This window comes from Acetobacterium sp. (assembly GCF_030652775.1).
Classification (GTDB): Bacteria; Bacillota; Clostridia; order Eubacteriales; family Eubacteriaceae; genus Acetobacterium.
This window is the reverse complement of the sequence record NZ_JAUSPS010000074.1, coordinates 1-57671: the sequence shown is the minus strand read 5'-3', so window position 1 is coordinate 57671 and position 57671 is coordinate 1. Positions and strand designations below refer to the sequence as shown.

General features: G+C 43.2%; 55 protein-coding genes and 1 pseudogene (1 of these 56 running past the window's edge). 11 read left to right on the top strand and 45 right to left on the bottom strand.

Annotated elements, in window-relative coordinates; genetic code table 11:
• The 12 genes from Q7J41_RS13515 to Q7J41_RS13460 all read right to left on the bottom strand — a co-directional run.
• On the bottom strand, nt 1–254 hold the beginning of the coding sequence (locus Q7J41_RS13515) for a DVU_1553 family AMP-dependent CoA ligase (RefSeq protein ID WP_304888966.1). The gene continues 1063 nt to the left of window position 1, outside the view; 254 of the gene's 1317 nt are visible here — the first part of the coding sequence; its start codon is at nt 252–254; its stop codon lies beyond the left edge, outside the window.
• A 7-nt stretch (nt 255–261) separates the two neighbouring features.
• The gene (gene trsS, locus Q7J41_RS13510; protein ID WP_304888965.1) at nt 262–1614 is read right to left on the bottom strand and encodes a radical SAM (seleno)protein TrsS; all 1353 of its coding nucleotides are present in this window, start codon (nt 1612–1614) and stop codon (nt 262–264) included.
• A gap of 8 nt (nt 1615–1622) precedes the next feature.
• On the bottom strand, nt 1623–2075 hold the full coding sequence (locus tag Q7J41_RS13505) for a DVU_1555 family C-GCAxxG-C-C protein (RefSeq protein WP_304888964.1): 453 nt from the start codon (nt 2073–2075) through the stop codon (nt 1623–1625).
• A 3-nt stretch (nt 2076–2078) separates the two neighbouring features.
• Nucleotides 2079–2795, bottom strand: a complete 717-nt coding sequence (gene trsM, locus Q7J41_RS13500) for a DVU_1556 family methyltransferase (protein ID WP_304888962.1) — start codon at nt 2793–2795, stop codon at nt 2079–2081.
• Nucleotides 2796–3002 carry a DVU_1557 family redox protein gene (locus tag Q7J41_RS13495; RefSeq protein WP_304888961.1) on the bottom strand — a complete coding sequence of 69 codons (207 nt, stop codon included), beginning with the start codon at nt 3000–3002 and terminating at the stop codon, nt 2796–2798.
• Nucleotides 2999–5371 (bottom strand): pyridine nucleotide-disulfide oxidoreductase/dicluster-binding protein, encoded by a 2373-nt coding sequence (locus Q7J41_RS13490; protein ID WP_304888959.1) that lies wholly within the window; start codon nt 5369–5371, stop codon nt 2999–3001. The genes Q7J41_RS13495 and Q7J41_RS13490 overlap by 4 nt, the downstream gene beginning before the upstream one ends.
• Before the next feature lie 285 nt (nt 5372–5656).
• Nucleotides 5657–8383 (bottom strand): molybdopterin-dependent aldehyde oxidoreductase, encoded by a 2727-nt coding sequence (locus Q7J41_RS13485; protein ID WP_304888957.1) that lies wholly within the window; start codon nt 8381–8383, stop codon nt 5657–5659.
• A gap of 53 nt (nt 8384–8436) precedes the next feature.
• The gene (locus tag Q7J41_RS13480; protein ID WP_304888955.1) at nt 8437–9459 is read right to left on the bottom strand and encodes a molybdopterin-binding protein; all 1023 of its coding nucleotides are present in this window, start codon (nt 9457–9459) and stop codon (nt 8437–8439) included.
• Between the two features lie 284 nt (nt 9460–9743).
• The gene (locus tag Q7J41_RS13475) at nt 9744–10151 is read right to left on the bottom strand and encodes a zinc ribbon domain-containing protein (protein ID WP_304888953.1); all 408 of its coding nucleotides are present in this window, start codon (nt 10149–10151) and stop codon (nt 9744–9746) included.
• A 12-nt stretch (nt 10152–10163) separates the two neighbouring features.
• Nucleotides 10164–11207, bottom strand: a complete 1044-nt coding sequence (locus Q7J41_RS13470; protein ID WP_304888951.1) for a DUF4349 domain-containing protein — start codon at nt 11205–11207, stop codon at nt 10164–10166.
• Between the two features lie 135 nt (nt 11208–11342).
• Entirely contained in the window at nt 11343–12005 is a 663-nt protein-coding gene (locus Q7J41_RS13465) for a hypothetical protein (protein ID WP_304888949.1), read from the bottom strand.
• Nucleotides 12002–12535: a flavodoxin family protein gene (locus tag Q7J41_RS13460; protein ID WP_304888947.1), complete on the bottom strand. Its 534-nt coding sequence runs from the start codon at nt 12533–12535 to the stop codon at nt 12002–12004. The genes Q7J41_RS13465 and Q7J41_RS13460 overlap by 4 nt, the downstream gene beginning before the upstream one ends.
• A gap of 259 nt (nt 12536–12794) precedes the next feature.
• On the opposite strand from Q7J41_RS13460, the gene Q7J41_RS13455 reads away from it, so the two are divergent.
• The gene (locus tag Q7J41_RS13455) at nt 12795–13439 is read left to right on the top strand and encodes a TetR/AcrR family transcriptional regulator (protein ID WP_304888945.1); all 645 of its coding nucleotides are present in this window, start codon (nt 12795–12797) and stop codon (nt 13437–13439) included.
• A 70-nt stretch (nt 13440–13509) separates the two neighbouring features.
• Here Q7J41_RS13455 and Q7J41_RS13450 read toward each other — a convergent pair whose 3' ends face one another.
• Together Q7J41_RS13450 and Q7J41_RS13445 are read right to left on the bottom strand one after the other, a co-directional pair.
• Nucleotides 13510–14490: a uroporphyrinogen decarboxylase family protein gene (locus tag Q7J41_RS13450; protein WP_304888942.1), complete on the bottom strand. Its 981-nt coding sequence runs from the start codon at nt 14488–14490 to the stop codon at nt 13510–13512.
• Between the two features lie 44 nt (nt 14491–14534).
• On the bottom strand, nt 14535–15338 hold the full coding sequence (locus Q7J41_RS13445; RefSeq protein ID WP_304888940.1) for a methyltetrahydrofolate cobalamin methyltransferase: 804 nt from the start codon (nt 15336–15338) through the stop codon (nt 14535–14537).
• A gap of 507 nt (nt 15339–15845) precedes the next feature.
• Between Q7J41_RS13445 and Q7J41_RS13440 the strand changes: the two genes are divergently transcribed.
• Nucleotides 15846–16112, top strand: a complete 267-nt coding sequence (locus tag Q7J41_RS13440; protein ID WP_304888938.1) for a zinc ribbon domain-containing protein — start codon at nt 15846–15848, stop codon at nt 16110–16112.
• Between the two features lie 224 nt (nt 16113–16336).
• Nucleotides 16337–18490 (top strand): HD domain-containing phosphohydrolase, encoded by a 2154-nt coding sequence (locus tag Q7J41_RS13435; protein ID WP_304888936.1) that lies wholly within the window; start codon nt 16337–16339, stop codon nt 18488–18490.
• Nucleotides 18491–18534: 44 nt separating this feature from the next.
• Here Q7J41_RS13435 and Q7J41_RS13430 read toward each other — a convergent pair whose 3' ends face one another.
• Both Q7J41_RS13430 and arsD read right to left on the bottom strand, forming a co-directional pair.
• Entirely contained in the window at nt 18535–19056 is a 522-nt protein-coding gene (locus Q7J41_RS13430) for a PadR family transcriptional regulator (RefSeq protein WP_304888933.1), read from the bottom strand.
• Nucleotides 19057–19358: 302 nt separating this feature from the next.
• On the bottom strand, nt 19359–19748 hold the full coding sequence (gene arsD / locus Q7J41_RS13425) for an arsenite efflux transporter metallochaperone ArsD (RefSeq protein ID WP_304888931.1): 390 nt from the start codon (nt 19746–19748) through the stop codon (nt 19359–19361).
• 254 nt (nt 19749–20002) lie between these two features.
• On the opposite strand from arsD, the gene Q7J41_RS13420 reads away from it, so the two are divergent.
• On the top strand, nt 20003–20329 hold the full coding sequence (locus Q7J41_RS13420; protein ID WP_304888929.1) for a hypothetical protein: 327 nt from the start codon (nt 20003–20005) through the stop codon (nt 20327–20329).
• Nucleotides 20330–20447: 118 nt separating this feature from the next.
• Here the strand turns inward: Q7J41_RS13420 and Q7J41_RS13415 are convergent, their stop codons facing one another.
• The 3 genes from Q7J41_RS13415 to lpdA form a co-directional block, all read right to left on the bottom strand.
• Nucleotides 20448–20726, bottom strand: coding sequence for a hypothetical protein (locus Q7J41_RS13415; protein WP_304888927.1), 279 nt, complete (start codon nt 20724–20726; stop codon nt 20448–20450).
• Nucleotides 20727–20798: 72 nt separating this feature from the next.
• Entirely contained in the window at nt 20799–22514 is a 1716-nt protein-coding gene (arsA, locus tag Q7J41_RS13410; RefSeq protein ID WP_304888925.1) for an arsenical pump-driving ATPase, read from the bottom strand.
• 110 nt (nt 22515–22624) lie between these two features.
• Complete coding sequence (gene lpdA / locus Q7J41_RS13405; RefSeq protein ID WP_304888923.1) at nt 22625–24010, bottom strand: dihydrolipoyl dehydrogenase; 1386 nt, start codon at nt 24008–24010, stop codon at nt 22625–22627.
• A 267-nt stretch (nt 24011–24277) separates the two neighbouring features.
• Between lpdA and Q7J41_RS13400 the strand changes: the two genes are divergently transcribed.
• Complete coding sequence (locus tag Q7J41_RS13400) at nt 24278–25429, top strand: aminotransferase class V-fold PLP-dependent enzyme (RefSeq protein ID WP_304888921.1); 1152 nt, start codon at nt 24278–24280, stop codon at nt 25427–25429.
• On the top strand, nt 25429–25968 hold the full coding sequence (locus Q7J41_RS13395; protein ID WP_304888919.1) for a (Fe-S)-binding protein: 540 nt from the start codon (nt 25429–25431) through the stop codon (nt 25966–25968). Before Q7J41_RS13400 ends, Q7J41_RS13395 begins: the two co-directional genes overlap by 1 nt.
• Nucleotides 25969–26059: 91 nt before the next feature.
• Here the strand turns inward: Q7J41_RS13395 and Q7J41_RS13390 are convergent, their stop codons facing one another.
• From Q7J41_RS13390 to Q7J41_RS13370, 5 genes are read right to left on the bottom strand one after another with little or no spacing between them, the layout of a single operon-like run.
• Nucleotides 26060–26467 (bottom strand): putative zinc-binding protein, encoded by a 408-nt coding sequence (locus Q7J41_RS13390; protein ID WP_304888917.1) that lies wholly within the window; start codon nt 26465–26467, stop codon nt 26060–26062.
• Nucleotide 26468: 1 nt separating this feature from the next.
• Nucleotides 26469–26870, bottom strand: a complete 402-nt coding sequence (locus Q7J41_RS13385; protein ID WP_304888915.1) for a putative zinc-binding protein — start codon at nt 26868–26870, stop codon at nt 26469–26471.
• Nucleotides 26863–27711, bottom strand: coding sequence for a glycine cleavage system protein GcvH (gcvH, locus tag Q7J41_RS13380; protein ID WP_304888913.1), 849 nt, complete (start codon nt 27709–27711; stop codon nt 26863–26865). The genes Q7J41_RS13385 and gcvH overlap by 8 nt, the downstream gene beginning before the upstream one ends.
• Nucleotides 27704–28006: a ferredoxin family protein gene (locus tag Q7J41_RS13375; RefSeq protein ID WP_026394308.1), complete on the bottom strand. Its 303-nt coding sequence runs from the start codon at nt 28004–28006 to the stop codon at nt 27704–27706. Before Q7J41_RS13375 ends, gcvH begins: the two co-directional genes overlap by 8 nt.
• A 2-nt stretch (nt 28007–28008) precedes the next feature.
• A complete protein-coding gene (locus Q7J41_RS13370; RefSeq protein WP_304888908.1) occupies nt 28009–28380 on the bottom strand; it encodes a hypothetical protein in 372 nt (123 codons plus the stop codon).
• 183 nt (nt 28381–28563) lie between these two features.
• Between Q7J41_RS13370 and Q7J41_RS13365 the strand changes: the two genes are divergently transcribed.
• The 4 genes from Q7J41_RS13365 (at nt 28564) to Q7J41_RS13350 (ending at nt 30345) form a co-directional block, all read left to right on the top strand.
• Entirely contained in the window at nt 28564–28860 is a 297-nt protein-coding gene (locus Q7J41_RS13365) for a helix-turn-helix transcriptional regulator (RefSeq protein WP_304888906.1), read from the top strand.
• Nucleotides 28861–28887: 27 nt separating this feature from the next.
• The gene (locus tag Q7J41_RS13360) at nt 28888–29250 is read left to right on the top strand and encodes a putative zinc-binding protein (RefSeq protein WP_304888904.1); all 363 of its coding nucleotides are present in this window, start codon (nt 28888–28890) and stop codon (nt 29248–29250) included.
• Nucleotides 29251–29470: 220 nt separating this feature from the next.
• Nucleotides 29471–29902, top strand: coding sequence for an arsenate reductase ArsC (locus Q7J41_RS13355; protein ID WP_304888902.1), 432 nt, complete (start codon nt 29471–29473; stop codon nt 29900–29902).
• A gap of 23 nt (nt 29903–29925) precedes the next feature.
• A complete protein-coding gene (locus Q7J41_RS13350) occupies nt 29926–30345 on the top strand; it encodes an arsenate reductase ArsC (protein WP_304888901.1) in 420 nt (139 codons plus the stop codon).
• On the opposite strand, the gene Q7J41_RS13345 is transcribed toward Q7J41_RS13350, so the two are convergent.
• From Q7J41_RS13345 to Q7J41_RS13265, 17 genes are all read right to left on the bottom strand, one after another.
• Nucleotides 30342–30533 carry a methyltransferase domain-containing protein gene (locus Q7J41_RS13345; protein ID WP_304888900.1) on the bottom strand — a complete coding sequence of 64 codons (192 nt, stop codon included), beginning with the start codon at nt 30531–30533 and terminating at the stop codon, nt 30342–30344. The genes Q7J41_RS13350 and Q7J41_RS13345 overlap by 4 nt on opposite strands.
• Before the next feature lie 21 nt (nt 30534–30554).
• Nucleotides 30555–30788: a thioredoxin family protein gene (locus tag Q7J41_RS13340; protein WP_304888899.1), complete on the bottom strand. Its 234-nt coding sequence runs from the start codon at nt 30786–30788 to the stop codon at nt 30555–30557.
• Nucleotides 30789–30810: 22 nt separating this feature from the next.
• Nucleotides 30811–31686: a universal stress protein gene (locus Q7J41_RS13335; RefSeq protein WP_304888897.1), complete on the bottom strand. Its 876-nt coding sequence runs from the start codon at nt 31684–31686 to the stop codon at nt 30811–30813.
• A 96-nt stretch (nt 31687–31782) separates the two neighbouring features.
• The gene (locus Q7J41_RS13330) at nt 31783–32484 is read right to left on the bottom strand and encodes a cytochrome c biogenesis CcdA family protein (RefSeq protein WP_304888895.1); all 702 of its coding nucleotides are present in this window, start codon (nt 32482–32484) and stop codon (nt 31783–31785) included.
• A complete protein-coding gene (locus tag Q7J41_RS13325; protein ID WP_304888893.1) occupies nt 32484–32900 on the bottom strand; it encodes a co-chaperone YbbN in 417 nt (138 codons plus the stop codon). The genes Q7J41_RS13330 and Q7J41_RS13325 overlap by 1 nt, the downstream gene beginning before the upstream one ends.
• Nucleotides 32901–33058: 158 nt before the next feature.
• Complete coding sequence (locus Q7J41_RS13320; RefSeq protein ID WP_304888891.1) at nt 33059–33979, bottom strand: cation diffusion facilitator family transporter; 921 nt, start codon at nt 33977–33979, stop codon at nt 33059–33061.
• A 76-nt stretch (nt 33980–34055) separates the two neighbouring features.
• Nucleotides 34056–35237 carry an MFS transporter gene (locus Q7J41_RS13315; RefSeq protein ID WP_304888889.1) on the bottom strand — a complete coding sequence of 394 codons (1182 nt, stop codon included), beginning with the start codon at nt 35235–35237 and terminating at the stop codon, nt 34056–34058.
• A gap of 30 nt (nt 35238–35267) precedes the next feature.
• The gene (locus Q7J41_RS13310; protein WP_304888887.1) at nt 35268–36272 is read right to left on the bottom strand and encodes a permease; all 1005 of its coding nucleotides are present in this window, start codon (nt 36270–36272) and stop codon (nt 35268–35270) included.
• 296 nt (nt 36273–36568) lie between these two features.
• Entirely contained in the window at nt 36569–37402 is an 834-nt protein-coding gene (locus Q7J41_RS13305; protein ID WP_304888885.1) for an HD-GYP domain-containing protein, read from the bottom strand.
• A 24-nt stretch (nt 37403–37426) separates the two neighbouring features.
• On the bottom strand, nt 37427–37831 hold the full coding sequence (locus tag Q7J41_RS13300) for a response regulator (RefSeq protein WP_026394321.1): 405 nt from the start codon (nt 37829–37831) through the stop codon (nt 37427–37429).
• Nucleotides 37832–37905: 74 nt separating this feature from the next.
• The gene (locus Q7J41_RS13295) at nt 37906–40944 is read right to left on the bottom strand and encodes a PAS domain S-box protein (RefSeq protein WP_304888882.1); all 3039 of its coding nucleotides are present in this window, start codon (nt 40942–40944) and stop codon (nt 37906–37908) included.
• A gap of 78 nt (nt 40945–41022) precedes the next feature.
• The gene (locus Q7J41_RS13290) at nt 41023–41493 is read right to left on the bottom strand and encodes a chemotaxis protein CheD (protein ID WP_304888880.1); all 471 of its coding nucleotides are present in this window, start codon (nt 41491–41493) and stop codon (nt 41023–41025) included.
• Nucleotides 41494–41501: 8 nt separating this feature from the next.
• Nucleotides 41502–42548: a chemotaxis-specific protein-glutamate methyltransferase CheB gene (gene cheB / locus Q7J41_RS13285; protein WP_304888878.1), complete on the bottom strand. Its 1047-nt coding sequence runs from the start codon at nt 42546–42548 to the stop codon at nt 41502–41504.
• 164 nt (nt 42549–42712) lie between these two features.
• Nucleotides 42713–44392 carry a methyl-accepting chemotaxis protein gene (locus tag Q7J41_RS13280; protein ID WP_304888876.1) on the bottom strand — a complete coding sequence of 560 codons (1680 nt, stop codon included), beginning with the start codon at nt 44390–44392 and terminating at the stop codon, nt 42713–42715.
• A 46-nt stretch (nt 44393–44438) separates the two neighbouring features.
• On the bottom strand, nt 44439–44945 hold the full coding sequence (locus Q7J41_RS13275; RefSeq protein ID WP_304888874.1) for a chemotaxis protein CheW: 507 nt from the start codon (nt 44943–44945) through the stop codon (nt 44439–44441).
• A 27-nt stretch (nt 44946–44972) separates the two neighbouring features.
• Nucleotides 44973–47051 (bottom strand): chemotaxis protein CheA, encoded by a 2079-nt coding sequence (locus Q7J41_RS13270; RefSeq protein ID WP_304888872.1) that lies wholly within the window; start codon nt 47049–47051, stop codon nt 44973–44975.
• Nucleotides 47052–47068: 17 nt separating this feature from the next.
• Nucleotides 47069–47659 carry a TetR/AcrR family transcriptional regulator gene (locus Q7J41_RS13265; protein WP_304888870.1) on the bottom strand — a complete coding sequence of 197 codons (591 nt, stop codon included), beginning with the start codon at nt 47657–47659 and terminating at the stop codon, nt 47069–47071.
• A 254-nt stretch (nt 47660–47913) separates the two neighbouring features.
• Here Q7J41_RS13265 and Q7J41_RS13260 point away from each other — a divergent pair, with 254 nt between their 5' ends.
• Nucleotides 47914–49536, top strand: a complete 1623-nt coding sequence (locus Q7J41_RS13260; RefSeq protein WP_304888869.1) for an NAD(P)/FAD-dependent oxidoreductase — start codon at nt 47914–47916, stop codon at nt 49534–49536.
• Between the two features lie 151 nt (nt 49537–49687).
• On the opposite strand, the gene Q7J41_RS13255 is transcribed toward Q7J41_RS13260, so the two are convergent.
• The 4 genes and pseudogenes from Q7J41_RS13255 to fdhF all read right to left on the bottom strand — a co-directional run.
• Entirely contained in the window at nt 49688–50155 is a 468-nt protein-coding gene (locus Q7J41_RS13255; RefSeq protein ID WP_304888867.1) for an NAD(P)H-dependent oxidoreductase, read from the bottom strand.
• A 261-nt stretch (nt 50156–50416) separates the two neighbouring features.
• Nucleotides 50417–52555, bottom strand: coding sequence for a clostripain-related cysteine peptidase (locus tag Q7J41_RS13250; protein WP_304888864.1), 2139 nt, complete (start codon nt 52553–52555; stop codon nt 50417–50419).
• 258 nt (nt 52556–52813) lie between these two features.
• Nucleotides 52814–54484 (bottom strand): formate--tetrahydrofolate ligase, encoded by a 1671-nt coding sequence (locus Q7J41_RS13245; protein WP_304888862.1) that lies wholly within the window; start codon nt 54482–54484, stop codon nt 52814–52816.
• 511 nt (nt 54485–54995) lie between these two features.
• Nucleotides 54996–57554, bottom strand: a pseudogene (gene fdhF, locus Q7J41_RS13240) (formate dehydrogenase subunit alpha); the annotation flags it as partial.
• Between the last annotated feature and the right edge of the window lie 117 nt (nt 57555–57671).

Genomic DNA, 57671 nt, shown 5'->3' with positions numbered 1-57671 from the left:
ACACATAAAAACGCAAAGGGTTGATTTTTTATATCATCGGCAGTGGTAAAGGGGAGATGATTAAAATCATCCCATGATTTGATCAGCTCTGGGTCGATGCCAGCCAACTGTTTTTGATAAAACTCACTGTTTTTTTTTGCATAGCTAAGGGTTTCAACAATTTTTTTGAGTTGATAGGTCATTAGCTCATTTTGATTTGCCGGTGAGATCCCGGTTCTTTTGATGATCCATTCTTCCATTGGTGTCTTTTTCATAGTATCCTCACTGCTTGCGATAAAGTGAATGACCGTTTTTGTCGGTCAGGTTATACATACAAAACGGGATCAACTGACCCTTGGGATTGACAACATGGATACAGCAATCTTTAACCCGGTTCAGATCAAGATTCCAGACATCCTGAAAGGCCATCGCCGAAAGACTGAAGGAATAGCGGTTGATCCGCTCCAGAATCTCATCCCATTCGTCTTTCTCTGTATTTTCATGACTTATGTTGCAGTTTTTTTCCGTTGTCAATTCATTGCTACGCCATTTGCGGGAGACATGGGCTTTGGTTTTGTTTGCGCCTTCTTCTGCTTGTTCATTTCCGCAGCAATTGGCGGGATTATTCACTGATATCAATTCATTATTTTCCTTAAGGATGTAATTCCCATGAAAGGAACACCGGGCATTTTCACATCCCGGCGGCGAAAAACTTTTCTTTCTGATTCGCCCTGCGGTCTGATCTTCAATTCTGTCCATGATATCCCCTAACGTCAACCGCTTTTCTTCCACCGGTAAATTGGGAATCCGTCCAAAATAACTGGCTGGCTGGATATGAACCCCTTTGACGGTGGGAACCCAATCCAATCCAAAATTGATAATGTTACCAAGATCGTCATCATTGACTTCGCTTACCAGGGTTGGCACTAGTACCACCCCGATATTATATTTTCGACAGTTTTCCAGCGCCTTTATTTTTGTTGCCAGTAATGGCTTCCCTCTCAGCTTTTCAAAAATCCCATCATTGGTTCCATCAAATTGCAAAAAAACCGAGTTAAGTCCCGCCGCTTTTAATCGTTTGACAAAAGCTTCGTCCTCACCCAAACGGATGCCATTGGTATTGATTTGAATAAAGGAAAAACCGATCTGATGTCCCAATTCAATGATTTGCGGCAGATCATCCCTCAAGGTTGGTTCCCCACCGGATAACTGAATATTACAATTACCAGAAGTTTCCATAACACTGGTATACATCGACGCAATGGTGTCGATGGTCAGATCTGGCACACTGCTTCCATTTGCATCCGCAAAGCAAAAGGAACAACTGAGATTGCAGCGCTGGGTTACTTCAATAAGAGCCGTACAGGTATGCTGGCGATGATCAGCACAGAGCCCACAATCATAGGGACAGCCTTTATCGACCTGGGTATTCGGTTTTTCGATGGTAGCCGGGATTTTATTTCGCACCCATTTTTCCATCGGCATACTGCCCCGCCACAGCAACGCTTTAAAACGACCATGCTCGGGGCAAGATTTTTCCATATAGGTTTCCTTATTTTTAGACCAAATGATGGCATTTATTTTTTTTAGACAGACGGGGCAAAGGCTTTTAGTCGTTGCAATGATTTGCTTCATTTTTCTTCCTACTGCTCCCTGTTTCCAAATGTATAACCGTTTTCCTGGAGTATCTCGACCACCTTCTCAAAGCTTTCCAGCAGGGTATCGCCGCATTTCACTGGATAAGGCTGGTTGTTTTCGTCGGTAAATCGGTAAACGCCAATAAGATCCATACATTCGGTGCTCTCAAAGCGTTCTTCAAACCAATCCATGTATTCTTTAATCATACTCCCAAAATTATCCTTAGTATATTCCCGAGCTTTTCCTTTTCCGGCATATAAACCAATGACTCCAATGCCGCCAGTCAAAACGCCGCAGGTCTTCTGATTGCCCCCAATCCCGTTACATAGTCCATTCATTACTCGGATGAGGTCTTGATTCTCAATTTCTTCCATATCCAACGCCAGCTTAAGCATAATTTGACTGCAACAATAGCCTTCGGTTCCCAGTCGAAAAAGTTCAAATTTCAGTTCGTCCATATCTTATTCCGCCTTTCTTGCGATCATCATATAGTAGCCCGGTTTGCACATTTTAAGTGTCTCCTGAAATCCGGTTGCACAAGCACCGCCAGTTTTTTGCCAGAATGCATTCATCGAGCCAAATTCAAAGATCGTTTTGACCAGCAGTTGTTTGAGCAACTCACTGTGGTCTTCAAGTAATATAATCTCAAAACCTGCACTTTCGACATCAATCTGCACCTGTTTTAAATCGTATAAACCGCGCATACAACTCTCAAACTCATGGGTTTTCATCGCTTCAAGCGATTCAGGATTTCGAGCATAGACATCGGTGATAAAAAAAGTCCCGTTATTTTTCATCACCCGATAAACCTCTTTCAGGGCAGCAGTCATATCTGTCATTAGCGAAAGCGTGCACTCGGACAACACCCCCTGAAATAAATCATCCTGAAAGGGAATCGCTTCACCGCTGCCAATCAGAAAGCTTTTATCGGGATTGTTTTTTCGGGCCATGGCAAGCAGCTTATGGGAGGGATCAATCCCTACCGCATTCAGCCCATGGGTCTGGTCCAGGTAGCGGACCGTGGCTCCCTGTCCGCATCCCAGATCCAGCAATAAATCGGCTGATGTCCAGTGACAACATGCGACACCCTTGTCGGTTAAATCAAATCCCCCCGGCCGCAGGGTTTCACCCAGAAGCTCGGTCATCTGAGGACTTTCGTAGGCACAATTTCCAGACAATTATTTGTCCTCCAGTCCTTCTTCTACTTCCTTCATCTTCCCCAGAGCCAGCGCTTCGTCAATAAATACCTGATTACAGGTCGGACACTTCATCAGATCCACTTCGAAATTCCCTTCCATATAGCGAACCTTCACCTTGGCTAATTCCAGTTCTCGCTGGCATTTATCACAGAGCCACTTTGTTTGGTCATTACTTTCGTGTTTCATTTCGTTCCTCCACTATTTCCATCCTCTTCCAATATTTCCATGCGGTGGCTGTAGACGCTTTTAATCAGGAAAGACTCCTCTTCTTTTTCATATTTAACCCAAAAGGTAACATTATCCCGCCTTAGTTTGGCAAGATACTCGCCGGTGTCTGGGTTGCAGAAACGTTCGTTTTTTGCTTCGGCATTCTTGAGCACCGCCTGGATATCTTCCATCAAGATATAGCGATCCTCAATGTTCTTTTTTACATCTTCGGGGATAATCAGGGTAAAGTTATCTTCCATCACGCCTTCCAGGGGTTCCTCTCGCCAGATTTCTTTTAATAGGATTTGTTTAACACGACTTCTATTCTGATGGCGTTCCGACAAAGTTGGCATTTTGCGGGTGGCCGATTCGCCCTCGTCCTTAGGATAAATCAAATCCAGCAAATGGTAGGTTCGTTTGCCGCCGGAGACGAAAAGATCCTTACACATGGCACAGTAAACCAGCAGATCATTCTCACTTTCACCGATGCGTTCGGAAACAAACGCATTGGACTGTTCCCGATTGGCGTAATAAACCAGTCCGCCATATCCGCAGCATTTTGTTTTTTCTTTCGTGTATTCCAGTTCTTCAATTCCGTAACCCAGTTTAGCTACGATTTTTCGAACGCTCTCATGAAGATCACTGTTTTCCCGGGTACCGCAGGCATCGTGAATGCTTAAGGTCTGTGGGATTTTAATGTGATCTTTGTTCGGCAAGCCCTCTCGGACATAAATATCCCAGAGCGACTCAACTTTAATTTCTGGCAAATATTTCTCAAAAATACGAATGCAGCTGGAACAGGCCAAAATAAAGGTTGGCTGTTCCATTTCTGTCCAGACTTTTTTAATCGCTTCAATGTTTTCGTTCATCAAGCCCTGTTGTCCAGCCCAATCAGCCGGCGCTCCACAGCAGCCCAGATAAATCCCGACATCGCCTTTGACATGACCGACCAGGTACTCGTAGATGCTTTTGATATCGTCCGGATAGGATGCCGGCAACTGACAGCCGGGGTAGAAAAGATATTCCGTTTTGCCAGTACCCTTGTATAGTCCTTTGACATAATCCGAAAAGGAAATCAGCGGATAGTAAAACAGATCTTTGGATTCCTCTTTGCTGGGTTGTTTCCGCACCAATGAAAAACGAGAGCTGTTGGAAAAGGCCATGTCTTTTAAGGCAAAGTCATGGGCTGATACTGGCATCTTTCCCCGCTGCACCATACTTTCCCGGGTTTCATGAATGACGTCGTTCATGCTGATGTCGAGAAAGCACTCTTCCTTGCAGAGACCGCATTCAGCGCAGGAATTAATCATTTTATTGGCATAATGCGTTCCTAAAATAATCCGTTCACTGTGGTTGATTTGCCGAATATAGGCATCCGGAGACATTTCAAATTTACGAAGATGGACACAACCTTCAATGCATTTGCGGCACTGACATTTAACACAGCGTTGTGCTTCTTCGATGGCTTCTTCCCGACTATAAATTGCCGCTGTTTTTTCGATGGGAAGAAGTGGCTTTTTACTAGTGATATCAAATTGAAGCGGTGTTTCAAATACACCTTCCCGGTCGCGAGAATCGGTAAGGGATACCTTTGACAGATAACGCTCAATGGAAATAGCCGCCCGTCGCCCGGAGCTGGCTGACAAAATCACCGAATCACTTTTGTTAAGTAACTGGCCGCCGACAAATAGCGTCGAATCGCCCACCTGAAAGGTAACGGGATTCGCTTCGATTGGTTCTTCCCAGGCAGCTGTTCCCAGATAAACCGCATCATATTCGGTAAGCAGTTCCGCCAGTCTTTTTTGATCTACGGTTGCATCAAAATGGATGGTTATTTTTTTATCGGCAATCGCCTTCATTTCTTGCTGTAATAATTCCTCAGTCATGGACTCACCAACAAAATCCCATAGTCGCCCGCCCAATCGATTGGTTTTTTCAAAGATTGTGACACTATAACCTTTTTTATCCAGATCAATAGCAGTGGTTAAACCACTTAGTCCGCCGCCGATAATCGCAACCTTCCCTTTATTTTTAGGAAGTGGCCAGACTTTTTTCGGTTTATAGGCACCATATTCCAGCACTGCTTTCTCCAGATCGGATATCCGGATGGAGCCGCCAGCCTTGCTTCTTTCACAGGGTGCTTCGCAGGGATGATCGCAGATCCGACCGATAATATTATGAAAAGGCATTTTCTTTTCCATCAGCTTATAAGCATTCTGAAAATTCCCTTTTTCTATTTCTGATAAAAAGTCGATGATTTCCAGATGAACTGGACACTGGGCTGTACAGGTTGGGGGTTCCTTATGAATACAGCGATCCCCGGTTTCCAATAATTTATCTAAATTCATAGTTGGTCTCCTAACTCTTTTTATTTTTCAGTCCATTGCAGTAACTAAACATCGTCACCTTGACTCGTTCTGATGTCTGTTTCTATATACAATTTATTATTAATGAGTATGAAACTGATCGCAAATCATGTGATCCTTTCGTTAATACTAAGCGAGTAATCTCATCCAATTGTATCATAGAAACAAACACCAAAGTCCAGTGTACGCCAACACTACCGGTTAATGTAAAATAGGAATTGAAAGCTTAGAAGCTTTCAATTCCTTTGGTAATGAGACTTGGTTTGCTTATTTTAAGGCTTCTAAACCTTCAAGTACTTTTTCTGGATACGCTGGTAAATGCTTAATGCGAACGCCACAGGCGTTGAAAATCGCATTTATAATCGATGCGTGTGGTGCTGACAATGGCATTTCGCCGGCGCCAGAAGCTCCAAATGGTCCTAATGGACGCGGTGTTTCCTGATGAATCAAGACAATCTCATCGGGAACATCTTTAATTTGAGGAATACCGCAACCGGTCAGAGTTGTATGTTTTTTCAGATCTTCGAAATCTTCGCTTAAGGCTAAACCAATCCCCTGGGTCAAACCACCCCATAACTGTCCTTCAAGAACCAGTTTATTGGTGATAACGCCGCAGTCCGATACAAGGGTCAGTTTATCTACATTAGTTTTTCCGGTGGTTGTGTCAACCGCAACTTCGGATAAAAGAACACCGTACATGTAGGTTGGGAATGGGTTCCCCTGACTTGTATCTACACCAGGAGCTGTACAAGGAGCTGTCCAGATGCCTGCGTATCTTAATGGCAGCCCTTCAGCAACCATTTCATCATAGGTTCTGTAGGTTCCATCGGCCTTTTTCATGGCTGCAATTAAATTTTCACAACCGACTTTAATGGCATTCCCTGTTAATACATTATTTCGGCTACCACCTGAAGGTCCACTGTTAGGTGTGAATTTCATATCATTCATAACCAATTTAATTTGTTCTGGTTTGATTCCCAATGGTTTTAAGCTTTCGTGAGCAAAGGTCAATGTGCCCATATCAGCGCCCTGACCATGATCTTCCCAAGAGTTTCCGACGGTAACACCTTTGGGGGATAATTCAACCCAAACTTCTGATGAGTCTGGACCGTCAAGCCCACAACTATAAATGTTCAGTGAGATACCCACGCCATATTTAGTTGTACCGCCTTCTTTATTCTTAGCTTCAGCCTTTGCTTTGGCCGCCTGATAGATTGGTCTCATGGTGTCAAGTTCCTGGGGTAAGGCAATAACATCTGGCGGACATCCGTTTGGTGTTAAGTCGCCTTCACGGTAAACATTTTTATACCGCAGTTCCAATGGATCTTCGCCCATTTGGTCTGCCAGCATGTCAATCAATACTTCTGATGAGAACAGACTCTGTGGTGAGCCGTAGCCTCTGAATGCTGAACCCCAGGCATGGTTGGTGGCAACGGTTCGGCCTTCACCACGGATATTGGGAATATTGTAGCCGGCACCGATAAATTGTGATCCACGAGTGGTTACCAGATCACCGAATTCGCAGTATGGACCATGATCAACTGACCAGTCTGATTCCATCGCTTTGATGATTCCATTTTCATCTGCCCCGAATTTTACATTCATAAAGAATGGTGAACGTTTTCCGGTGTAGGTGATTTGTTGGAACATATTGAATTCGAGATAAACAGGTCTTTTTGAAACCATAGCAGCTACACCTAATAAACCTTCGATGGTTGGGCTGAATTTATAACCGAATGTTCCACCGGTAGGATTTTGTGCAATGAAATACTTAGTAGGATCCACCCCAATGGCTTCAGCGGTCATTAACTGATGGAAATGAAGGGCAATACTCTTGGAATGAACCATCAGGTTATCTTCTTCATCGAAGTAAGCAAATCCGACGTCTGGCTCTAATGGTAAATGTGGTTGACGGCCAACATAGAAGTCATCTTCAATGATATTAGGCAGAGTTTCCATTAATGGAGCAGGATCATCACCTTTAACGATATTTGTCTGGAAATAAATATTTGGCGTTCCCGGGTGAATTTCAATAGCATCATCAGCCATCGCTGCCGGTGCACTCATGTAAGGAAGCAGCTCTTCGATTTCAACAACAACTTTTGCCGCTGCTGCTTCTGCCTGTTCAGGTGTATCCGCCAATACCATGGCTAAAGCATCCCCAAATTGGAAGATTTTTTTGTCATTTAATATTGGTCTTTCCAGGCCATCACCTAAGTTCGTTGGGAAGGCCAAACCATTAATGCGGTTGGTTCCAGGGACATCTTTCCACGTGATAACTTTAAATACGCCTTCCATTTTTTCAGCTTCAGCAGTATCAATGGAAATAATATTCGCATGAGAAACCTGAGCCTGAACCAGTTTAATATGCAAGGTGTTTTCAGGCATTTTCAAGCCTAAATCGGCACCAAAATCCCAAGTTCCGGTAACTTTTGCCAGAGCGGATGGTCGAACATATTTTGATCCAATCAGGGAATCGCCTTCTTTTAGCTGGAACCACAGATCTTCTTTTTTGACTTCGCCGCGCATTAGTTTGGCCGCATCCATAACCGCATCAACGATGGGAATATAGCCGGTACAACGACAAAGGTTACGATGTTTCTGGAACCAGGCGCGTACTTCTTCTCGGGTTGGACTGGCATTTTCTTCTAACAATGCTTTAGCCGAAACGATAAAACCTGGTGAGCAGAAACCACACTGAGCTGCCCCATTAACCATCCATGCCAATTGTAAAGGATGGAGGTTATCGTGTGTTCCGACGCCTTCTATGGTGAGAATTTCAGATTCATCAGCAACCCGTTTCATTTTGGTGACACATGATCGGACAACCTTACCATTTAAAATAACTGAACAGGCTCCACATTCCGCTTTACCGCACCCTACCTTCGTTCCAGTTAACCCCTGTTGTTTTCTGATTACATTTGCCAGGGTTGTATCCGGATCAACAATTACCGTCCTTTGAATCCCGTTAATGAACAATGTCTTTTTTTCCACGTGAAATCCTCCTTAAAATATTAAAAACTAATTACTCTATATGGATGCAAAAATCAACCTTTTCCAAATCCGCAATTGGGATAATGACATTCCGGACAGGTGGAGCATAGTCCTCCGTGTCCCAGTTTGGATATGTCTTTGGGGGTTAATCTTTCGCCGACCATCAACTTTGGTACCACTAAATCAAATACGGTTCGGTGGCTGTACATAATGCAACCGGGTAATCCCAGCACCGGAATATCATCCCGATATGAAAGTAAAAACATGGCACCAGGCAAAGTGGGTGCTCCATAGGAGACAAACTTGGCTCCTGTTTTCCCAATCCCTTCCGGTGTTACATCATCCGGATCGACAGACATTCCGCCGGTTACGGTGACAATGTCTGCCCCTTCTTCTATTAAACCGAGGATGCACTTAGCAATCATGTCCGAGTCATCCCGAGAAAAAACCTGTTTAAATACTTCAGAACCAAGTTCTGCAAATTTCTCTCTAATCACATCTCCAAACTTGTCTTCGATCCGGCCATAAAAAATTTCATTGCCAGTCGTTACAACCCCAACTTTGAATTTTCTCAACGGCAGTACTTCGACAATTGGTTTACTTCTTGCGCACAATTCTTCCATCTTAATCAGTTTTTCATTTTCAATGGAAAGCGGGATGATCCGGGTAGCGCCGACGAGGGTTCCCTTTGTTACCATGGTATCGGTATGAAGGGTGGCCATCATCATTTCGCCCAATTCGTTGATCTCCTGAAGAACCGGCACATTTATTTTAAGCAGTCCTGATTGAGTCGCAGTCATTGTCACTTTTCCTTCGGATGTACCAACGTATTCAACTCCGGTTCCCGAGGCTGCCTGTCCCAATCTGAGCGCTGCGTCGTCTTCATGGATTGTTCCATCATTAAATTCAATAATGGCGATGTGTTCTTTTCCCATGTTCAATAATCGGGGAATGTCTTCTTCCTGCACAATATGCCCCTTCTTAAATGCTGCTCCTTTAAACTCCCCAGGGATGATCTGGGTCATATCATGTGCCAGGAACATACCCACTGATTCACGAACAGGTACTACCTTCATATTGTTTCCTCCATTAGCTTGATCTGTATCATTTTCACTGCGTTACTAATGATGGTTGTAGTATATAGCAATAAACGTGCCAAATAAAAAAAAGCCCATTTTCAGGGCTTTCCATAAAAAGCATTGTTAATGATTGCTTTTTATTTGAACATTAATTGTTTTTTGACCGTTCGTATATCGAACATATGCTTTTTATTTGAGCAGTTACTTTGTTGTATCAGATCAGATAACCGTTATCAACACCGCACAAAATGCATCCGTGGGCATCTTTTTTTAATTATTGATTAATAATAATACATGGAACTCATAACGGAAGCTATAATTGCGCCCATTACAATGCTGATCAGAATCCCCACGCCGATGGCAATTGCCATCATCACCAGGTAAGCCCGAGCAAAATTCTTTTTATTGGGACCCGTTTCGCTACCGAAACCCCAGATAAAGAGCATTACAATACCGGCAATAGGGATACACATGATTAAAAACATAATCAGATACTGACCCATCGTAATCAGATCTACTCCCCCAGTTACTTGAGCTGGTGGTTGAGGCGAACTCGGCCTAACTGGTTGGGGCTGTTGAACACGGTTCACGGTTTGCGGCGGTGCCACTGTTTTCAACTGTTTAGCCCCGCAATGTGTACAAAATACTGAATCATCGGGAATTTGTTTGCCACAGTTTTCACAAAACATTGTCTTTCCTCCTTAGATTTTATTTTCTGTATTTTCGTCTTTCATTTGATCAGTTTCTGTTTTCCTGCTTTTGATCTTTCTATCTTTATTTTTCTTTCTGATCTTTATAAATATAAAGAACCCCAAGCCAGCTATCGCGGCAAATGGTATCAGCCTGAAAACCAAAACAACCAGAAATGCAATGATATAGAGTAAAAGATTTATTGAGGTTACAAAACCTTCGCCAATTTTCGCAAATATTTCTGAAAATGGTGAATCGACCGCAGTTGATGATAATCTCTTTTCATACACGGACACGTAAATCGTTGAGTAGGCCATTTCAGTATCCCAGTTTTTAGTGGTGGTCGTCAGGCTGTCAATTTCTGTTCGAACCCGGTTCAACTCACTTTCGATGGCCAGCATGTCGGTAATATTGGTCGCCTGTTTTAAGTATTCCAACAACCGTCCCTCTTCAATTTTCAGATTGTTAAGCTGCGCCTGAACATCCTCATACTGTTGCGAAATATTGGTACTGCTGACATTGGCACTGATAGGACTGCCCCATGTCTGGATCTGCGTCATTGCTTCTGAAAATTTCGCTGATGGCACCCGAATGGTAAGATAACCGGAATTGGCCTGAACACCCGCCTGTTCCGATGCATAATTTGATCCCGAATCCTGAACAAATCCACCTAGTTCCACAGCATAACTGCTGATTTTTTCAAAGGTATTCTGATAATCTTCGGTATTCAGGCTAATATTTCCTGAATAAATAATTTTGGATGCATCAAAGGGAACACCTGCATTTGCCGTAGCCTCGGGTAACGGCACAGCATTTGCTGTCTCACCAGTTGCCTGATCAGTAACCATGGATTCATCAGCAGCCGTTTTACTGCTTTCCTGAGTCGCTCTGCTAAAACAGCCCCCTGCCACAATCATAACCAGACAGCATAAAATAACAGCCATACCGTAAAGCCAACCTTTTTTGTGTTTGAAAAGCACGGGCTTTTCTCGCCTCAAATCCGCTGATGCATCTTTTGCAAATCCTGGGTTTTGATTCGGTTTTTCCTGATCCATGAATCCACCTCCTAAATAAATTCCTCAAGCTGATGACTTTTACTTTGTCTTTTAACTTTTTACCCTTATTTCTGATAAAAATGCACAATACTATTTTTTTATCATTTCCAGCCAATCCACCTGCTTTTTAATTTGTTAATTAATCTCCAAATTATCATAGGGGCTTTTTGCCTGATCCCCAATCCCCTTTTCCCTTCGGTCTTTGTCAATTTTGCGGTTCATGAGTGTTGCCATAAACCAATAAGCCAGTCCAGGAATTTTTAACTGGGCCTGATAATATAGGGAAGGAGGTGAACTTTCTTGCTTTGCCACATTTTTCAAAAATTGTTCAAACCCGCTCGCAGCTTTTTTTCCATTCAAGAGCTTATCCAAAGGTTGGCCATTTAGCATTGCCCCCATGCCGATCACAAATCCCCCTTTGTAGCTGAGCTCATTCTCTCCAGCAAATAATTCCAGCATTTTCAGACCTGATTCATGGGTATGAACATAGGGCATACCGCCCTGTATGATGCCATAAAGATCTTGTCCATGGAGAATGTCCCGGTTTTTTTCAAGCTCTTCCAATAAATAAAACGTATCTGCCGGATAGGTATCAATGTAGCTGGGACCAACCATAATGATTGATTCAGCTTCATTGATCGCTGTCAATAACGGGCTTAGGTCTTTCAAATTTGGATATAAATGCAGGATTTCCACCAGATAATCCCGGGTGGATAAAAATTCCCTGCAACGATTGGCCAGCATCATGCTTGTCCCAGTTTTTCGGGGGCTTAAATTTAAAATAACTGCTTTTTTCATTGACTTAAATCCTCCGTTACCGATTCAAGGCAAGCGCTGATGTTGCTGTCATCAACCAGATGCACGCTGCCCTTGATGTTCATAATCTTGATATTTTCCGCAACCAGATTTTTAAAAGCATCCTTTTCATCATTCTTCCATTGATCCTTCACCCCGATCGCCACAAAGGTGTGGACCCGACCAATTTTCCCTTTGACCAATTCCCCTTTTTTACAATAATAATGCCGATCTCCGATAATGGCACATTTATCAAAAACACGTTTCGTTTTAAATGAATAGCTTCCCCATTTAACCGGGGTAACCATGACCAGCACATCGGTTCTCATCAGTTTTGGCAAAATAATATCAGCATCATCCCGATGGATACACTGTCCATAGGTTTTATCGGTACAACCGCCGCAACTATAACAAGGATCTACGTTCAAGTCTGCCAAGGAAATAAGATCAGTATCTATTTTCCGCTCCCGTAATTTTGCATCAAGTCTTTCGCCGACTTCTTGTCTGGTGTGATCTGATAATATGGTAATCATTATCGCCCTCTTTCCTCCATTTTTGGCACACAGGGTGCCAAAAACGAACACTTCTTCAAAAGGTAATATATTACATATTTTTCATATTGTCAACCGAAATTGATGTCATCCTTCAATAAATCAACGAATTTGTTTGAAATCTTTATACATAGATTAAATTCATAAAATTAATCTTTTTTATAATTTTTAAGATTTAAATCTTGACTGAAATGTGATAGGATATAAGCAGATCTAATCGATAAAACTCAAGGAGCGTATAATGTACGAAAAAGGTATCCAGACAAGAAACCATCTTTATGAAATTTCGAAAAAGTGCTTTTATGAACATGGTTATGAAAATACCAAGATAAAAGATATAGTCATGCGAGCAGATACACCCATCGGTCTTTTTACCTATTATTTCAAAACAAAAGATAATATTGTCCACGAAATATATTCGGATTATTATCAGCAAATTGGCAACTGTCTGAATGCACTATCAATCGATGGATTTGAAAATCCCATCCTTCGCCATGCGGCATTGAGTTATATTTACTTTGATTTGATTCTCAACAATGAAAGTAATCGCCGCTTTTACTATGAAATTCTCAAAAAAGCATCTAACTATCGAATTGCCGGTGATTTCATCCGCAACACCTACCTTGGTTATATTCAAGAATACAATCTGGTCGTTAGCGAAAGAGAATTCGATAACTTCCTTTTCATCGATTTTGGGGGACGACGCGAGTATTTTCTAAACTATTTTGAAAAGCCCCTTAATGATTCTATTGATGAATTGGTCTTTTTGCTCAACGGTATTCTTCCCCGATTACTTGGCATTGACCAGCATTCTGTCACTACCCTTCTTTTTAAAGGTATTCAAATCGCCAAAACCATTGACTGCAATCAAATTAAGTTTCTTTAGGAATTATTGTTTCCATCGAAAAAGGAGGTTTCAACCCAGATTAAAAACCGGGTGAAACCTCCTTTTTAAATTAAAACATTTCTTTTGTCATTTTATCAATCTCTTCATCCGTTGCTTCATAAACACCGGGGAATGAACTGACATTCAACCCCTGGCTGGCACCAGGTATGAAATATAGTTTTCCGCATCGTCGGCACGCCGTTTCTACTTTTTCAGCAATGTTTTCCTGAGTCCAGCCCGGGAAATCAATAACGCCGCTGTCAATATCACCCATGAATGTAATTTTTCCGCCGTATTGTTTGATGAGCTCAGGTACATGATTGGTGGTCATAACCCCCTGCCAGATGTCAATCCCCATTTCAATCATCGATGGAACCAGGTTAGCTGCATAGCTGTCACTATGATGAATGACCAGTTCTACGCCGTTATCTTTATAATATCCGTAAATTTTCTTGTAAGCCGGTTCAAAGAATTCTTTAAACATGGCCGGAGAAATGAATGAATTAATCTGGCTACCCCAGTCATCATGATGGAAAAGTGCATCCGGGTGTAAATGATCAATAAACTCTTTTGCCAATTTGAGTTCAAAATCGACAATATAATCAATGAGCTCATGCATCGCTTCTGGCTCTTCGTAGAATGCCATCAGTGCTTCTTCCATACTCAGCAGATAATGAACCTGTTCAAAGATACCTGGTGCCACAAAAACGGTCACATATTGATCCTTTCGGTCAACTGCCTCAGCTTCAGCGATGGCAACCGCCCATTTTTCGGCTGGTTGTTCAACAGAAGGCGCTTTTACATAGTCCTGCCATTTCGTAATATCTTTAATCACAATGTGTTCTTCGTCATGTACGGGGAAAGCACCTAATTGTCCTTCAGGCCAGCGGATGGTGACACCCCATTCATTTACAATTTCTCCACCTACTGGTGGCTTGATTCGTGTGATCGGAGTTTTCATCATCATCGCAAAGGCTTCATATTGTTTTACAAAGCGATCTGGGTTTCCACCCTTCATGACCTCCACAAGATTTTGTCTTTTTGTCAGCATTTTAATTTCTCCTCCTAATCTTACTATTTTCCATATACCTTTGTTTATTTCATTTGACCAAAAATTCCTTCACGATAAGCGACAATATATTCCATACAGTAGTCGTCTTCACCTAACAAAGCTTCAGTGGCAAAGATGATACCCATTAAATCGCCGTTGGTTGGGTCTAAGATAGCACTGTCCAGACCGGCATTCATGGCCAGAACGGTAAATCCCATGTTGACCATTTTTCGGGCTGGCAGGTTGAAGGAAATATTGCTGACGGCACCGGTGACATGGATAGTCGGATATTGTTCTTTAATGCTGCGGATCACTTCGATGACCATGGCAATCCCATCTTCGGAAGTACAGAGCATTTCAACCAATGGATCAATGTGCATTCTTGATGGATCAATGCCATATTCTTTGACCTTGGTCATTAAATCGGCAAACACATCCAGACGGTCTTTAGCTGTTTTAGGAATTCCTTTATCACTGTTTAACAGCGCTACGCATTCCCATTTGGTATCGGCAATGGCTTTAAAGGCGGCGTCAATCTTATCGCCTTCTAGCGACACGGAGTTAAACAAACCAGGTTTGTTACAGTATTTCATCGATTCGATACAGGTATAAACATTGGGGCTGTCCACCGCAATGGGGGTTTCGGTGACTTCCTGAACCAGATCAATCAACCATTTCATGGTTTCCAGTTCAATGTCGTCATCGACTGAAGCACAGACATCAATGTAATCAACGCCGGCTTCGGTTTGAATCTTGGCCAGATTTTTGATAAAATCGCCATCTTTGGCGGCGATTGCTTTCGCTGTGGAAGGAATCGCACCATTAATTTTTTCTCCGATAATAATCATCTTTATCAATCTCCTTAAATATATAATCTTAAGTAATTGCGAAGTGCTGCGAGCCTGACAATCAGCATCTCGATTACCTTATTTAAATCTGAGCAGCAACTCATTCAACAGAACTCTGAGGATTTGTGACGAAAACGTAAGCAATATTGTAATTTATCTTCTATTTTCAATTTAATTGTACTCGTATTCATTAAGTCTGTCAACCGTTTTTAGTATATTTTCAATATTATACTATTTTTCGCTTATTGTAATCGTTGTTTTTATGCTATTTACTTTGTTATTACACCGTTTTTTATTTTTTCAACACTTAATTTTATATTTAAGTACAACTCTTTATACTATAATATACTTTTATTTTATAATTTTATCCTAAGAAACATCGATTTTCCGTTGCACTTTCATCAGCACTAACATTCTGATATAATGAATTCACCGAAAAAACGCATACCAAATTTTTAACCTCAATTTTGAACCCTTTATTTTGAAACAATGAATAGGAGATGCACGATGAATGAAAAACTGTGTCAGAGCTGCGGAAAACCCATGGGTCAAACTGATGAACTCTATGGAACTGAAAAAAACGGTGCCAAAAGCAGAGACTATTGTGACGATTGTTATAAGAATGGTGAATTCACAACTAAAATCACCAAAGAACGCATGATCGAAGTCAGTATTCCCTATCTCTTAAAAGAAAAACCGGGAATTGACGAATATGAAGCAAGGAAAGAGATGGAGACCTTTTTCCCCACTTTAAAACGGTGGAAAAACACTTAAAATCCGCTAACTAAAACCAGCCGATCTGAAAGTATAAAGGGTATTATTTTTCGTTTCTCATACATTCATGTTTCGCAAATAAATCATTGTATTCCTTATTAAAATTATGCATAATAGTAGTAATATAACAGCAAAGATTTTATTCATTAAAACACCAGATCAAACATATGCATTTTAAAAATAAAAGGAAAACCATGATTTTTGTGCAAAGGAGGGCGGGAATAATGACAAATATTTTTTATCATGAAATCATCAAAAATCTCCATGTAGGCTATGCTTATCATCGAATTATTTGTGATTCCCATGGTGTTCCTGTGGATTATGAATATCTCGAGGTCAATCAAGCCTTTGAAACAGCAACCGGTCTGATCGGCGCGGAAATCATCGGAAAAAAATTTACAGAAATTTTTCCTGGAATTGGGGGTTCTGGATTTGACTGGATCAATTTCTATGGTGAAATTGCCCTTAATAATACAACTGGTGAACTTGAACAATATTCGCAATTTCTAAACCGCTGGTATCGGGTACAAGTCTATTCTCCTGAAACCAATTATTTTATTACCCTATTTCATGATATAACCAGGGAAAAACAGGATCTGTCTGAGAAAAATCTGCTACTTACGACTCTCCATGATATTGTCTTTGAAGTCAGTTCCGATTATCATTTCACCAATGTTATCGTGCATGATGAAGCTACCCTTTTTATTCCAAAAGATATTATCATCGGAAGTCATATTGCCGATGTTTTTTCGAAAGATATAGCTGACGAAATGCTTTTAGTTTATAAAACCGCTTATGCAACCGGAGAAAAGCAGGATTTTGAGTATAAGTCTCCGCTACCTGCCGATGAACGATGGTTTTTGGCCGAGATTTTTTATCTCAAGGATAACGAATCACCTAGATTTGTGATCAGTATCCACGATATCAGCCAACGCAAACGCATGGAGAAGTCCCTTTTTATCGAAAAAGAGCGCTTACGAACCACCTTGTTATCGATTGGTGACGGTGTCATTTCGACCGATGCCCGGGGCTGTATCACCCTCATTAACAAGGTCGCCGAAAATCTGACCGAATGGTGCCAGCAGGAGGCTTACGGTTTACCGCTGGATCAGGTTCTCCGTCTGGTTGATGAATATACTGGGGAAAGCTGCGAAAATCCGGCTAGTCGGGTACTGGAGACTGGCGCAATCACTGAACTGAACAATCACACCATTCTGCTTTCCAAAAACGGCCAAGCGATCCCTGTTGAAGACAGCGCTGCCCCGATCAGAGATCCTGATGGTCATATTACCGGGGTTGTGATTGTCTTCCGGGATTTTACAGATAAGAAGGAAAAGCAGGAACAAATTGAATACCTGAGCTTCCACGATCACCTCACTGGTCTATACAACCGCCGCTATTTCGATGAGGAACTGAAACGGTTGAACACCCCAAGAAACCTGCCCTTATCCCTGCTTATTTTTGACGTCAACGGATTAAAACTGACCAATGATGCCTTCGGACACATGGCCGGGGATCGATTGTTAAAAAAGGTTGCCCAGACCATGCAGGAGCTCAGCCGGAGCGATGATATTATCGCCCGCATCGGCGGTGATGAATTTGTGATTCTGCTCCCCCAAACTGAGATCCAGGAGGCCAAGGAATTGGCAAAACGGATTAATACCGCTCTAAACCACGAACATTTAGAAGCAGGTCAGGTCTCTATTTCCAGTGGCTGGGGTGTAAAAACCACTGCCGATGAGGAAATTGCTGAGGTGTTCAAGGCTGCCGAGAATAAGATGTATCAGTACAAAATTTCTGAACGCAACAGCACCCGAAACGAGGCGATCCAGTTTATTATGAAGACCCTCTACGAAAAGCTTCCCCGCGAGCAGGAACACTCCGAACGGGTGAGTAGGATCAGCGGCCTGATCGGTGCTGCGATGGGAATGACCAAGGAAGAAATCAATGAGCTAAAGACTGCTGGTGCCCTGCATGATATCGGAAAAATAGCCATTGGTAACGAGATTCTGGATAAGGCGGACGAACTCAGTGATTTTGAATGGCTGGAAATCCGACGACACCCGGAAATCAGTTACAGCATCTTAAGTTCCCTCAATGATTACGCCCCGCTGGCTAATATCATTCTTGTCCATCACGAACGGTATGACGGCAAAGGTTATCCCAAAGGCTTAGTGGGAGAAGAAATCCCCTTAGCAGCCCGAATCATCGCCGTTGCCGACGCCTATGACGCCATGACCTATGGTCGCCCTTACAAAGAACCCTTGACTGCGGAAACAGCTATTGAGGAAATAAATGCTGGTAAATACACCCAATTTGATCCAGAAATCGCCGATATTTTTTTTCGGATTATGTCAGAAAATAATAATGAACTCTAAAAAACCGCACATCTGAAAAGATGTGCGGTTTATTTTTACATGTACTATTCCAACGAATTACGTTTCAAGTCATCTATGAGTTTTTCGTGCCAGTTTAAAACCATCTCGTAGTAGGTTCTGCCAAACTGAAGACTGGCGTATTCAAAGGGATCCATCCCATCACAGGTAGTCCTTTCAATTTCTGACAGCTTTTCCATGGCGTCCTGCACCGTTCCTCTGAAAAGCTCGATATTAAGGATCGCATCATTTTTCTTTAAATGCTTATAAAAAAACAGTTTAGCCAGAAATTCTAGATTGAAAGGGGAAAATGTGCAGGGCGTTTGCAGCCATTCGATAAAATGTTCCCGACCCTTGGGCGTAATGGTATACATTTTTTTGAACCGGTTACCTTCAACAATTTCTGCAAAAGTAATCAGCCCCACCTTTTCCAGTCGTTTCAGCATCGGATAGATACTACCAAAACTGGCATCAATAAAATTAGAGGTTCGCATTACCATCATTTGCTTGATATCATAGCCGGTCATATCCCGGTTCAATAAAAAACCAAGGATTGCAAATTCTAACATGACTTCCTGCTCTCAGTTCTGTTTTTCTTTCCCAATTCAATCCACCTGATCATGCCTTAGGAGCATCATCTCTTTCCTTTTAAGTTATTTTATATCCATTTTAACCGGACTTAAACCTTTTTAATGATGCTTCATCTAATATTATCAGCATTCGAGAAGATTGATTGTCTTAAGTGTACTCGAAAAAGTATCGATTCGCAATGCAATTGTATATGTTTTTCAATAAGTCAATAGAATTCTTTGCCAAAACCTTATAAAAAAATACTAAAGACGCATTCAACGTCTTTAGTATTGCTTAAATCTTAACAACAACCACTGCCACAAGAACAACCACCACCATTTGAAGATGATTTTTGTGTTTTAAGAACCATCTTGAGAATATCTTCTCTTGTCATTCCTGTCCATTCGGCAAAACTTGCATTAGATGGATAAGAACCCTTTTGTCTAATCTCACCGTCCACAACGGTGATTGGCAGGGCTTCTGTTCCTTCGTTGGCAATGGTATCATTGACTTCTTTATTTGTAACAAATGCCATCGGATCGCTGGAAAGATTGTACCGGATGATTTTTCGGCCTTCTCCCGCCAGTTCATTTAAAAAAGTTGACACTCTTAAAAGTTCCTGATCAACCCCTGGTCCGCAAACACCAGTGGAACAGCACATTGCTGGCTCATAAATTTCTACTTTACTCATATCTTATTCTCCATTTCGTTTTTTCTAAATTTTTTAGATCTAAGTTATTATGAACAGCCCTTCATATATCTGTCCATTCATATGTTAAGCCATTTCTGCTAGCTTGTCAAGTTTCTGCGTTATCTATCAATCGATGCCAATAAACATCATAGTTCTTTCTTTGCTATTTTAAAGAAATAACTTGCTTTATTATGATTAATTTGTAATAATGCAAGTAACAGCCAACTGCTGAAATTTCCAAGGAGGTACTTGTTATGTTATTAGAAGAAAATGATCTTAAAAAAACCGAACATTCATCTGGTGAGCGCTTAGAAAATTCATCAAAAGGTGAATTCAACATTATAAAAAACTATCTTACCCGTTCCTTTATTAAAAAATACACCAGTTTTGATGATTTCGAATTATTCCTGAATTCCGGCGGTTTTTCAGCTGCTACAGAGGACGAATTCCAAGCCATACCCGAAGCTGAGCTTGATTCCCTGGTTATGAAAAACAGTAAATATAAAACCTGGTCTGAGATGGTTTCTTCCGCTGGCGATTATTTTTTTGTCACCCAGATGAAAGCGATTAAGTTTAAATAGCAAGATTTTAAAATGCCTGCCATTTCTGGCAGGCATTTTTCTTTCACCAACCATCTTTTCTCTTCTTAATAAAATGACTTTTCAGTAAAACCATTTCATTCTCACTCAATGATTTTTATTAACAACAACCCGATGCCTGAGCAGAATCCTCAACAACCAACTTGCCGTCATCATCGGTTTTTAATGTAACCGTACTTGTTTTGAGCACTGCTTCGCCTTCCATCAGCACATTAATGCCATTTACAATTACCGGTTGATCATCCGCTTTTTTATTAGTAAATGTAAAGTAGAGGGAGGTTCCACAACAACCCTGTTGCAGGGATGCCTGAAGTGCATCTTGACCGTTTTCTTTCAACATTTCTTCTAATACCACTTTTGCTTCATCTGTAATAATCATTTTGTTTCTCCTCATCGTTTTTATTTTTTAATTAATTACCTGGTTCTTCTTAATCTGCCGAAACAGACTTGTTTATTTTTTCCAGGGAATAACCACATAGTTTCCCTTAGTATCTTCAGCGATTCGTTTAATCCATTTTTCTTCATTATTGGCTCTTGCCCGTAAGAACGAATCCTTGGTATCGGTAGCTAATAGGCTGGCGTTCATTACCCACCATTTATTCATAATGCCAGCACGTTTTAAATCTGCTTCTAAACGGAGTGCTTCAAATACCGGTGTTGCTTCTGGCAACGCTACAATGACAACTTCAGTTTCCGCCTGATTTTGCAAACGCGGCAAGAGATTAACGACTGAATCGGGAATATCCGCATTGGATCTTTCCATTTCTTTGTGATAGCTCTCAGTTGAGTTAAGCAACAGCAAGGTATGACCAGTTGGTGCGGTATCGATCACAACCACCCCATCTTCGGCTTTTTCAACCTGTTCGGCAAAGGCTCTAAATACGGCAATTTCCTGGGTGCAGGGGGATTCCAAATCTTCAATAATATAATCTATGTCATCTTGACTCATGTTGGCTGCTTTCGCTTTCCCGATGACTTCATCCCGATATTTTTGCAGTTCTTCGGCTTCATCAATATTACTGACGATGATGTTTTCACCACCCATGGTTGATGCACTCAGATGACCAGCTGGATCGGTGGTGGTCAGGTAAACCTTCTTGCCCATCTTTGATAAGCCCAGTGCAATAGCTGCTGCAATGGTGGTTTTACCAACGCCACCTTTACCCATGGTGAAAATTACTTTTTTATTTGAATCATACATATCTTTAACCAGTTTTTCCAACCCTGGCAAGTCACTGATTTCCTTAACTTTTTCCACTTCAATCACATCATCTTCAATAAATAAGCGGCGAATATTGTCTACCCCAGCAACGTTGTAGGCGCGCAGTGGCAGGGTATAAATGTCCAGAGTCTTTAAGCTGTTGGGAATTTTTTTGACAGCATCTTTTTGTTTGTTATAGAAAGCTGTGGCAATTTCATCTGTTTCATCAAAATTCTCCAGAGCCCCGTTGATAATCAGAATTTGATTTTCAACACCAATTTCCTTTAATTCCTTAGATGCTCTGGCTGCTTCTGCCAGTGGCGATGGTTCTGGTCGTGAAACTAGAATCAACGTTGTCTTATCGCCATCAGATAGGGTTTGTACGGCTTTTTCATACATTTTCTTTTGTTCGGTCAGACCAGATAACTGCCCCAAACAGGAAGCCCCATGGGTACTGTCATCAATAAAGCTGTCCCAGGCTGAAGGTAATTGCAGCATTCTCAGAGTATGGCCGGTGGGGGCAGTATCAAAGATGATATAATCATATTCTTTGTTCATTTTTTCATCGGTGATAAATCGAGAAAATTCGTTAAATGCGGCAATCTCAACGGTACAGGATCCCGCCAGTTGTTCTTCCATACTAGCAATCGCCACGTCCGGTAATTTTCCTCGATAAGGTCCGACCACAGATTCCTTATATTCTTCTGCGGCCTCGATGGGATCCAGGTTGGCTACCATTAAATTAGGCACGTTTTTAATGGGGACGCCTTGTCCGGTTAATGCTGTTTCAAATACATCCTGTAAATTTGAAGCCGGATCCGTGCTGACAAGGAATACTTTCTTCCCCTGATCGGCAAGGCTCACTGCCGTTGCACAGGCGGTGGAAGTTTTACCAACGCCGCCTTTGCCGGTATAAAATAAATATTTAGTTAAATTAATAGTATCGGGTGTGAAATTTCTGTACATGACAATCCTTCTTTCTTATATGACCACAAATTCATATGTCTTTATGTTCATATGATATCTCATTCATGCGACTTTGTCAAGTGTTTTTTATTCTTTACTTAATTTGCCGTTTAAAATCGTAAAGAAGCTTTATTAATTGACATCCCATGAATATCATGAAGGGCTTCCATGATGGCTTCGGACAACGTTGGGTGCGGATGGATCACATCACCAAGCTCTTCTGCCGTTAACCCAAGGTGGACTGCCATAGTTAACTCTGCCAAAAGATCAGTCGCCTCAGGCCCAATAATCGAAGCGCCGATGATGACATCTTGTTCATCCACAATAATTTTAACCTGTCCCTGAATTTTCCCGATGATTTGGGCTTTTCCCAGCGATCTAAAATCAAAACTGCCAGTTTTATAAACAATTCCCTTTTGCTGGGCGTCTTTTTCGGTTAATCCGACCGCCGCAACCTGGGGATCTGTATACACGCATCTGGGGATCGCTTTATGAATGCCGGTTTTATTTTTCCCCAACATATTTTCGGCGGCGATAATGCCTTCCTTAGAGGCGACATGGGCTAAATAAGGGGTATTAATAAGATCCCCTACGGCATAAATCCCTTTTACACTGGTTTGCAGTGTCTCATCGACTTCAATCTGGCCTTTGAGATCAACTTTAATTCCTAATTCTTCCAGATTTAGACCTTTAGAATAGCTGGATCGCCCAATCGAAAGTAGCATCATTTCTGCTTCCAAAATTGCGCCATTTTTTAATGTTACCACCACTCCGGAGTTCTCAACCTTCACGTCAGTAACACCATTGGCGGTCAAAACTTTTATTTTTTCCCGTTTAAATTGTCGTAATAATTGTTTTGCAACACTCTCGTCTTCGGAACTCAAAATTTGATCAGCCATTTCTACAATCGTTATTTTTGTTCCCAGATGACTGAAAAACTGCCCCAGTTCGCACCCGATGACGCCACCCCCAACAACAATCATCGATTTAGGCGGCGTTTTTAACGCCAATGCCTCGGTACTGGTAATCACTTTCTCGCCATCATAATGAAACATTTCTGGACAGACGGGGACTGAACCGGTCGCCAATAATATTTTATCACTCACCAGTGTTTCAACCCCGCCATCATTACACTTCACTTCGACCGTTTTTGAATCAATTAGTTTGCCGATCCCGCGAATCAGATTGATGCCGTTTGATTCGAAAAGAAATTCGATTCCCTTAACTAAACCAGCAACCAGCTTATCTTTTCGTTCAATAATTTGCTTTAGATCAACGGTCGTATGATCATTGAAAACGCCAAACTTTTCGGCTTCCAATGAGGTTGTCAAAACATCTGCCGAAGCTAGCAAAGCCTTGGTCGGAATACAACCGATATTAAGGCAGGTTCCGCCGACCTCTTTTTTCTCAACAACCGTCACTTCTGCACCTAGTTTAGCTGCCATAATAGCGGCTTCATAACCGCCCGGGCCAGCACCAATAATTGTAATTTTCATTACTTCTCCTTTTTAGTTATCAGATAGTTTTATATTCACGCAATTCAAATAACCATATGTTCATATGATGTTTTGTTCATACGATATCGTTTTCGCACCAATTTGTCAACCGTAATTTTTTTACCCTTTTTCCAATCCGATTCATATCATCAGAAATTTTATCAACCCAAATTCTACCTGTTAATTTTATTGACGAATTTAGAAATAGCGTCTATGATAAAGGAAACAACTAAGCATATTATTATTTGATTATAGAAGGAGTGTATTATGGATATTTATTTAGATAATGCCGCAACCACCTTTCCCAAACCATTAGCAGTTCCGGAAGCAATTTATGATTATATTGTCAATAATGGCGGGACTTCCGGTCGCGGCTCCTATGAAAAAGCCATTTTGGCTGATGGGCTTGTCTATCAGACCAGAAAAAGCCTGGCAAAGCTCTTTAACCATAATGATCCAAAAACAGTGGTGTTCACTTCATCAGTTACTGAATCTTTAAATCTGGCTCTCCAGGGGATCTTAAAACCCGGTGATCATGTGGTCACCAGCTCCCTGGAACATAACGCCGTCTGGCGATGCCTAAAAACTCTGGAGCGCGATCATGGGATTAATATTTCGGTGGTACCAGCCACAGCGCAAGGCGAAACAGATATCCAAGATGTGGAAGCGGCTATCACTCCATATACAAAAATCATCGTTTTTACCCATGCCTCCAATGTGTTGGGGACCATCCAACCGATTGGTGAGATCGGCGCCTTAGCGCGAGAAAAGAACATTCTTTTTCTAGTGGACGCTGCTCAGACTGCTGGGGTTATTCCGATTGATGTTCAGGCACAGAACATTGATCTTTTGGCCTTTACGGGACATAAAAGCCTGTTAGGTCCGATGGGTACTGGCGGTTTGATCGTAAATTGCGATGCTGAAATTCATCCCCTCATTTCCGGCGGTACCGGCGGTGATTCAGCCTATGAATACCAGCCGGACTATTATCCCAATCATCTGGAGGCCGGTACCATGAACGTCAGCGGAATTATCGGCCTGGGCGCAGCTCTGGCATTTCTGGAAGCTGAAGGCCTGGAAACAATCCGACATAAAGAGGATACCCTGATGGACTATGCCCTAAACGCATTAAGTCAGGTCCCCGGCATTGAAATTTACGGCCCCCAGGATTCTTCCAAAAGTGTTGGTGTCATTCCATTTAATATTGAAGGTCACGTCCCGGAAGAAATCGCTTTTTATCTGGATCAGGAGTGCCAGGTGATGATCCGTTCCGGGTTGCATTGTGCACCCAGTGCTCATCGTCTGATTGGCACCGTTACCCGAGGAACTTGTCGCATCGGCATCGGTTATTTTAATGAGCAAGCTCATATTGATGCCCTGGTTAATGGATTAAAATCTTATTTAAAGGAGAATAACTAATGTACCTCTCAACCATCAGTCTTATTTACATCAAACCCTGTACCACCGGTGGTGGTCGGATTAAATTTCGTGCTAAGCTCAGCAACCCGGTTCCTGAAGTGATGCCTTATCTCAATACCGTGATTAAAACCGGACTTTATATCCCCTCAGCGCAAACCTTCACCTATAAGATCGGCAGTCATATTATCAATATCCACGAACGAAATCTGACCTGCACGCAGCTAACCAATGAAGCTCAGTGTTATGAAATGATTGATCATATCTATAATCTGATTAATGAGACCTGGGAAAATAAAGAGTCTATCATCCCCAACGAAGAAACCCGGGAACGCCCCAGTGCGATTCAGCTTTATAAATTGTTGCCCAAGAAAATTGGCTGTAAGGTCTGCGGTCAGGGTTCCTGCATGGGCTTTGCTTCTAAATTGATTTTAGGCACCTGTCGCTTGAACCAGTGTACCCTCATGAAAGAAGAAGAATATGCCCCCAATTATTTAAGCCTGGAAGCTCATCTCCAGCTTCTTGGTTATGAAACCGACTGAGTCCAGTCCTTAAAACCGAATCCCCTACAACACAAAAGCCAGATCTTCGCTGTCGATGATCTGGCTTTTTTATTATTAGTTTTTCGCAAATTTATTTTTTTGCAATAATCTCATCAAAAATCTGACAGGTTTTATCCGCTGTTTGCTTCACATATTCCATATGTTCATCAGTAAGATTCCGGGTAGACAAGGGTTTTTCAAGGGCTTTGGCTGCGCCAATGATCTCGGCCACATCCACACTGCCGGCTACTGCGTTACTGTATTTTTCAATCGCCCGTTTAGCGCAGCATTTTGAACACCCATCTACAGCAATAGTGGGGTATTTTTCGGCAAATTCCCGTTCACCGCCGTCACCGGCAATAAATAAGGGCAAACATAAGGTTGATACCATCCCGGGTTTCAGTTCTTCCATCATTTTTCGTACCGCTAGCCGGGAAATTGTCCCACCCAGACACTCTTCGCCGCTGCAAGAAATAACACCAATTTTATTCCCTAACATCCTAGTTCACCTCTGCCTTTATTTCTTTGACGTCTTCGACCAAAATTTCGGCCAGTTCTTCGGCATATTTCCAGCCATCGTCTGTGAGAGCGGTTCCGCTGCCATGTTCCTCGCCACGATGGGCTTTCATGAAATCTGGTACCTTATGGCTTTTTACGACGATCCCACCGGTTTCTTCGACACTCTTCTTGGCACAATATTTGGCACAGCCATCCATAGTGATGCAGGTTTCGCCTTTAATCTTTCCCACCACTTCGTCATCGCCAGTGACCACGTGAGCTAAACAGAGCGTTTCTGTGTCATTGGGACACTTCTCCGAGGTAACCATCAACACCGACTCCCGGGCCAATAGGCCAAATACTTTTCCAATCCCGCTGCAGGGTATTACTTTAATCTTAGACATCGATTTCTGCTACCTTTCGTTGTAAAAATTCAAAATAAGCCGGGCAATCGTGAAGCAGATCCTGATCTTCTTCAAAATCACTGAGGCTTACTTCCACCAGCCAGCCCTTTTCATAGGGACTTTCGTTGACCTGTTCCGGGGCATCGTTTAAACCGGTATTGACAGCAACCACGGTCCCAGCGACCGGTGAAATAATTTCAAATACCGCTTTGCTGGATTCGATGCTGCCTAAATCGTCAAATTGTTCAAATTCATCGCCAATTTCCGGCGGATCCACATAGAGAATATCAGACAAATTCTGTTGTACATAATCACTGACACCCACTCGAGCCATGTTTCCTGACACCGTCACCCAACAGTCATTTTCGTTGAAAAAATAATTGGCCTTTGGCACCTTGAAAATAAATTTGCCATGGGAAAAGGTATTATATTCTATCGATTCCGGTTCAATAAATTCCGATTCGGCCTGTTCTGCGGCGGAACTGTTTATTTTTTCCAGCACTGCGCGAACCACTGCCTGGGTATCCTGATCATCCCGGATTTCGACCCCCAGCTTGATATCCAGAGCCTTGGCAACCTCGCTGACATTAACTTTTTCTTTGATAGCAAGCTCTAAATCCCCGGCCAATTTACTGGCACAGCGGGTATTGCAGCCATCAATGACGGTTAAAGTACCGGCTGCCAGAGCTTTTTCGTAGCGGCTTTTGTTCTGATTTATTAAAACCGGACAGATAAGCTCGACTTCTTCCGACTGCGCCAACTCCAGAGCCACCCGCCTTGACAGATCGCCGGCACATTTATCCAAGCCATTACAAGGTAATACACAAATAGACTCACTCATCGGTTGCGGCCTCTTTTTCTGCCTTGCGGATGGCTTTAATCATCTTGGTCGTTTCTGGTTTATCCGGAAAGGTAATTGCATCGGGTCCACAGGTTTTACTGCAGGCGCGGCAAAAAACAACACAGTTATTAGGGTTTTTGACTTTTAGTTTTGGTTTGGCGTTTTCATCTACTTCAAAAACCTGATGGGGGCAAAATTCCACACAGTCCATACAATCGTTGCATTTTGTAAAATCAATTCGAGGAGACCAATCAATCCGATCCCGTTCCACACCCATAAAAGTTGATTCGCTCATGACTATACCTCATATCCCATTTCTTCGAGTTTCTTTTCCACCACTTCAAAGGCTTTTTCGTTGGTCATGTCGCGGATGTCGAGCATCACAGCATCTTCTTCGATACTAAGTCCGGCTTCTTTAAAGGCCTCTTTAAACATCTTACGCTGCATATTTGGCGCACAGGCTCCAATGATCACTTTTCGATGGGCTTTTAAAAAATCGGCTAAAAAACGATCCCCATCTTCCTCGCATAGCTGCGGGTGGATAAAGGCGTACTCAACCGGCAACTCGACCCGCACCTGATTGATAAAATCCCAAATGTCCATGGCCTGAAATCCCGGGCATTTTCCGGTACAGACACACATAATAAAACCTGGTAATTCTTGACTCATATCTTCTACCTCCTATATAATATAATTATTTCCTTATGGTTAAAATCATTATACGCCTCTCGTTTATGGGTGTCAAGAGCAAAAGATAAAGATTGCTTTTTTATAAGCAGTTGCTTATAATGTTATTGATTTAATCAATTTTTTCGTGTTTAATTACACTACCAAATAGAAAAGAGGTCACTCATGAATTCTGAAGATGTATCCGTAAAAATTTTCAAAGCACTGGGGCATCCGATCCGTTTACAAATAGTAAAATCACTCCTGACAGAATCACGTTGTGTGTGTGATCTCAACCTTTCTTTTGATTTCAGCCAGGCAAATCTCTCTCAGCATTTAAAAATTCTCCGTGAAGCGGGAATATTGGAAAGCAAAAAAATCGGTGTTGAAATGCATTATCACGTTAAACTAAAAGGCATCTCAAGACTATTAAGCGCCATGGACCAAACCGTGGCAGAGTATTTTGAGACACTTGATTTTTAATAGAACTTAAGAAAGCAGGTAACTATTATGAAACTTAAGATTTATCCCTGTCCCGGGCATTGCAATGTCAGTATGATGACAAAAACCGTTGCCCAATATTTTGGAATCATTGATGAGGAAAATATCACCATCCTTCCCCATGTCAGCATGAACATTCTTGCAGAGGTTGAAGCGGCCGGTGACAGTGAGAAATATATTTCACTGAATGGCTGCCCCTCGACCTGTGCCTCGATGGCTTATGAAGACATGGGCTACGAACTCTATGATGAAATTGTGATGACCCCGGATTATGATATCAAACACAATGAAAAATATACCAATCTGGAAGATATTGATGAAGAAATAGAACACGTCCAGAAAGCCCTTGATAAAATTATTGCAAGTTACTAGGGAAATACGGTTATGCATGTTTTGCAGTAATTATTGATCGTTAACTAAAGCGCAATCGGGAAAACCCCCGACAGGTATATATTGCAAATATACCTGTCGGGGGTTTTGCATAGTACGAAAAATTTAAATCAAATTATAAAATTTAACACAACTTATCTCGTTCGTATTTTTTGATTATGATATGCTTATAGCCAAATCTTTGTTATAAGGAGTCAGAAATATGATTAAAGTTCTTTTTGTTTGTGTCCATAATTCTGCCAGAAGTCAGATGGCTGAGGCTTTTTTAAACGATTTGGGGAAAGACTATTTCATTGCTGAAAGTGCCGGTCTGGAGCCAGGCACCATCAATCCCTTAATTGTCAAGGTGATGGCTGAAGTCGGTTATGATCTCAGTCAAAACGATACCAATTCGGTATTTGATTATTATAAAGAGGGGCGTTTGTATTCCTATATTATTAAGGTTTGTGATCTGGAAAATGGCCAGCGTTGTCCAGTTTTTCCACTGGCCAGGAATGTGCTTGACTGGAACTTTGAAGATCCGGCTGCTTTTACCGGTACCGAGGAAGAAAAGCTTGAAAAAGCCCGCCATCTCCGCTACAAAATCCGGGAAAACGTCATAGATCTGATTAATACCTACAAAGATTCTATTTAGATTTTATAAAACAGGAGAAAATAATGAACAAACCCAAAGTTGCCTTTGTCTGTGTCCATAATTCCTGCCGCAGCCAGATGGCCGAAGCGATTGGAAAAAAATTTGCCAGTGATGTATTCGAAAGCTATTCAGCCGGAACGGAGACCAAACCGCAAATTAATCAGGATGCCGTCCGTTTGATCAAAGAACGGTACGACATTGATATGGAAGCTACCCAGCATTCCAAATTGCTGACTGATCTTCCGCCTATTGATATTGTCATCAAAATGGGATGCAATGTGGTCTGCCCCTACCTGCCCGGCCGTCATGTTGAAGACTGGGGACTGGAAGATCCATCCGGAAAAAGCGATGAAGAATTTATGGCAATCATTGACCAGATTGAGGTTAATGTAAAAAAATTAGCCGATAACATCCAAAATAATATCCTTCTTCTTACTTCTTAAAAGACAAAGCCGGGAAATTTAAAATTTCCCGGCTTTGTCATGATCGATAAAACACCATCATCTTTGAGCAGATTTTCAAACAAGCTGAAATAATCCAGGGGATCATCAAGATGTTCCACCACTTCAGTGGCTGTCAGCAGATCATATTTCTTCCCAAGATATATGATCTGGCGAATAAAAGCGATCATAAATATCCATGCTCAGGTTAATTAGGACTGTAAATATTTCTTGAGTTCTTTAACCGAAGGTATCTTTCCAGAAAATTTGACCTGTTCATCCACCACCAATGCCGGTGTTGACATAATCCCATAAGCCATAATTTCCTCCATGCTCTCTACTTTTTCAATAGTTGCTTCAATTCCCAGCTCTTTTAAGGCTTCTCTCGTGTTCGTTTCCAGTTTTTTACAATTTTTACAACCTGGTCCCAGTACTTTAATAATCATATCATTTCTCCTTTAAACTGTTTTAGTATTCCCGATTAGCGGGAATCAATAACATCGATGCTGATGAATGCCTGGCCACCTGATGGCTGACACTCCCTAAAAAAACTTCATTTAAGAAGCCCCGCCCTTGCGAGCCCATAACTACCATCGAAATATTGTGTTCCTGAACTGCTTTGATGATCTCTCCTGCGGGCGATCCGATTGGCAGTTGCACATCGACTTCTACCTCTCCCATTGACTGCAGCTCAACTTTCATCGCCTGTAATCTGGTGTTATCCAAACGGATAAAATCTACGAGACTTTCTTTAAGATAGGGATCTACAACCGCCTTATCGATGACATGAATCAGCGTAACCTTTTTCACCCCATCCGTTACCATTTTTTTGACAACCGCAAATGTTTTTTTAGCATTTTCAGAAAAATCAGTGGGGAATAGAATATGTTCAATCAAATTGCAGGATTTTATCAGTTTTAAGCGTGCCTCCGGTTCATTGACGATCCGGATCAACATCACCGGCTTCTGGGCATGGAGGATCACTTCGTGGGCAGTGCCACCAAAGAAAACATCCCCCACCATCGAGTGTTCCGGAGCCCCGACGACCATCATGGAATAATTCTCTTCTACAGCAATACGATTAATTTCGTTTTTAATATACCCGGTCGCCACACGGGTGTTGACCGTATACCCCATTTTTCCCAGTAGTTCTTTCTGCTCATTGAGATTTTCTTCAACAACAGCCTTATAAAACGATGAAATCTTTGAATCCAAGTCATAAGGACTCAAACATTGTACTAGCAGGCACTCTTTTACCCCCAACCCTTTCACTCTTTCCAAACAATAAAGCATATTAAAAGCCGCTGGCGACATCTCTGATGCGATAACGATTCGACTAAACATGAGCTTCCTCCTTTGTAAATTTACAAAACATTACTTTTTTATTACCCGATCCATCGAAATAATAACCATGTATCCCATAATAAAGAAAGACTTGTACTAAAAACCTAGATAAAACATATAAAATGCCAGTAAAAGAATTATCCCACCCATCACGATTTTCAAAATGGTGCTGGCCTTTCCATATTGATCACTGGCCGAAATTTTTTGGACAAAACCGATGGATGTTCCCGCTGCTAAAACCAAAATGCTGTGCCCAAGCGAATAAAGCAGCAACAGCAGGATGCCCCAGATCAGATTGCCTTCGTTGGCAACCATCGCCAACAATACAATCAGCACCGGCGTCGCACAGGGGGATGAAAAGAGACCGCCCAGAATACCGGCCAGAAATGCCCCGATATAACCCCGTTTAGTACTTTTACTCAAAGCGTTTGTTGCCGGAATAAAATTAAATATTTCCCAGGTTTGCAGGGCCATCAGCACCATCAGAACACCCAGTAGAATGTACCACCAGGTTCCGATTCCCTGCATCAATTGACCCAACAGCGATGCCAGAACACCCAAAGTCGTGAAGGTTACGGCCATACCAAGGGAAAACACCAGTGAAAGTCTAAAGGCTTTTTTTGTCTCTCTTTGGGCAGTTCCCCCCACATAACCAATCACCAGTGGTATACTGGATAACGAACAGGGTGTAAACGCAGTGAGGACGCCCGCAATCAAGGCAAACAGCGGCGCCATCCAGATATTGCCAGCGATCATTTCTGAAAGTGCAGTTAACCCCTGATTAATCACAGCTTCCACTACTGAACCCCCATGGCCTTAAATATTTTTAGAAAGTCTTCTTTATTTAGCCCGCCTTCATGGGTTGTAAAGACCAGTTCATTGGTATCTTTTGTGACATACTGATTCAACGAAAACGCAGTGAGATTTTCGGGATTAAAAGGCTTACCATCAGCGCCAATGAATATTTGCGTTGGAATCAGACTAATCGGAAACCCTTGCGCCAGCTCCTGGTATTTCCTGATATCCACAAACTTGATAATTACTTTTCCCTGATATTCTTCATTCATAGCTTCTAGAACTGGTGCCATCTGTTTGCAGGGCACACAGGAATCTGCTCCAAAATCAATAACAATCGGCAACCCATAGGATTTAAGTTGATCAAGATCCAGCTCATCCGTTACCTGGAGTGCAAAATCCGGATTGTTACTACTCATCCGTGTACCTTGTTCAGTTTCAGAACCTTGCGTGTTTTTTAATAACCACACCCCACCAATCACACATACAATTATAATGGGTATCAGTATTTTTAATAATCTATTTTTACCATCTTTCAACCACGTTTCCCCCTATTATTATGAATTAAATCTTTTGCTTATTTAAACAGCTGCTTATCACAGCATTTATCGACCTCCGCTTGTAGTGTCACATGATAGATACCTTCTTTTTCTTTAAGTAAATGCTCAATTTTATCAGTAACTAGACAAACCTCAGATAATGGCATATCTTCCATTTCGATATGGGCTTCAAAGTAAACGGTCTTCTCATCAGACATCCAGGTATGGACATGATGAATATTTTTAACTTTTTCTATTTTTTCAATTTCTGTTTTAATGGATTCGTAATCCAAAGGTGCCGATGACTGCATCAAAATGTTGACCGTTTTTTTAATAATCTGCCAGGTTTCCCGAATAATATAGATCGAAATCAGAGCTGTGATCAACGGATCAATCCAAATAATGCCCCATAACTGTATCACAACGCCCCCAATTAGTACGCCAATCGATGAAACCGTGTCACTGATTAAGTGTAAATAACTTGATTTGATATTTAAATTATTGTGCGAATCTTTTTCCAATAAAAACACTGAAATAAAATTAGCGATCAGTCCCACAAGGGCAACAATAATCATCATTAACCCATTGATGGTCTCTGGTGACTGCCATCGTTTGATGGCTTCGATAATCAATAAAACGGATAAAGCCAGCAATACGGTCGAATTCACTAAGGCCGCCAGTATTTCGGCGCGCTTATATCCATAGGTTCGCTTTTCATCGCGCGGTTTTTGAGCGAAGCGATTGGCAAAATATGAAAGGGCAATGGCAATCGTATCACTTAAGTTATGTAATGCATCAGACAGTAATGCTAAACTCCCAGAAAGAATACCGCCGATGATTTCAGTCACGGTAATAATCGCATTTAATATCGTCACCCAAAATATTTTTTTCCCGGATAGATTGGAATGATCATGCGTATGCACATGCTTTTCGTGATCATAGTCATGATTATCTTCCATATATGTCTCACGTCTCTTTCATTAATTTTTTAGCGTTGTATTTTTTCATATCAGCACTCGCTTAGCTGCCTATTCTTTAGTTTTCTTCAAAAGAGCCTTGTCGCTTTTGTACTTCAACCTGTGAAATAAATAAGGCTGCAACCATGCTGACTAAAAACAGAATGACTGCGGAACTGATATAGATTGTTGCTAAACTTCCTGTTTCTATGACCATTGCATTAATACTGGTACCAACCGCACCACCAACAAACATGTTAAATGATGCCAGCGACATCGCTGTTCCCCGTCGTTTAGGAAGCTTCTCCTGAACTGTCGTAATCAGTGTCGACTGGAGAAAAATAAATGCTATCCCAAAGCCAAACAAAGCCAGCGACAATAGCCATGCATTCGTGAAAAAAGCCATACTTAATAAAGAAATACCACCAATGACACCTGCCGAAACAAGAAATCCGTTTTTTAATTTTTTCCGCAAAGCAGGGGCAATGCGGCCGCCAACAACTGTACCCACACCAAACAGTGAGAGAATAAGACCAACGACTAGCAGATTATACCCCGTTACAGTTTGAATCAGTTTACCGGAATAGGTAAAACTACCAAACACACTAAATCCCACAAAGAAAATTGTTATAACCAGTCTCATAAAACGAAAATTCGACAGCGGTTCCTTATAGGCTTCAAAAATATTAAGCTGTTCAACCACTGGTTGATCACGCTCTAACGTTTTTAGCATAATCATGGCAATGATGAATTCCGCAATCCCGTACGCCAGATAAACAAGACGCCAGGAACCAAAATACGCCAGTGCCCCGCCAATAATGGTTGCTGTCGCTCCGCCCAGAAACATCAGCCCCATTACTTTGGCAATTGCCTTTTGACGGTTTTGATCATCAAAACTCTGACCCACCAGCGCCAAGGTTACCGGAAAAATCCCAGCTCCGAAAGCGCCATTCATGGCTCGAAAGAAAATCAGCGATGGCAGATTGAAGGAAAAGGCTCCCAAGACACTGAAAATCGCCGTTCCGATTGCCGCAATATTGATAATTTTCACCTTACCGAAGCGATCCGAAAGAGGGCCGAATAACAAAGTAAAGACCCCAAAAGCAAGCATATAGGCGGTTACCGACATTGCTGCCACGCTAACTGTTAAGTTAAGATCCGCAGCAATATTGATAATCAATGGGGCAGCAGCATAATTATCCCCATTTGCCAAAAAGGCCATTAAACCAAGTATGGCAATCATTTTATTTTTATTTTTCATTTTTTCCTTCTTTCAAATATGTCAATTTTCTTACAAAAGCAGATAACTAAAGGCATTAAAACCGAAGCCGATAATCAAAATCCCAGTCGTTACGATTCCCATAAAAATAACCAGCAGCTTTGTCTTGACCACTTTTTTTAGCATGATCAATGATGGTAAGGACAATGCTGTAACTGCCATCATAAATGCTAAGACAGTGCCGAGACCAGCACCTTTAGAAACCAATGCTTCAGCGATGGGAAGGGTTCCAAATATATCCGCATACATCGGGACTCCGACTAATGTTGCAATTAGCACCGAGTACCACTTATCTTGTCCAAGCACCGCTGAGATAATTTCTTCAGGTATCCAATTATGAATAACGGCGCCGATTCCAACCCCAATCAAGATGTATAGCCACACTTTTTGGACAATCTCGAGAACCTGATCTTTGGCAAAACTGATACGATCGCTAATGGTCAAGGATTCCTGATCCATTTCAATCATCTTATTGCTGTAAACAAAGGGTTCCACGTAGTCTTCAAGCTTTGCTTTGCCGATGATGGTTCCGCCAAGCACTGCCAGTATCAAACCGACAACGACATAGGCAATGGCAATTTGCCAGTTAAAGATGCTAGCCAATAGAATAACCGAAGCCAGATCAACCAGGGGTGATGAAATCAGAAATGAAAAGGTTACGCCGATGGGCAACCCAGCACTGGTAAATCCAATAAAAAGAGGGATCGATGAACAGGAGCAAAACGGTGTGATGGTTCCCAGCAAAGCCCCTAATATGTTAGCCGAAATACCTTTGAAATTACCCAGTATTTTTCGGGTTCGTTCCGGCGGAAAAAAGCTTTGAATATAAGAAATCAGAAAAATCAGAACGGACAAGAGAATAAAAATTTTAATGACATCATATATAAAAAACTGTAAGCTCCCCCCCAGTTTACTCTGCGTATCCAACCCGAATACATTTTCTACCAGTTGAGCGACTAAATAATTAAGCCACTCCATTTTCAGTAATTGATTATTTAACCATTCAAATACAAACATGATATTGTCTCCTAACTTATTTATTAATTTTATAACTGAATCGAAGGATGCTGACAGCATTGATCCAACCATCATAGATTGCCATCGTTTCTGTTTTGATCTATAACTAGCTGCTGGTATAATATAATTATATGCTTACATAAGCATATAATTATATTATACCAGCCATGCATTCTTGTCAAGCTATTTGTGAAGATCCGCCAACCGGATGCATCAAAAATCCACAGTGGAATAAAAAAGCAGCTATCCCAGAGATTACCCTGATATAGCTGCTAATAAACAGTATTTTTTTATTGTCACGATGCCTTAAAATCATAAACCGGGATATTATTCAGAAAATGATACAATACCCGGTTGTCCAGTTGGCTCCGTCCCTGATGACTCAGATAGTCAATGGCTTCCAGAGCGGTTTTCCCTTTTTTATAAATCCGATTGGTGGTCATGGCATCATAGACATCGGCGACCGCAATGATTTTTGGTAAAAGTCCGACATAATCGTCGGTCGCACACAGCGGATAGCCTTTGGCATCGACCCGCTCATGATGAAACAGAACTGCCCGTTTGACCTCAAGATTGAATGCACTGAATTCGCTGAGCAGCGAATAGCCGTAAAGGGGATGAAGTTGGATGATTTCATATTCCTGTTGGGATAAGGTACCCGGTTTATTTAAGATCGCTGCCGGAATATAAATCTTACCGATATCATGGAGAAATCCTGCCTGGGTAGCATTGATGATATCCTGTTCTGCCAAACCCATCCACATGGCGATGAACATTGAATAAAAAGCGGTATTGACACTATGAGCAAAGGTGTATTCGTCCATTTTTTTGATCTGATCCAGGGCTCTAAGAATGATCGGATTACCTTCAATGCTTTCATACATGTGAGCCAGAAACTGGGTCACATGGGTGTAGGTATACTCTTCCTGAAACAACACATTACTCAGGTTATTTTTCAGTTCCACCAACATCTTGCGGTTGAGCTGTTCGGTCATTTTTTCGTTAAGATCACACAGATAATGAGACAGCGAATATCCCGTTTTTTTTCGTTTACTATCGTGATGCATTGTTTGACCAGCAGGCTGTTCAAACCGTGTATAATTATTAATGTGATCTTCTAAAATTCCCATTATTTCACCCCATTTTTTTTGTTTTTACTGATCGACTTTGATCACACCCAGTTTATTCATGACTTCAACCAGTTTATCAGTATCAACTGGTTTAGCGGCATATGCCTCACAACCCAGATCGAAGGCGGTATTGACAAACTCGGTATCGGCCAAAGCGGTGATAATAATGATCTTCACCTTGTTTTCGGCCAGGATTCCCCGTTGCACTTCAAAATCCCGGATTGCTTTAAGCACCTTGACCCCATCGACCTTTGGCATCATAATATCCAGGCAGATCAGATCATAGGGATCTTCTTCTTTAATGGCAATAAGATAGGCATCCAAAGCCTCCATCCCATCCACCACAATATCACATTCTCCATATTGGGCTAAAAATTTCCCTAAAAAACGTCGGCTTACCATGTCATCTTCCACAATTAATATTTTCATTTTATTCCTAACCTTTCCTTTTTCTAAATTTGTTTTATCTGGCCAATTATTTTGTTGAGCGTCTTTAATCCAAATTATACTGTTTTCTTGTAGACGGAGTAAATATGATTAATCTGATTGACCTTTTCGGCTGCTGCTTCAAAATTTCCCCGTCTAATATCCAATTCGATTTTAAAGGCAACCACTTTTAAATCTTCAATGTCCAGAGCAATTGCGATTTTCTTGATCTGATTGGCCAGTTTTTCAAAATCTTCCAGTTTTCCAACCACCACTTGATCGTTTAATTCGTTAATCAGCGCAGCCAGTTGCTCTTCCTTTTCCTCATCATAGATCCTTCCGATCAGATCATCGGATGTGTTCTTTTCCTTAATAATGATTTCTCCGTTGACGTCAATATGCATTTCAAAATCTCCGGACTTTCTTGCCTCTTTTTTACGACTGATGCATTTTTCAATTTCTTCTAACAGCTTTTCCACTTTGATCGGTTTAGAGATGTATCCATCCATTCCCTGGGACAAGAATTTTTCCCGGTCTCCGTGGAGAGCATAAGCTGTAATAGCCAGCACCGGGATATCTTGATTAACTTCACGGATCCGCCTGGTGGCTTCAATCCCATCCATTTCTGGCATTTGAATATCCATCAGAATGATGTCGTAGATATTTTTCCGCACCATCTCCACTGCCTCATAACCATTACCAGCAATATCCACTCGATAGCCGCATTCGTTGAGCATTCGGGAAATAACCAGTTGATTGACCTTGTCGTCTTCAGTCAACAGAATTCTATATTGCTGACTGATCTTAAAATAGTCAGGATACTTTTCCGGTTGGCTATCTTCAGCAAAACCCAGGTCAAAGGTGAGTTGAAAATAAAAGCGGCTGCCATGTCCTTCGATACTTTCCACCCATATTTTTCCGCCCATCAGTTCTACTAATTGTCTGGTTATGGCAAGTCCCAAACCGGTGCCGCCGAAGCGCCGGGTGAAGGAACCATCCACTTGGCTGAAGCTTTCAAAAATCCGTTTCCGATTTTCTTCAGCAATGCCGATCCCAGTATCTTCAACAACAAAAAGCAGGTCAACCTGTTTATCCGTTGCCGCCAGGCTTTTAACCTTGACCCAAACCTCGCCAGTATCGGTAAACTTGATGGCGTTGCTAATCAGGTTGTTAAGGATCTGCTGAATCCGATGGAAGTCCCCCATGACATATTGGGGCACGATGGCTGAAAAAGCGTAGTTAAGTTCGATTCCTTTGCCGGCCGCCACCGGGGACTGGGCTTTGATCGTGTGCTCCACCAACGCTTTAATATCACAATTTTTCTTTTTAATCTCCATTTTTCCGGCTTCCATTTTTGAAAAATCGAGGATGTCATTGATCACATTAAGCAGGGCATTGACACAGGTTTTGATGATTTTGATATTCTCTTGCTGTTCCTGATTCAAACTAGACAAACGCATTAGATTGACCATACCCACAATACCATTTAACGGGGTTCTGATTTCATGACTCATATTGGCTAGAAATTCGCTTTTGGCCTGATTGGCCGTTTCCGCTTCTTCCTTGGCCTGTTTCAGGGCTTGCTCCACTGCCAAGCGTTCGCTAATATCCCGGACAATGTTAATCACTATCTTTTTTTCGTTTAAATAGCAATGACTACAGACCACCTCAACCGGTAGGATTGACCCATCTTTTCGCTTCGCCTTGGTCTGTAACGTTATATAATCTTTTTCACGTAGCTCATTACAATGCCGTTCCATATCAGCTGGAGACTGAATGATTTTAAAAATCGGATCTTCAAACTCGAAAAATTCCTCATAAGAGTAATGAAACATATCCCCAGCGGTCTGATTAACCTCAATGAGCCGGCCATTATTACCATCCTCTTTTATTTCCTGGACAAAAATAGCATCCGTTGAATTATGAAAGACCTGACGAAACTTTTCTTCGCTGTCGATGAGGGCATTTTCAGAATTTTTCCGTTCGGAGATATCCCGGACGATGCAGATAATGACCGGTTTTTCATTGATTTTTGTCGTTTTAGCACTGACTTCAACGGGAATCAGTCTGCCATCTTTCCGTTTATGAATGGTTTCAAAAAAGACCCCATCCTTATCCCCAGTTTTCATTTCTTCAATGGCCACTGATTTTCCGCCCTCGATCAAATCAAAAACTGAAAGTTTCAGCAATTCTCTGCGTTTGTATCCGTAAAGCTCGACGGCTGCATTATTGGCATCGATTATTTTACCGCTGATTTCCACAAAAACAATGGTGTCCCGAACCTTTTCGGCCAGCATTTTATAGCGGATCAATCCTTCTTCCAGGCTTTTGCGATCAGTAATATCAATCCCCATGCCGATATAACCGCCGTAACTTCCATCCACCTCGAAGGATGGACTATAGATCCCTTCAATCCACCGATAATTGCCGCTGTCATGACGAATTCGATACTGAATACTAAAAGATCTTTTACTGCGAAAGGCCTTATTTTTCATTTCCAGATATAATTTCCGATCCTCGGGATGAATCAGATCCAGCCATTTTGTCCCCAGATAGTCTTCGTTATGCTTGCCGGTGAACAGCGACCAGCTGCGATTAAAGTAAACCACATTTCCTTCCAGATCGGTTTTCCAGATCAGGGTGGGGAAGTTTTCAAACATCCGGTAATAATAATCCCGGGACTGTTCCAGGGACAGCTCTCGGTTTTTTCGCTCGGTGATATCCACAAAAGTCACCACCGCATTTCTTTGATGTTCTCGAAGCAGGGGCGCAATGCTGACTCTGAACCAATAGTCATTTTCCTCATCATCCACAAGAATACTTTTTTGGAATTCTATTTTAATCAGTTCATCTTCTGATTCCAGAACTTTTGAAAAGGCATTTCGCAGCTCACAGCTCGCACAGGACGGATCAAAACCGCAGCCCAGTTTATTTAAACGGCTACTTTTACACTGAACCGCATCGCCAAACTGTTTTCCAATAAAGTCTGCTCTTTTTCGGTTGAAATAGTTCAACAAGGGATCATTGACTTTTGTGACTTTGGCATTTTCATCCAACACCACCACACCAACTGAAATAGCATTAAACTCCTGAATAAAATTTTCTTCCGTATCCACTCGCTCCTCCTTTGACATTTTAAGTCTCCCTTTTCTATGTTTTATCTGATAATTATCAGGATTGTGACGGGTTAACCGTCAGATAATCATATTCTGATGCCAGATATTAATATCGCCGCTGGCTACCTCCAACTCAATGGTACGGCTGACTTTCGCACCGGTTTCGGCATACTGAATGTCCAGATTCATGTCTTTGAGAATCTGTTGGGTGATTTCCAGGTTATGCTGGCCGACATTGAAGGTATCATTATGACGCATGGATTCGGCTCCGCCAAAAATGCGGATCACCAGTTCATTTTTCAAACACCCATATTTACTGGAAAACTGATCAATAAAATAGGGCAATCCGGTGGTGGCATAGTAACAATGGCGGTCGATCGCATCTTCTCTCCGGGCCGGTCGGGGCAGCGCAATATGAATGATCCCCCCGACTTTCCGGATCGGTGAATAAGCTGTGATCCCCAGACATGAGCCTAAGGCAAAGGTCTTTATAATATCATTACAATTGTTGGAAATGGCCATTTCGCCGATCCCGATTATTTTTATCATCGTTTCACCTATTCCTTTAATGCTGAGAGAATGCAATGATGAATGTTTTCCAAAGCAGACTGAACCAACACCGCCCCCATATTATAGGCAACCTTGTTCATCCCATAGACCACCGAGGATGCCTCATCCTGACCAATCGTGTGCCCGCCGTGGCGCCGGATATCAAGCAGACCTTTGGCGCCGTCATTACCCATTCCTGTCAGTAATACCCCAATCGCCCGAGCGCCAGCTTCGCGAGCCACTGAATCAAAAAGCATATCCACCGAAGGACAATGCCCATTGACTTTTTCCCCGGGAAACACTTCCACCCGGTACTTATGGCCAATCCGTTTAATCCGCATGTGCTGATCTCCGGGAGCAATATATACCCTTCCCGTTTCCAGATAATCCCCGGATTGGGCTTCTTTACAACGTAAGGAGGTCTGGCTATCCAGTCGTTCGGCAAACATTTTTGAAAACACTGGTGGAATATGCTGAACAATCAGGATTCCCGGGCAATCCGCCCGCAGATTTTTAAGGATATGATAAATTGCTTCGGTACCGCCGGTTGACGCTCCAATAGCAATAAGCCTGTCCGGCGACTGCCCATTGACTGATAATTGCGATATTTGATTGTTATCAATTCTTTGCGTTGCCAGATTTTTTTCCGGAAAGAAGATCCCGCTCTTGACGGCCAGACGGATCTTCAGAGTCAGCTCAATGAGAAAATCTTCAACGGTTTTTGTTGACCTGGGATTAGGTTTCTCGACAAAATCGTGGGCGCCGGCCTTTCTGGCCGCCGCTCCGATCTGGGTATCGCTGATCATCACCACCGGCAGCGGATATTGGGGCAACAGCCGCTTAATAAATTCGATGCCACTCATTTTTGGTATTTCCTGACTACAGACAATCAGATCAAGATCGTATCTGAGAATTTTATCCCGAGCCTCAAAGGCATCACCGGCGGTGGCAACGACCTGGATCTGTGGGTCAGCGGACAGTTTGCGAGCCAGCATTTCCCGGAACGACTTGCTGTCATCCACGACGAGAACGCTGATCTGATTTTTCTTTCGCATTTTTTCTCATCCTTTCTGCCCGCTTGAGAAATCATTAGTACCCACCAGCGATCAACTAGTGGGTACAACCTGTTAAAATCAATTATTTGACTAGCTTGAGGGCTTAAATTTCAAGTTCTTTTTGCCTGATTAAATTACTTTATACCCATTTTTCCGACTTTTCTTTAATATTTTCCAAATTCATTATCGGACAACGCAATGCGGGTGGGTTTTGAAACCGGGTTATTGGCCGGTTCTCTCCGGACTCCTCGGCTTTCGAGTGCTGTTTCTTCGGTGCTCCGGTAGGCAAAACGGCTGGATTTTTTCAAACTAAACCGGGCGGCCTGTTCTCTTAACAGTTCTGCCTGACTGGATAATTCTTCACTGGCAGAGGCACTTTCTTCCGAGGTAGCTGAGTTCATTTGAACAACTTCGGAAACCTGCATGATACCCTGGTTGATCTGAGAAATGCCAATGGCTTGTTCGTTGGAAGCCGAGGCAATATTTCCGACAATACCGGAGACTTTAGCCACATCATCAACAATCTTATTAAGGGCTACTGCGGTGGTGGTGGCAATTTTAGTGCCATCGTCCACCTTTTTAATGGATCCTTCGATCATTCGGGTGGTTTCTTTAGCAGCGTCGGCTGATCGGGCCGCCAGATTTCTGACTTCTTCGGCAACGACTGCAAATCCTTTACCATGCTGCCTGGCCCGGGCGGCTTCCACAGCAGCGTTCAAGGCCAAAATATTGGTCTGGAAGGCAATCTCGTCAATGACCTTAATGATTTTAGAAATATTAGCTGAAGATTCGTTGATTTCTTCCATCGATTCCAGCATCCGTTTCATTTCGTTATTTCCCTTAATGGCGTTTTCTCTGGTGCTTTCCGCCAATTCATTGGCCTCATTGGCATTATCGGCATTAAGGCGAGTCTGGGCAGAAATTTCTTCAATCGAGGCGGTCAATTGTTCAATCGAGGCGGCCTGTTCGGTAGCTCCCTGAGACAGACTCATACTGGAATCAGCAATCTGTTTGGAACCATCGGCTACCTGTTCAGCAGCGGAATCAATATTGGTCATAATTTCATTGATATGGTCGGTCATCTTTATAAAAGCCTGACCCAGTTCGCCGACTTCATCGCGGCTGTCGATTGTCACGTTCACATCCAGATTGCCATTGGCAATTTCCTCGGCTGAGTCAACCATTCGTCGTAAGGGTTTGCTGATCATATTGGCAACCATCAATCCCAATCCTACTGCCAATCCAATTCCCACGACGATAAAGATGATCATCATGGTACTCTGAGTTTTGAAATCAGCAGTATTCTGTGTTAAAACACCTTCAGCCTGGGTGGTATTGTAGGCGATTAAAGCTTCCAAATCCGCATCAACAGTCTGTCTCGCCTGGGTGACCTTATCAAGTCCGGCCTGAGCTTCATCATATTTTTGCGCTTTTACCAACTCTAAATTGGCATTGCGCAATTCCCGGTAAGAAACGAGACTTTCAGTCAGGTTAGTATACATGGTTCTATTTTCGTCGTCCCGGATCGTTGCTTCATACTCTTTTAACAGCGCATTATCGCTTTCTACCGCCGCACTAATAGCATCCAGTCGAGTTTGTAGCGTTCCCGGATTACGTTCATAAACTGCCAACAGCTGGTTGGCCCGGATATCCTCAATGGCAGCATGAATGCTGGCCAATTTCTGGGAAGGGACCAGATTATTATAATACATGCTTTCCGACTGGGTATTAATGGTATTCATAGTATAGATGCCAAACACCCCGACAACTCCGGTAACAACTGCCAGCAAGATAAAACAGGTGACCAGCTTTTGCTTTATTTTAAGGTTCTTGAAAAATTGCATTTTGTGTTTCCTCCATCAAATTTTTTATTTGTTCCTTATATACAAATCAGGCTTCCTGACTGGGGTTTTCCATTTCATCGTCTTCAAGCAATTTCTGGCAGTCCAGAATCAGCTTAACCGCTGTTCCAACTTTCCCGATCCCTCTTACAAATTGCTGGCTGTCAGTTTCATCCAGATCCGGATGGGGAACAATTTCTTCCTCGGGAATGGCCACTACCTCGGCCACCCCATCGACGATCAACCCAACCGTTATATCAGCAATCTCAACGACGATCACACAGGTACGCTCATCGTAGTCGCGACTGGGTTTCCCAAAGCGAAGCCGCACATCCACCACCGGAATGATCTGTCCCCGTAAACTCATAATCCCTTTGACATATTCTGGCAGCTCCGGTACTTCCGTTATTTTCTGAATCCCGATTATTTCGGTGACATAAATGATTTCAAGACCATAGGCTTCGTTATCCAGATTAAAGGTTAAATACTTCCCCTCTTCGGTTTCATCATCCTCTTCCAGCTCCAGTTCATCAAATTCATCAAACTCTTCCGCCATCGTATCGCCTCCTCTATTTCGTGATTACTAGTTTTTGAATCTTTTCTGAGTAATTAGGCCATTGACATCCAGAATCAGGCTGATATTGCCATCCCCCAGCAAGGTACAACCGGCCAACCCCTCGATTTTTTTCATCCGCCTAATATACTTGGGCAGGGTTTTAACCACTACCTGCTGCTCTCCCAATAATTCATCGGCAAAAAGACAAGTGCTTTTGGTTTCTCCCTCCAGCATAATCAAAATGCCATCCTCAATCTGAGTTGCTCCGGTTTTAACCTGGTAATGTTCTTTGAGCCGCATAATCGGGTAGCACTGGCCCCGAATCATGATCATTTCATTTTCATCGGTATCCCGGAAGACTTCCTGGGCTTTAGGAATAAAGGATTCTTTAATGGACATAATCGGCAGGGTATAACAGCTTTCGCCAACCCGAATATTCATCCCTTCAATGATTGCCAGGGTCAGGGGAATTTTCAGGGTAATCGTGGTGCCCTGGCCTTCCACACTTTCGACCAGAATATTGCCGCCTACCGCTTCAATATTTTTGGCTACCACGTCCATGCCAACGCCCCGGCCGGAAAACTCAGTCACCGCTTCCTTGGTTGAAAAGCCGGGCAAGAAAATCAGGTTGAACACTTCGGTATCAGTCATATGGGTCGCTTCATCCCCGACCAGGCCGTTTTCCAGCGCTTTTTTCAGGATTCCATCACGACTCAAACCCTTGCCGTCATCCCGGATGATGATCAAAACCTCACCACCGGCGTTTTTGGCCTCCAGGGTAATCGTTCCAGTCTGGGGTTTTCCCTGACGGATCCGGGTATCAGCCATTTCAATCCCATGATCGGCCGAGTTTCTGACAATATGCATCAGCGGATCACCAATCTGCTCAATAATGTTCTTATCAACTTCGGTTTCTTCACCGAGAATTTTCAGGTTCATTTCCTTACCCAGCTTTTTACTGATGTCCCGGACAATCCGGTTCATCTTAAAAAAGGTCGGCCCCAGAGGAACCATCCGGATGGACATGACCATATCCTGGAGTTCGTTGGTAATTTTTTTCAGCTGTCGGGCAGATTTACTGAAATTTTCCAGCACCAGTCCCTTGAGATCCGGGTTTTGGGTGACCATCGCTTCTGAAATGACCATCTCGCCGACCAGATTCATCAGTTTATCGAGCTTTTCAACGCTAACTGAAATCATGCTCTGGCTATGATTTCCATTAGCTACCGGCGATTCTTTGACTGGGCTCATTTCGCAGGCCGGGTTTTTAAGCTGAGGAACCATGATGGCTTCATCAGATATGACGATATTCAGTCCTTCCCGAATTTCCTGAAGTTCGTTTATTTCAGTGAGCTCAATCTGATCGATAAATGCCATGGTACGGAAAAAAGCTTCCAGTTTTTCTTGGGATTCCGCAGTTTTAATCTGCAGCATAAAACCATCACGCTTAATGATCTCGACACAATCCGGATCATTGATGACATCCTCTGGCGTACACTTAAACGAATCGGTAATCTCCTTTAAGTTATGAACCACGGTGAATGCCCGGATGTTTTCCATCCCGCAATCTTCTTCAAATTGAAGAAGTGCCTGATAGGTTTTTACTTCGCTGATTTTTGCCGCTTTGTTGGAACTGATATAATATTTTTCGGTAACCGGCTCATTATTAACCGCCTGGGAATCGGTCAGATTATTATTCTCTTTGAGAATCTTCAGGTGCGCTTTGATCTTATCAATCAGGGTTTCCGGGTTGCCATCGGCTTCCGCGCCATTTTTTATTTTATCCAGTTCCGATTTCATAAAGTCAATGCCTTCGAAGACCAGATCCGAAAGAGTTGAAACATCGATGAACTGCGGCTTTTCTTCCCGAATAAAGTAGAACATATCTTCGGTCGTATGAGCCACCACCGACATGTTATTGATCAGCATCATCGCCGCCGAACTTTTGATAGTATGCATGATCCTGAATATTTCATTGATAGTTTCACTGGGATAGCTACCCAAGGCTTCGGTCTTAATCACCGACTGTTCCATTTGTTCCAATTGCTGGGAAGTTTCAAAAATAAAAACTTCCTGCATCGGATCGTTCATATATTGCTCTGCCAATGGCGTTCCTCCTTATTTCATTTTTCGATAAAACCGCTTAACAGCATTTCAACCATTTCGGCGCTTTTTTCTTTGATCGAAAAACTGTACCTCGCCATTCGCCACTTCAGACAGATTTCCTTGCTGCCGCCGGTGAGAATATTTTCCAGCACCGCCGGATCCAGATTCGAGAGGATGATTTTCTGATCAATGGCTTCTTTAATGGTTTTTATAATAAAATCAGCTCGTTTATAAATGATTGAACTGACTTTTTCCGACAATTCCGCATCGCACATCAGGCTGTCATAAGCTTGAACCACCACCGTTATTTCCGGATAGTTCTGATAATATTCGGCATAGGCGTTATAAAAGTAGCGAATCGCTTCTAGCGGCGAAAATTTCTTTTGTCGGCAGGTTTCAATGATGGCGTCGTCATACTGAGAAAAATGATCCACCACTGCCAGCATAATATCAGTTTTAGTTTTAAAATGCCGGAATAGGGTTCCTTCTGAAACGCCTTCCTGATTGGCAATCATTTTGGTGGATAGATTTTGAAGCCCCACGGCATTCATTGTTTGGATGGTTGAGACGATGATGCTTTCATGCCTTTTAATCAATGATTTTTGCATGACGTTCCTCCTACCGGAGTGATTACTTACTCCTATTTTAAAAATTATACCCTTTTCTATTCAATTGTCAACTTTTATGTGACTTTTTAAGATTTTTTTATGACGGTTTACAGAACTTTTACAAAGCACCGCTCTCCAGGCTGTGCCGATCCCCCGATCTTTAAATGATTTATCACTACTACACCAATTTTTTTATACTTTTGACAAAACCATGTTATAATTATTTCTGTCAAATAACACTACAGGAGGATCGGATGATTCGAATTCCCAATCTCAAACTCGAAATCCAGAAGGCTAAAAATAGTGATGCTGAAAAAGAGGCCTTAAAAAACGCCATTCTGGCCAAACTAAAAATCAACCCCAAGGACTTACTCACCTTTTCTATCTTTAAAAAGTCCGTTGACGCCCGCAAGAAAAATGCCATCGTCTACATCTATACGGTCGATGCCAGCCTGAAAAATGAGGCCGCTATTCTGAAAAAAGTCAGCAAATCCGGCATTGTCGCCAGTCCGGATTTATCCTATCAACCGGTTACGGCAGGAGATATACCACTGAATCTCAGGCCGGCGATCATCGGCATGGGTCCCGCCGGTCTTTTTGCCGGTCTGATATTGGCCAGAAATGGTTACGCCCCGATTATTCTGGAACGGGGTGATGAGGTGGATATCCGCTCCGTTAAAATCGACACCTTCTGGCAAACTGGCGAGCTGGATACCGAAAGCAATGTGCAATTCGGGGAAGGCGGTGCCGGGACCTTTTCTGACGGCAAGCTGACCACCCTGATCAATGACCCCCGCTGCCGGAGTATTCTGGAAGCTTTTATTGCCGCCGGAGCTCCTGCGGAAATCCTCTATCTGAGCAAACCTCATATCGGAACCGATCTGCTCCGGGAAACGGTGAAGACACTCCGAAAGGAAATTATTGAAAGTGGTGGTGAGGTACGCTTCCGATCCCGGGTCACTGATTTCTTAATTCAGGACGGCCAGCTCACCGGATTGATTATCAATGAACAGGAAACCCTGGACTGCCAGGTAGCCCTGCTGGGAATCGGTCACAGTGCCCGGGATACCTTTGCGACGCTTTATGATCGCGGCGTCACCATGACTCCGAAAGCCTTTTCGATAGGCGTCCGGATTGAACATCCTCAGCACCTCATTGATGGCTCTCAATACGGGTCAGCCGCTGGCACTGCCGGACTGGGAGCCGCCGATTATAAACTCTCCTACCATTCCCCCAACGGCCGCTCTGCCTACACCTTCTGTATGTGTCCCGGGGGCTATGTGGTGGCCGCAGCCTCTGAAGCAAACGGGGTCGTTACCAACGGCATGAGCGAGCACCGCCGGGATGGTGAAAATGCCAATGCCGCTCTGCTGGTCGGGGTACAGCCCGAAGATTTCGCTGATGACCATCCCCTGGCTGGGGTCGCCTTTCAAAGAAAATGGGAAGGCCTAGCCTTTTCCCTGGGTGGCCGAAACTACCATGCGCCAGCGCAACTGGTGGGCGATTTTCTGGCGGATCGACCCAGTACTCACTGGGGTCGGGTCAAACCAACCTATACCCCGGGTCTTAACTTTGCCCAGTTAAAAGACTGCCTGCCGGATTATGTGGTCACCACCATGAAGGAAGCGCTGCTCCACTTTGATAAAAAGATCACCGGCTTTGCCATGGATGACAGCATTATGACCGGAGTTGAAACCCGGAGTTCCTCGCCGGTTCGGATCAACCGCAATGACGACCATGTTGCCAATATTTCCGGACTCTACCCGATGGGTGAGGGCGCCGGTTATGCCGGGGGAATTATGTCTTCCGCAGTGGACGGAGTTAAAACCGCCGAGAAAATCATCGAGCGCTACGCCCGCTTTAGTTCTGAAAATTAAGCCGTCGAACCATAAATCGTATTTATTTTGCTCTGATTTCCTCTCTATTTAGATTTAATGCTACAAAAAGAGCTCCTGAAAATTTTTCTTCAGGAGCTCTTTTACATATATTACTTTTTTTGCTGATCTGCTAACCAGATTCAAACTGCCCTTAAATCGCTTTGATAATTTCGGCGATTAAACTGGCAATCTCTGCTTCTCTTTTTTTATTCTTCCAGCTGACAATAAATGATTTTTCGACTGTCCCACCTTTTAACGCAACCGCTGAATTGATCTGTCGGTTTGCTTTGATTCCGCCGGTAAATTTGGAGGCCAGCTGCTTGGTCACAAAACTGAAGACCCTTTTACCCTCAAGGGATGCAACTTGTTCAAGATATTCTTTCATCACCCCAGCCAATGAGAAAGCCCATACTGGGCTGGCAAAGATTACCACATCATAAGGGGATACATCCGGCTTGTTGGCAAATACAATCGGGGACTTAACTCCGGGATCATCATTTTCTGGAACGATCCGCTGGATTTCCGCATCCAAACCCTTTTCCACCAGGGCAACCCTCAGCCTGTCGGCGACTGAAAATGTATTGTTGGTTTTAGAAAAGACAATAATACCAATCTTCATTTCACGCTCTCCATTTTCTTTAGAATATGACCATGTTTAGAATACAAATAAAACCATTCATTTTTAGTCATTAATTATTCTCTTGTTGACACTAAGGTACCTCATTTTGTTATTTTTTTCAAGTCTTTTCTTTAACTCCAGCAAATGAATTTTTATTTATTGGTCATTCATCCATAAAAACCACTTCAAAAATAATCGCCTGAAACCATTCTCGGGTTTCAGGCGATTGTCTTGGTTGCACTAATGATTTTTCATATTATGTCACTGATTAAAATAAATATCCCCATTGGCATTCACCGAGAAAATCTCGAAATCGGTATAGAGGGAACTGCCAAAAATATCGTCGATCTGGAAAGAATAGTAGTAGTCTCCCACGGCCAACGGTTCTTCATAGATCACCGGGTCATTGTCAAAGGTATAAGCCTCACCTTCGTAAATGCCCTCCTCATCCGTTTTCATACTATAGGAATAATACATCGGAGTAATCAGATCGCCCTTTTTTAGCTTGGTAATCTCTTTGGCAGACTGACCAGTAACCTCATCAATGCCATCCCAGGCGCCGATAATGGTGATGGTGTAGTTACCGTCGCTGGCAAAATCAATTTTAATGCGCAAATTGGTTTCCACCCCATTGAGCATCACTGGCGAGGTATAGATATTGTAGTTGTCACCCTGCTCAACAATATAGGTAGCCAGGGGCTGTCCATCGGGCAATGAAACCCAATAGCCGCTGAAATTATCTTCAAACTTTCCGGTATTCCAGTCGGCGGTGATGTTATCATCCAGTCCCAGTTCAATTAGAGTTTCGCCATCGCCGGCATCCATAAACACATCACAGTAAACTGCATCGACGTAGTCCAGGGTGTCAGCTGAAATCATGAAGCCGTACATGCCCTCAGCATTGATGGCTGGCGCTGATGAAAATGAAACCGCCGTTTCCGCTTCACTGAAATTGTACACTTCAGCGGGTTCCTGATCCAGTTCCGACCAGTAATCAGACCCCGCTGCTTCGTCATAGCTGCCGCTCCAGTAAAGCGATTTTTCACCAAACCAGTCCGCATCGCTGTAGCTTCCAAAATCGCCGTTGGTACCACTACCATAAGCCATCTTGTCGACAAACGACATGTAATAAGGACTGACACAGATATCCTTGAAAATTGACAGTTCCTCGGAGCCCTGAATGGCTAAGGGATAGTAGATCGCCAACCCATGTGAATCGGCCTTATCACTGCCATTTTTCATATAGACAACACAGTCCTGCAGGGCGGCCAGAGCTTTATCCGTACCAACCACATTCCCGGTCATGTTTTTCAACACCGAGCCCAGATCGACCATATTGGTATAGCCTTCGGACTTGCTGTTACCGCCATAGTTTTCCGCCGACGTGATTCCCTTGACCATATTGGACAAAACATCGGTTTTAGTGGTGGCGCTGTACATTTCCCGGGCGACATCATTAAAGGCATAGACCAATTCGTCAATTTGGGACAGGTCAATGCAAGAAAGCGTCGCTTCATTCTGACTATCGATAGCAACACAAGCTGCGTAGAAGGAATCGACCACGACCTTGCCCAGTTCGGCTCCGCTGGCGGCCGGATTGCTGCCGATAAAGTTACCCATGGCGGTGTAATCCCAGCCATAACCGGGTTCCAGTTCTTCCGATGCAACCATATAGCGGGCGTGAGGCGCCAGCATATTTCCGGTTTCCACGGTTCCCATCAGGCAGGCATCAAAGCCAATAAATTCAAAGGCATCCGTCATATTGGAATAAACCGAAGTCAGAGCATTTTCAATTTCCAGCAAGGACAGACTGTCGCTTTCGTTTTGCTCATCAAAACAGACGCCAGTAATGCTGCCGCCGCCGTGATTCCAGAAAACCAGTCCCATTTTTTCGGCGGGATAGGCGGATACCCCCCAGTCCAGAAATTCAGCCAGGGTTTCAGCGCTGCCCATATTGGCAACCGCTGCTTCTTCGATCTGTTCCATGTTCTGATTTTTAATCACAAAGCGCTGCGTCAACGAATCATCCACCAGATCATTATCCCAGGCATTGGCGCCGCCAGTCTGAACCACAAATTTTATCTTGTCGGACTGGGTTGCATCAATCATTTCCTGGAGGTCCATGGTAGCCAGGCCGCCGTCACTTTCCAGATCTGAACCGCACATATATACAAAAATGGTCCAGGTACCAGATGCGCCCATTTTTTTTGTTTCGGTGCGGGTCAGCCGCTGAATTTCCAGATCACCGCCAGAACTCACCTTCATCTCGGTACTCCGCGCCAGGGATGTATCGAGGCCGCTGTTTTTATGGCTACTGGTTCCCCCACCTTCATCTGAGCAAGCTGTCAAAGACAGCACCATGGCAAAGATGATCAAAAATGCCGTCAATCTTTTTTTCATTTCAAACCTCCCGGGTCAATGATTTACTATCGCTTTTATGTCTTTACCATCGGCGGGCAAATGGCAATATTTCGTAGTTGCCGCAAACGCTTTATCCGCAATGAATTTTTACATAATACTGCTTTATATTATACGCCTCTCGGGTCGATTAGCAAAGAAATTTCGCGCTTAAAATCACTTTTTTGCGGCCCTTTCACTCAAAAAAAACGCAGACCCACAATAAAGTGGTCTGCGTTTTTAATCGTTATTTTAGCGTGATCAGGATAATCCGATGATTTCACCGTCTTCGGTGATATCCATACCATTGGCAGCAGGGACTTTGGGAAGACCCGGCATGGTCATAATAGCGCCGGTGATCACCACCACAAATCCGGCTCCCGCTGACAGACGCACTTCTTTAACATGGATATTGAAATCCTGGGGGGCGCCCAGTAAGGTCTGATCATCAGAGAAGGAGTATTGGGTTTTGGCCATACAAACCGGCAGATGATCAAATCCCAGTGCGACAATCTCATCCAGTTGTTTTTTAGCATCCGGCTCATATTCCACCCCATCAGCCCGGTAAATTTCGGTGGCAATGGTTTCGATTTTCTTTTCAAGTGGAAGTTCCAACGGGTAAAGCGGTTGATATTGCGATTCACCCATATCACAAAGCTTGACCACTTCGCGAGCCAGTTCTTCGCCGCCTTTTCCACCCTGAGAAAACACATCGGAAAGGATTACCTTAACATTTTTATTTTCACAGGCCTTTTTAACGGCAGCAAATTCTGCTTCCGTATCGGTCGGGAATTTATTCAGGGCTACCACCACTGGCACCTTAAATTTTTGCAGGTTTTCCAGATGCTGGATCAAATTGGCACTGCCCAATTCCACGGCGGCGACGTTTTCAGTTGACAGCTCGGTTTTAACCACCCCACCATTCATTTTCAAAGCCCGGACGGTGGCCACAATGACCACGGCATTAGGTTTCAGCTCGGCATAACGACATTTGATATCAAAGAATTTTTCCGCTCCCAGATCAGCACCAAAACCGGCTTCGGTGACCACATAGTCGGCCAGCTTCAAGGCTGTTCTGGTAGCCAGTACCGAGTTACAGCCGTGGGCTATATTGGCAAAGGGACCACCATGAATAAAGGCTGGGGTATTTTCGAGGGTCTGGACCAGATTCGGTTTGATGGCATCTTTTAGCAGCAGCGCCATTGCGCCGGAGGCTTCCAGATCAGCGGCTGTCACCGCTTTGCCTTCGGTATTGTAAGCGATGATCATCCGACCCAAGCGCTCTTTGAGATCGGTGAGGCTGGAGGCCAGACAGAGAATCGCCATAATTTCTGATGCCACGGTGATATCGTAACCGGTTTCCCGTTGCACCCCATTGGCCCGGCTGCCCTGACCAACGGTGATCATGCGCAGAGCCCGGTCATTCATGTCCACAACCCGTCGCCAGACAATCCGATCCATATCGATGTTTAACAGATTTCCCTGGTGGAGGTGATTATCCAGCAGCGCCGCCAGCAAACTATGAGCCGCGGTGATGGCGTGGAAATCGCCGGTAAAGTGCAGATTGATATCATCCATCGGGACGACCTGAGCGTAGCCGCCGCCGGCGGCGCCACCCTTGACGCCAAAGCATGGTCCCAATGAGGGTTCTCTTAAGGTGGTAATGGTTTTTTTGCCGATATAATTAAGCGCCATGGATAGACCCACGTTGGTGGTGGTTTTGCCTTCGCCGGCCGGGGTTGGGTTAATGGCAGTTACCAGAATCAGCTTACCGTCTGGTTTGTCCTGGTTGTCTTTCAATACCGATAAGGACACCTTGGCTTTATGATTGCCATAAAGTTCCAGCTCATCTCCGGTAATCCCCAATTTTTCGGCCACCTGTGCAATCGGTTGCATTTTAGCTTCCTGTGCGATCTGTACATCTGTTTTCATCTTGTCTTTCTCCTTTTCAAAATAATTTCGTTATTCTCTGAGTCTCTTTTTCAAATCTGAACCAACACGCTGCGGTTAATTATTTGCAAGCACCCTGTGCACATGTATATACAGATTTTCCATAGGTTAACATCTTTTATACTTCTTGTCAATATTTTTCTATGTTGGGACAATTTATTATCTTTACTTGTTTGTTATTTCTCAAACAAAGTTTTTAACGTGAAATATCTTGTTATTATTTTAACATCATCTGGCTTTTCGTTCCGAATTCTGTACCATTTTTTACACTTTGTTCATTTTTACAATTTTTACCGCCGTTTTGTGTAAACGTATAAAAAAGATGCCCTGAACAGTGTCATTGTTCAGGGCATTCTAAGATTGATTCGTAAAACAGGTTATTTTTTCATTCTCTCATCGTCACTTTTTTAACCAGAGCATTAGTAAATGCTAATGTAATTTTTTTGAGGGTCGCTTTTTTTTCTGGCAAATCATCAAATCTGGCCGCTTTTTCTTAAGAAATTTTTTCGATGGCAACTGCACAGGCTTTGTACTCCGGCGTTTTGGTAACCGTGTCGCTGGATCTCGTGGTCAGCCAGTTGGCATTGTTTTCAAAGAAATGGATGGCCATCCATACCAGTCCTTCGGGAATCCGGTCGGAAACCTGGGCTTTTACAAAAACGGACCCACGTCGGGATCTGACAATAATCATTTCGCCATGGGCAATACCGAGACGTTTGGCATCCGCTTCGGAAATATCTGCATATTCTTCCGGCAGCAACTCATTGAGACCTTTGGCTCTACCGGTTTGAGTTCGGGTATGATAATGATAGAGCCGTCGGCCGGTGCTTAAGGTGAATGGGTATTCGGCATCTGGCACTTCAGCAGGGGGCGTCCAGTCAAGCGCCATCAAATGGCCTTTACCCCGGGTAAAGTTACCGTCCAAATGGAGAATCGGGGTTCCCGGATCAACTGAGCAGTTGCATGGCCACTGCATCCCGTCGCCCTGAATCCGATCGTAGGTAATCCCGGTAAAAAATGGTGCCAACGGGGCAATCTCGTTATCCCACAATTCCCGTCCGCTGTTGGCTTCCCAATTCTGTCCGAAACGTTTGGCAATTTCTTTAAAGATCCACCAGTCCGGTTTTGCCTGCCCCGGTGCATCTTTTACTTTTCTGACCAAACTGATGCGTCTTTCACAATTGGTATAGGTGCCCTCATCCTCACCCCAGGCTGCCCCCGGCAGAACGACATCAGCATATTTGGTCGTTTCGTTAAGGAAAATCTCGTTAACCACCACAAATTCAGCCGCTTCCAGACATTCGATAACATGGGCAATATCCGGCTCCGTGGCGACAATATTTTCACCAAAAATGTATAATCCTTTAACCGCTTTGGTCTTTAATCCACTGATCATATCCGGGATCATCAATCCCAGTTTATCCGGCAGACCATCGACCTTCCAGGCCTGCTCAAATTTCGCCTTGGCGGCAGGGTCGGTGACACTCTGGTAGCCATGATAAACATTGGGCAGCGCGCCCATATCACAGGCCCCCTGAACGTTATTTTGGCCACGCAGCGGATTGACGCCGGCGTTTTCTTTACCGATATTGCCAAGCAGCATCTGTAGATTGGCAACTGACATAACATTGTTGGTGCCGCAGGTATGCTCGGTAATTCCCAGGGTATACATGGCCATTCCCGGTTTATTGGCCGCCAGCATTCTGGCAATTGCAATGATTTGTTCCTCCGATACCCCGCTGATTTCTGAAACACGTTTGGGCGGATACTCTAAAACCTTTGCTTTCAGCGCTTCAAAATTATCGCATTTGTCAGCGACAAAATCTTTGTCATAGAGATCTTCGGTAATCAATACGTTCATCAGACCGTTGAGGAACGCCACATCCGAACCCACCTTAATCTGGGCAAACTCGTCGGCACGATCAGCCAGATGGGTTTTTCGCGGATCGACCACAATCAGTTTAGCGCCGTTCTTTTTGCCATTTTTGACAAAGGTGGCCGCCACCGGATGGGCTTCTGACATATTAGAGCCAATGACAAAGAGGCAGTTAGTATTGGCCATTTCAGCAATCGAATTGGTCATTCCCCCGGTTCCAAACGAGGTGATCAAACCGGCGACGGTTGGCGCATGACAGACCCGGGCGCAGTGATCGATGTTGGCCGACTTGAAGGCTGCCCGGAACAGTTTCTGCATCTGGTAGGAATCTTCGTTAGAGCTGCGGGCACAGCTGATTCCGCCAACGGCATCCGGACCGCCCTGCTCGAGAATCGCTTTGAATTTTGCGGCCACCAGATCCAGGGCCTCATCCCAGGACGCTTCTCGAAAAACGCCGTTTTCTTTGATCAGCGGAGTGGTCAGTCTTTCTTTGGAATAGATAAAGTCATAACCATAGCGGCCTTTAACACAAAGCCGGCCTTTATTCGGAAAACCATCTTCGACGCCGGTGACCTTGACAATTTCATCACCCTTCATGTGCAGGTATAGCTGGCAGCCAACCCCACAGTAGGGACAGGTGGTTCGGACTTTTTTCGTTTCCCAGGAACGCGCCTTGCCAATTGATTTTTTGTTGACCAGTGCCCCTACCGGACAGACCTGAACACAATGGCCGCACTGAACACAGGTCGACTCACCCATTGGCTTGTTATTGTCGCAGATAATGGTCGATTCGCTACCTCTGAACCCGACCGATAAAACATCATTGCAGACAATTTCATTGCAGGCAGTGACACAGCGCCGGCAGAGAATGCATTTCCGGTTGTCTCTGACGATCATCACACTGGAATCATCAACCGTTGCCTTGTTCATGCTTTCCATAATAAACGCTGGAGTCTCGATTCCCAGTTCGTAAGCAACACTCTGAAGGCTGCATTCCCCGCTTTTTTCACAGGATAAACAGTTATGTTCACCATTTGACAAGAGCAGGTTAACAATATTATGACGGGCACTGAGGACGCTTTCTGAAACCGTATTGATGACCATTCCATCTTCGGCGATTCCGGCACAGGCTGGGATCAGCGCTTTTGCCCCTTCCACCTCCACCACGCAGATGCGATCGAGTAGGTCAGGAGTATTACTACTCCTTTCCCCTCTAAGAACCGTACGTGAGAGTTTCCCCTCATACGGCTCAAGCTTTCATAAACTCTAGTTAAAGAGCCAGCTCTAAGTCTT

Excerpts from the sequence above, each read along its gene's own strand:
- Q7J41_RS13340 (WP_304888899.1), bottom strand. The coding sequence starts at position 30,788 with ATGATTATTAAAGTACTGGGACCAGGTTGTAAAAATTGTAAAAAACTG.
- Q7J41_RS13395 (WP_304888919.1), top strand. The coding sequence starts at position 25,429 with ATGTACCTCTCAACCATCAGTCTTATTTACATCAAACCCTGTACCACC.
- Q7J41_RS13450 (WP_304888942.1), bottom strand. The coding sequence starts at position 14,490 with ATGCTGACAAAAAGACAAAATCTTGTGGAGGTCATGAAGGGTGGAAAC.
- gcvH (WP_304888913.1), bottom strand. The coding sequence starts at position 27,711 with ATGAGTGAGTCTATTTGTGTATTACCTTGTAATGGCTTGGATAAATGT.
- Q7J41_RS13290 (WP_304888880.1), bottom strand. The coding sequence starts at position 41,493 with ATGATAAAAATAATCGGGATCGGCGAAATGGCCATTTCCAACAATTGT.
- Q7J41_RS13350 (WP_304888901.1), top strand. The coding sequence starts at position 29,926 with ATGAACAAACCCAAAGTTGCCTTTGTCTGTGTCCATAATTCCTGCCGC.
- Q7J41_RS13415 (WP_304888927.1), bottom strand. The coding sequence starts at position 20,726 with ATGATTATTACAGATGAAGCAAAAGTGGTATTAGAAGAAATGTTGAAA.
- trsS (WP_304888965.1), bottom strand. The coding sequence starts at position 1,614 with ATGAAGCAAATCATTGCAACGACTAAAAGCCTTTGCCCCGTCTGTCTA.
- Q7J41_RS13385 (WP_304888915.1), bottom strand. The coding sequence starts at position 26,870 with ATGTCTAAGATTAAAGTAATACCCTGCAGCGGGATTGGAAAAGTATTT.
- Q7J41_RS13260 (WP_304888869.1), top strand. The coding sequence starts at position 47,914 with ATGATTCGAATTCCCAATCTCAAACTCGAAATCCAGAAGGCTAAAAAT.
- Q7J41_RS13490 (WP_304888959.1), bottom strand. The coding sequence starts at position 5,371 with ATGAATTTAGATAAATTATTGGAAACCGGGGATCGCTGTATTCATAAG.
- Q7J41_RS13455 (WP_304888945.1), top strand. The coding sequence starts at position 12,795 with ATGTACGAAAAAGGTATCCAGACAAGAAACCATCTTTATGAAATTTCG.
- Q7J41_RS13315 (WP_304888889.1), bottom strand. The coding sequence starts at position 35,237 with ATGAAAAATAAAAATAAAATGATTGCCATACTTGGTTTAATGGCCTTT.
- Q7J41_RS13345 (WP_304888900.1), bottom strand. The coding sequence starts at position 30,533 with ATGATCGCTTTTATTCGCCAGATCATATATCTTGGGAAGAAATATGAT.
- Q7J41_RS13475 (WP_304888953.1), bottom strand. The coding sequence starts at position 10,151 with ATGTTTTGTGAAAACTGTGGCAAACAAATTCCCGATGATTCAGTATTT.
- Q7J41_RS13495 (WP_304888961.1), bottom strand. The coding sequence starts at position 3,002 with ATGAAACACGAAAGTAATGACCAAACAAAGTGGCTCTGTGATAAATGC.
- Q7J41_RS13320 (WP_304888891.1), bottom strand. The coding sequence starts at position 33,979 with ATGGAAGATAATCATGACTATGATCACGAAAAGCATGTGCATACGCAT.
- Q7J41_RS13445 (WP_304888940.1), bottom strand. The coding sequence starts at position 15,338 with ATGATTATTATCGGAGAAAAAATTAATGGTGCGATTCCTTCCACAGCG.
- Q7J41_RS13300 (WP_026394321.1), bottom strand. The coding sequence starts at position 37,831 with ATGAAAATATTAATTGTGGAAGATGACATGGTAAGCCGACGTTTTTTA.
- Q7J41_RS13435 (WP_304888936.1), top strand. The coding sequence starts at position 16,337 with ATGACAAATATTTTTTATCATGAAATCATCAAAAATCTCCATGTAGGC.
- arsA (WP_304888925.1), bottom strand. The coding sequence starts at position 22,514 with ATGTACAGAAATTTCACACCCGATACTATTAATTTAACTAAATATTTA.
- Q7J41_RS13265 (WP_304888870.1), bottom strand. The coding sequence starts at position 47,659 with ATGCAAAAATCATTGATTAAAAGGCATGAAAGCATCATCGTCTCAACC.
- Q7J41_RS13275 (WP_304888874.1), bottom strand. The coding sequence starts at position 44,945 with ATGGCGGAAGAGTTTGATGAATTTGATGAACTGGAGCTGGAAGAGGAT.
- Q7J41_RS13460 (WP_304888947.1), bottom strand. The coding sequence starts at position 12,535 with ATGATTACCATATTATCAGATCACACCAGACAAGAAGTCGGCGAAAGA.
- Q7J41_RS13375 (WP_026394308.1), bottom strand. The coding sequence starts at position 28,006 with ATGAGCGAATCAACTTTTATGGGTGTGGAACGGGATCGGATTGATTGG.
- Q7J41_RS13480 (WP_304888955.1), bottom strand. The coding sequence starts at position 9,459 with ATGAAGGTAGTACCTGTTCGTGAATCAGTGGGTATGTTCCTGGCACAT.
- Q7J41_RS13255 (WP_304888867.1), bottom strand. The coding sequence starts at position 50,155 with ATGAAGATTGGTATTATTGTCTTTTCTAAAACCAACAATACATTTTCA.
- Q7J41_RS13360 (WP_304888904.1), top strand. The coding sequence starts at position 28,888 with ATGAAACTTAAGATTTATCCCTGTCCCGGGCATTGCAATGTCAGTATG.
- Q7J41_RS13400 (WP_304888921.1), top strand. The coding sequence starts at position 24,278 with ATGGATATTTATTTAGATAATGCCGCAACCACCTTTCCCAAACCATTA.
- Q7J41_RS13420 (WP_304888929.1), top strand. The coding sequence starts at position 20,003 with ATGTTATTAGAAGAAAATGATCTTAAAAAAACCGAACATTCATCTGGT.
- Q7J41_RS13245 (WP_304888862.1), bottom strand. The coding sequence starts at position 54,484 with ATGAAAACAGATGTACAGATCGCACAGGAAGCTAAAATGCAACCGATT.
- Q7J41_RS13310 (WP_304888887.1), bottom strand. The coding sequence starts at position 36,272 with ATGTTTGTATTTGAATGGTTAAATAATCAATTACTGAAAATGGAGTGG.
- Q7J41_RS13470 (WP_304888951.1), bottom strand. The coding sequence starts at position 11,207 with ATGGATCAGGAAAAACCGAATCAAAACCCAGGATTTGCAAAAGATGCA.
- Q7J41_RS13280 (WP_304888876.1), bottom strand. The coding sequence starts at position 44,392 with ATGCAATTTTTCAAGAACCTTAAAATAAAGCAAAAGCTGGTCACCTGT.
- Q7J41_RS13430 (WP_304888933.1), bottom strand. The coding sequence starts at position 19,056 with ATGTTAGAATTTGCAATCCTTGGTTTTTTATTGAACCGGGATATGACC.
- Q7J41_RS13505 (WP_304888964.1), bottom strand. The coding sequence starts at position 2,075 with ATGGACGAACTGAAATTTGAACTTTTTCGACTGGGAACCGAAGGCTAT.
- Q7J41_RS13335 (WP_304888897.1), bottom strand. The coding sequence starts at position 31,686 with ATGTTTAGTCGAATCGTTATCGCATCAGAGATGTCGCCAGCGGCTTTT.
- Q7J41_RS13305 (WP_304888885.1), bottom strand. The coding sequence starts at position 37,402 with ATGGGAATTTTAGAAGATCACATTAATAATTATACACGGTTTGAACAG.
- lpdA (WP_304888923.1), bottom strand. The coding sequence starts at position 24,010 with ATGAAAATTACAATTATTGGTGCTGGCCCGGGCGGTTATGAAGCCGCT.
- Q7J41_RS13355 (WP_304888902.1), top strand. The coding sequence starts at position 29,471 with ATGATTAAAGTTCTTTTTGTTTGTGTCCATAATTCTGCCAGAAGTCAG.
- cheB (WP_304888878.1), bottom strand. The coding sequence starts at position 42,548 with ATGCGAAAGAAAAATCAGATCAGCGTTCTCGTCGTGGATGACAGCAAG.
- Q7J41_RS13390 (WP_304888917.1), bottom strand. The coding sequence starts at position 26,467 with ATGTTAGGGAATAAAATTGGTGTTATTTCTTGCAGCGGCGAAGAGTGT.
- Q7J41_RS13250 (WP_304888864.1), bottom strand. The coding sequence starts at position 52,555 with ATGAAAAAAAGATTGACGGCATTTTTGATCATCTTTGCCATGGTGCTG.
- Q7J41_RS13370 (WP_304888908.1), bottom strand. The coding sequence starts at position 28,380 with ATGAGTCAAGAATTACCAGGTTTTATTATGTGTGTCTGTACCGGAAAA.
- Q7J41_RS13325 (WP_304888893.1), bottom strand. The coding sequence starts at position 32,900 with ATGAGTAGTAACAATCCGGATTTTGCACTCCAGGTAACGGATGAGCTG.
- Q7J41_RS13440 (WP_304888938.1), top strand. The coding sequence starts at position 15,846 with ATGAATGAAAAACTGTGTCAGAGCTGCGGAAAACCCATGGGTCAAACT.
- Q7J41_RS13465 (WP_304888949.1), bottom strand. The coding sequence starts at position 12,005 with ATGAAAAAAGCAGTTATTTTAAATTTAAGCCCCCGAAAAACTGGGACA.
- arsD (WP_304888931.1), bottom strand. The coding sequence starts at position 19,748 with ATGAGTAAAGTAGAAATTTATGAGCCAGCAATGTGCTGTTCCACTGGT.
- Q7J41_RS13365 (WP_304888906.1), top strand. The coding sequence starts at position 28,564 with ATGAATTCTGAAGATGTATCCGTAAAAATTTTCAAAGCACTGGGGCAT.